Here is a 57,671-nt window from a genome sequence, read left to right as displayed (position 1 = left end):
AACCAACGGCTTTAATTACAGCAAAGAATGAATATTTCTTGGGTGCTCTGTCATTTTTAACATTTGTTGGATTTATTTTTATGAGACCTGTTAAGCTGCGGAAAACCTTACCTGCCAGTCAGCCTACAGGTATGTTCACTTTGGGGTCATTGTCGTTCGACGCAGAGGCTCGTAAGCTCATGATAAATGGAGAGACAATAGACCTGACCAAAACTGAAACACGTGTATTGCGCATTTTCGCGTTATCTCCTAACGAGGCTATAGAGCGACATCGGCTACAAAAAGAGATATGGGAAGATGAAGGTGTTATAGTAGGTCGCAGTCTCGATATGTTCATATCAAAACTTAGAAAAAAACTGGAATTTGATCCAAATATCAAAATTGTTGTTATACGCGGCAAAGGATATAAGCTTGAAATTAATGCCTAGGATGCCTCAAAAACTGATCTTATTAGACTTCAATTTGGCATTTGTAAAACTCTGTCATGAACGCTGGTATCGTTAGAGACCTTAAAATATATGATTTATTAAGATTCAGCCTCTACACCTTCCTCATACATCTCATTAATTGCATTGATATATTTCTTTTCAACAATCCGGCGTTTAACCTTTAGTGTAGGGGTAATTTCTCCTTCATCAATACTGAAAGGATTTCGCTTAATTTTGAAGTTTTTGATTCTTTCGAACTTAGCCAGTTCATTGGAAATTTTCCTGATGTCTTGTTCTAGCCAATCGACAATTTCTTTGTCGCGAATAAACGGATCTGCTTCTTCAAAGAACGATGGTTTAAGTTTGAATGTTTCTTCTAAAGTTTCTCTGTTTGGAATAATAATGGCCGTAATGAATTCACGTTTATCGCCAATTAAAAATAACTGATCAATTTTAGGGCTTTTTAAATAAATATTTTCTACAGGTGTAGGGTAAACATTTTTACCATAGGCATTAACGATCATGTTTTTCAGACGATCAGTAATTTGAAGATTACCTTTGTAAAAACGGCCGATATCTCCGGTATGAAACCACATATCCTTATCAATGGCTTCAGCCGTTTCTGCTGGCTTATTAAAGTAGCCCTTCATCACGCAATGTCCCCGAACAATTATTTCTCCTTCTTCACATTCAAAATCTTCATTAAATGTGTCATGAGTTTGAATGTTAATCATTTCCTTGGTTTCCACATCCTGAATCCCCACTTCAATGCCAGGAATAACACGGCCAACCGTTCCATAAACCTGTCTGTGGTATTCTGTAACGGACATTACCGGAGAAGTTTCCGTTAAACCAAAGCCCTCCAGTATTTTAATGCCTAAATCGCCAAAGAACTCGCCAACATTTTTGGGTAAAGCAGCGCCACCGGAGATCATGAATTTTAACCGGCCACCGGTTTTCTCCTTGATTTTGCTGAAAACCAGTTTTTCTGCAATCCCTTTCTTTGTAGATAAAATTAATCCTGGATTTTTACCTGTCTCTTTAGCAATCCGGAATTTATTTCCGGTTTCCAAAGCCCAGGTAAATATTTTAGCTTTTGTTCCACCACCTGCTGTACCCGATTTTATGGCTTTATCGTGAATTCGTTCCAATAATCTGGGTACACAACTCATTACCGTTGGACGGACTTCGCCCATGTTTTTAGCCAGAAGTTCTAAACTCTGTGCAAAGGCAATTTTACAGCCCTGGGCACAGCAAACATGATAGGTTGCAGTGCGTTCAAATACGTGTGACAATGGTAAAAATGAAAGGAATGTTTCTGTTTGATCGATTACCGGAATCTGTTGTAAACAAACCTCCACATTTTTCACAAAGTTATAATGGGTAAGCATTACGCCTTTTGGTGTTCCTGTTGTGCCTGAGGTATAAATTAGTGATGAAACATCGCCAGGTAAAACCAAACTTCTGCACTGATCTATTTCTGCTTTCTCAGCAGCAGTGATCTGATGTTTAAGCGCCAGAATATCAGAAAACGCGATAATTTCCACATTTACATCTGCAGGAACAGTAACTTTTTCAAAATCCTTAAAAGCAGGAATGATATATTTTAGTTCCCTACAGTTTGAAGCAACTTTAAGCACTTTGCGGTAAAGAAAATTGTTTCCGACAAGAATTGCTTTTATACCTGAATCATTAATAATATAGGCTACCTCCTGCTCTGATAGTGTAGGGTAAATGGAAACGTTGATCACGCCAATTTGCTGAATGCCTTGGTCGTAATAAACATATTCAGGTGAATTTTCGATCATTAAACCTAACCGATCTCCTTTTTTTATTCCTTTTTCGAGAAAGAATGCTGAAACTGCATCGGCTCTTTTTAGGGTATCTTCATAGGAAATTTCAGTCCACTCGGCACCTTGCTTATGAATAAGAAAAGTTTCTTCTGGTTTATGAATGTTTTTTACAACATTTCTCAACAGGGTAGGGACGGTTGAAAATTCGTTAATTAATGGCATCGCTCTTATTTGGTGTTCGTTATAATTAACAATTATAATGCTTTTTGGTTTAAAAATGCAAATTGATATTTCTCTGGTAGAATTTAAGGGATTGGAATGATCAGTTTTTAATGATAGAGTTAAATTCTGGCAGATGAGGATTGCTGATTGAACTCAGGCCAATGTTTCTTTGGAATATTCATTAAGTGAGGCTCAAATGTCATGGTAAATTTTCTTTTTCCCGCAGATCATGCAGATTTCGCAAATAAGGATTGCGCATTGAACTCAGGTCAATGTTCTTTGGGATATTCATTAAGTGAGGCTCAAATGTCATGGTAAATTTTCTTTTTCCCGCAGATCATGCAGATTTCGCAGATGAGGATTGTTCATTGAACTCAGGTTAATGTTTTTTGGGATATTCATTAAGTGAGGCTCAAACGTCATGGTAAATTTTCTTGTTCCCGCAGATCATGCAGATTTCGCAGATAAGGATTGCACATTGAACTCAGGTCAATGTTTTTTTGAATATTCATTAAGTGAGGATCAAACGTCATGGTAAATTTTCTTGTTCCCGCAGATCATGCAGATAAGGATCTTTCTAACAAATCTTTTGCAAAAAAAGGCTGCTTGACGGGCTTAAGATGATCTGCTAAATTTAAATCTGCGCAATCAGCGAAAATCAGCGGGAGAATTTTAACATTTATTTAAAATGTAAATCTCCAGGAAAAAGAATTATCAAAACTAAAATGTCTTTTCTTTCCGTTGATGATGATCGAAATAAATCATAATCAGACTTACGAAGTTCCCCCGGGCTATAACCTAACGAAACTTCGTAAGTCTACGAAACGAAAAAAGACTCCATAATTGAAGCCTTTCTTATATTATTATATGAGTTGATGCGATTAAACTGAAAAACTTTCGCCACAACCGCATGTGCGGCTAGCGTTAGGGTTTACGAAGTTAAATCCTTTTCCGTTTAATCCGTCAGTGAAATCTAATTCAGTACCAGCAAGGTAAAGGAACGATTTCATGTCTAATGCAATTTTGATTCCTTTATCTTCAAAAAACTGGTCGCCAACTTTTTCTTCGTTGTCGAAATCCAGGTTATAAGATAAGCCTGAACATCCACCGCCTTTTACAGAAACGCGTAAAAAGTAATCAGCACCCATTTCAGAATCCTGCATAAGGTGTTCAATTTTATCTTTTGCTTTATCAGTTATTGTAATCATAGTATCAAGATTTTAGTATCAAGTATCAAGATTTTATCAAGTCGAAATTTAATCTCGATACTTGATTTTTTATACTTGCTGCTATTATTTAGTGGTGTGATTTTTCTAACACAATTGCTTCTAGGCCATTTTTAACGCGATAATCGTTAATGGCAGATTTAATTGCATCTTCTGCTAACACTGAGCAGTGAATTTTTACCGGAGGTAAAGCCAGTTCTTCAACAATATCCATATTGTCAATAGATAAAGCTTCATCAATTGTTTTTCCTTTTAACCATTCTGTAGCCAATGAAGAAGATGCAATAGCCGAACCACAACCAAATGTTTTAAATTTAGCATCAGTGATCACGTTATCTTCTCCAACTTCAATTTGCAAACGCATCACGTCACCACACTCAGGTGCGCCAACTAAACCAGTGCCTACAAATTTGCTGTCTTTATTTAATGTACCTACGTTACGTGGGTTGTTGTAATGGTCAATTACTTTTTCTGAATATGCCATGATTTTATCTTTTTAATCTCCTTGCGGAGCAATTTTTTAATTAATTTTCAATTATCAGTTTTCAATTGCCAGTTCGCGTACTCCAAACTGTTAACTGCTGACTTATTTTTTAATCTCCTTGCGGAGCAATTTTTTAATTAATTTTCAATTATCAGTTTTCAATTGCCGGTTTGCGTACTCCAAACTATTAACTGCTAACTCCAAGCTGATTTAATGTTCTGCCCACTCAATTTTACTCAAATCAATTCCTTCTTTAAACATTTCCCAAAGCGGAGAAAGCTCTCTTAAGTGATTAACCGCTTTTTGAGTAATTTCAATCGCATGGTCAATATCTTCTTCAGTGGTAAATCTTCCTAAACCGTAACGGATTGAAGAGTGTGCTAAATCATCTGATAAACCTAAGCTTTTCAATACGTATGATGGTTCTAAAGATGCTGAAGTACAAGCTGAACCTGAAGATACAGCTAAATCACTCATCGCCATCATTAAACCTTCGCCCTCCACATATTTAAAGGAGATGTTTGCTACGTGCGGTAAACGATGTTCTGTATTACCATTAACATAACTTTCTTCCATTTTGTTTAAAGTCGATTCCAAACGATCGCGTAAGCCAGATAAACGTTTCGCTTCGCTGTCCATTTCTAAACGGCATAGTTCACAAGCTTTACCCAAACCAACAATGCCCGGAACGTTCAATGTGCCTGAACGCATTCCACGCTCATGGCCACCGCCATCCATTTGTGAAGTTACTTTAACCCTTGGATTTTTTCTGCGAACATAAAGTGCACCAACGCCTTTCGGACCATACATTTTGTGTGCTGAAAAAGCCATTAAGTCGATTCCATCTGCATTCACATCAACCGGGATTTTACCAACGGCCTGGGTAGCATCAGTCATGAATAAAGCACCATGTTTATGTGCTATGGCCGAAATTTCTCTAATTGGCTGGATCACGCCGATTTCGTTATTGCCATACATAATCGAAACTAAAATGGTTTCAGGAGTCATGGCAGCTTCTAATTCAGCTAAGTCGATTAAACCATCTTCTTTAACGCCTAAATAAGTTACTCTGGCACCATTTTTTTCAAGGTGTTTACAGGTATCCAATACCGCTTTATGTTCAGTAACCGCAGTAATGATGTGGTTACCTTTTTCTCTGTACATCTCAAACACACCTTTAATCGCTAAGTTATCAGCTTCAGTTGCGCCAGATGTAAAAATAATTTCTTTATCAGTACAGCCGATCAATTTGGCTACCTGCTCACGAGCATAATCTACTCCCTCTTCAGCCACCCATCCAAAAGCGTGATTACGGCTTGCGGCATTTCCAAATTTCTCAGTAAAGTAAGGTAGCATCGCTTCCAACACTCTTGGATCTAAGGGTGTTGTTGCGTTATTATCTAAATATATCGGCTGTTTCATTTCTATTCTGTTAATTATGATTACAAAGATACAAAAAAAGTTTTCTAACAATTATAAATAATAGCTATGAGGTTATAGAGAAAACCCGCATTTTTACATTCAACCAACCTTTTTAAACGATGAACAAGATCGAACATATCGGAATTGCTGTAAACAACCTGAATAAGTCTGTTCCACTTTACGAACTTTTGCTCAATACATCCTGTTATAAAACTGAAATTGTGGCATCAGAGCATGTAAATACCGCATTTTTCAGAACCGGGGAAAATAAAGTTGAACTTTTGGAAGCCACTTCGGATGACAGTGCCATTGCCAGGTTTCTGGAGAAAAAAGGAGAAGGAATTCACCATATTGCTTTTGCTGTTGATGATATTCTGGAAGAAATGGAGCGGCTGAAAGCCAATGGTTTTGTGCTGCTCAATGAAGTGCCTAAAAAAGGAGCAGATAATAAAATGGTTTGCTTTGTTCATCCTAAAAATACCAATGGCGTTTTAATAGAGCTTTGCCAGGAAATTAAGTGGGTTTAAGAAAGGTGGAAAGTTTAAAGGTTGAGGGTAAAAGGCTCTAAGATGTTTAGTTTGAAACATGCAATAAAATGCAATCATCATGGGATGGAACTGGGATGGGAGTGCAATGGGGAGGGGCTATTTCAGAATTGAAATGCTATAATAAATATCAACGTAAGTTTTGAGGGAACTAAGGACATAAAAGGTTTTAATGTTTATTGCCCAGCTTAAGAAATGAAGCTTTGAATGGTAAACAAGGAATCCTTTTTAAGATAAATTAATTTGTTATGCCATTTGATTTTTTATTTTTGTGTAATCTATTAATTAATGTAATCTATCCATCATCAAACAATTATTATCTTTTTTAGGACTCTTTTTTATTGTCTGCGCTACCTATGGTACTGTATTTACGGTAAGAAGCAATGCTGATTCAGGTGCAGGAACATTAAGAGAGGCGTTACTTTTATCGGCCTTAAATGGCACTAGTAGCCCAGATTTTATTTATTTCGATCTGCCTGATCAAACCGAAATGGGCCGCACCATTAAGCTTTTAAGTGTGTTGCCAGCGGTTTCATCAAATCTAACAATAGATGCTTCTACACAACCTGGGAATGTATTTGGATTAAGTACGGCCCGTGTTCAATTAGTCACATCTTTTACTCTCCCAAATGGATTTTTTGGATTGGACTTATTCAATGTTAACGATGTGGCCATTTACGGATTATATATTAGGAATCTATTACCTAATTCTGCAAATGGTCTCGTTGTATATCGACAAGGGATAGCGATAAGAAACTGTAAAAACATTAAAATTGGCGCAGCTGGTAAAGGTAATGTCATTAGTGGCTTTGAAGACGATTTAGGGTTAAATATTAATTTGGCAGGTGGCCAAATTCAATACCACTCAGAAGATCTCTCAATCAAAGCAAATTTTATTGGCGTTGAAGCCGATGGGGTTACGTTTTCAACTATAGCCTCAATACCATTAAGCTTAAGTTATAATAACGGGCAGATAGATATTGGAGGTACATTACAGGAAGGTAATTTTTTGCCGAAGGGTTTGTCAATATACCAGATTAATTCCGAAAATTATACAGATCCTGGTTCGGAAATGTACACATTGCCTGCGGTAATTAACATCAAAAATAACATAATAGGTACAGATATTTCTGGTAGTAAAGGGACTGCTGGAGCAATAGGCCTAAGCATAAGTAGTATGGTTCCTGGTGGGAAAAACACTATTGATATAGAAGACAATGTTATTTTTAGTGAGGGTTATGGAATAAGAATAATTAACAGTGGTAGGCGGATCAACCTCAAAAGAAATTACATAGGAACAGATAGATCGCTTACTAAAAAATTAAGTTTATCTGTTGGTATATTTCTTTACTATGGGGATGATGTTAAAATTGGAGGGGATAGTTTCGCAGATGCTAATTTTATTGCCAATTGCAAGCCAGTTAGCATTTGGCCGTTTAGTAAGGCTGTAGTTACCAAAAATAGTTTTTTTTGTACTAATGATGCTTACCCTATGATATTCGATACATATGGAACACGGTATATTACTACGATTCAAATTCTATCAGTTACAACGAGTTCGGTCGCAGGAAAATCTACACCGAATTCAGTTATCGAACTTTTTTATAGTGACGCTTGCGGAACCTGTTCCCCCGAGACTTATTTTGGCAGTACAATAGCAGATGCAAATGGCAATTGGCAATATAATGGGCCAATTGCAGGAAGTGTTATCGCATCTGCTACATTTAATGGTTTTACTTCAGAATTTACAAGAACAGCTATTGATGTTACAAATATTAAAGTCGTTCACACTTGCAATGATAAAGGTTCAATTATTGGTGCAATTCCTTCTGGTGCAGCTAATGTTAAATGGTTTGATGAACAAAATAATGTTGTAGGAACAGATGCAAATTTATTAAATGTACCTGTTGGAAAATATAGATTACAAGCATTTAATGGAGATTGCGATGCCATTACATCTTATTACGAAGTTAAAAAAAGCTTAGTTTTAAATACAACTAACTTAACGGTGTCCAATACTTCATGTGGTGATTTAAATGGCAAAATACGAGGCCTGTCGGTTACAAATAATACTAATTCTCCAATCATTTACAGCTGGAAAGATGCAGGTGGAACAGAAGTTTCACAAACAATAGATCTAAACAATGTAAAGGCCGGTAGTTATACATTAACATTTAAAACCTCAGATAATAGTTGCTCTGATACATATGGCCCGGTTAATTTAATTAATACCATTGGGCCAAATATTAATGAATCTGCAATGACTGTTAATCCTTCTGCATGCCAAACTAATACAGGTAGCATTAAAGATATAACCGTGTTTGGTACAGGGAATATAAATTTTAAATGGAAAAATGAAGCAGGTACAGTAGTAGGTACATCATTATTGCTTATTAACCAACCTGCAGGTAAATATATATTAGAACTTACAGACAACTCTGGTTGTGGTGCAATAACTTCATCTGTGATCACAATTCCAGAGACCAATGGGATTTCATTACTTGATTTAGGGGTAGCAAAACCTGCCACTTGTGGTAATAATAATGGAGCAATAACTGGTATTACCGTTACAGGGGCTACATATTTTGAATGGTTCGATTCTCAAAATAAACTGGTAGCTACTACAAGCGTGCCAACACTAACTAATGTACCTGCGGGTGATTATTATGTTGTGGCATCTAACCAAACTTGTTTTAAAAAATCTAAAATATACACTATTCATGATTTACAAAACACAACATTATATACTACAACACAAATCGAATCTAAAAACGCGAGCTGCGGTTTAGCTAATGGCTTTATCAAACTAACTTTTGGCACCCCACTTCCAGTTAGCTATAGATGGGTAAATAAGAAAAATGGACAAACTCTTGGTACAAATAGCAGTATTTTGAATGGCATGTTTGAAGGTATTTATCAGTTGTATGTAGCAGATGAAAACAATTGTGAAAAGTTATACAGTGCATATGAGGTTAAGAGAGATCAAGAAATAACAATTGACGATGAAAGCGCAACTATTTCTAATGCCTATTGCGGTTTAGCAAATGGAAGTATAACAGGGATCAAGGTTTCAGGAACAATGCCATTTACTTACGAATGGAAAGATGCTGTAGGTAAAACGGTTGGAAATAATTTGAGTATTGGTAATTTGAAAAGCGGAAAATATGAATTAAGTATAACGGATGCTTCATCTTGTTTAAAAAAGTATAGTTACACCATTTTGGATCAAAGTAAAGCCATATCTGCACCAAGTATAGAGGAATTAAAATTATGTGGCCCTGGTACATTTGTACTTTCTGTTAACAACCCAATATCAGCAAATTCTTATAGGTTATATGATAAAATAAGCAGCATGGTGCCTTTGGATGATCAACCATCGGGCAAGTTTACAATAACAGTAAAGGAAGATATAACTTATTATGTTAGTCAATACAATGGAACTTGTGAAAGCCCTAAAAAAGAAGTTAAAATAAAATTAGGTTTAAATGGAATAGAAATACCAACTGCTTTTTCGCCCAATGATGATGGTATTAATGATTTTTGGGTAATTAAAGGAGCTGAAAGTTATCCAATCTTTAATGTCAAATTGTTTAACCGAAATGGGGCTAAGGTTTTCGAGTCACCTCATTATAAAAATACATTTAACGGCATGGTTAATGGAAAACCATTGGCAGTAGGTGTTTATTATTATTTGATTAATATAAATGATGGTTGCAGTTCTATTTCAGGAAGTCTGACTATTTTGCGATAAGAGTAATATTGTTGTTGGTTGTAATTAATATTTGGCTTATTGTTTTAAATCAAGACTTATAATGTAATCGTCGTTCATCACATTATAAAATTAATTGTCTTTACAATCAAATAAATTTTATCAGCAATGAATGGATTACTGCAGTCTCGTAAACAGATACTTCGCATTTATTCCTCTCTATTTTGTTCCCCAAAGGTGAACAAAACATTAGCGGCAAGTAGTGGAATGGTTAAACTGGATCGTAGAATGATCAGAACGGCAACGCTTTTTTATTTTCTTCTGATGTTAATAAGAAGTAGGTGTGATAAACACAAAACCAAATGAATCATCTCTTGTTAAAATTTAATTTATCTTTCAGGAAATATTTGTTTTAGCATCTTGATTTTTAATAAATAAATTAATACATTTGCATCCTCTAAAATACAAGTAGAAAAGACTAATAGAAAATGTCATAAGCGTTGTTGCCAGCAAATTGCAAAAATGTTCTTGATGCTTTCACACAAATAACTAAAAATAATATTCAAATGAAAAAAGATTTGCACCCATCAAGCTACAGACCAGTTGTTTTCAAAGATATGTCTAACGATTATGCTTTCTTAACAAAATCTTGTGTAGATACTAAAGAAACTATTCAATGGGAAGATGGTAATGAGTACCCTCTTTATAAATTAGAGATTTCTCATACTTCACACCCTTTTTATACTGGTAAAATGAAATTGGTTGATACTGCAGGACGTATCGATAAATTCAAAAACCGTTACGCTAAGAAATAATTTTAGCCGTAAAAAGCATTTTTTGAAGTCCCTTTGCCAAAAGCATCGGGACTTTTTTTATTTTTGCTGCTTATGACAATCAATCTATTTGATGATGCTTGCTGGGCGTCTCTCCGTCCGCTTACCTTTACAAGGCCCGTAGCAGATTTGCGCATTGGCATTTTAACCATTGCTGAAAAATGGGCGAAATACTTAAATGCAGATTTTGGTTTTCATACACAAGATTACCTTTCCGAAAAATACGCCGCTAAAAGTAATGCAAGTATTTTTATTAATGGTTCAGTTTGTCCCGATGAATCTTTGCTTTCTGCTTTGGTTGGACTAAAAGAAGGCGAGGTTTTGTGCAAAGCTGATTTGATCATTGCATATCAATCTAATGTGCATGATCTGGAAGCCGTAAAAGCACTGAAGCCTGTAGCCTATAAAAATGATTTTATCAGAATCGTTTACCCGGAAGATATTTTTACACACAACGGAACAGAAATAAAGAAAGATTTTGAGCTCTTAACCAGGGGGAAAACATCTGCAGGTTTAAGCGATACCAATACTTTTCTGGGAGATAACATCTTCGTTGAAGAAGGTGCAACCGCAGAATGTTCAATTTTTAACAGTAAACAAGGGCCAATCTACCTGGGCAAAGATACTCAGGTTTGGGAGGGAAGTTTAATCAGAGGAAGTTTTGCGCTTTGCGAAGGTTCATCCGTAAAGATGGGTGCCAAAATTTATCCCAACACAACCATCGGACCATACAGTAGGGTGGGAGGAGAAATCAACAATGCTGTAATTTGGGGGTATTCTTCAAAAGGACATGAAGGGTATTTAGGTAATGCTGTGATGGGGCAATGGTGTAACATCGGTGCAGACAGCAATAACTCCAACCTTAAAAATAATTACGCCGACGTAAAACTTTGGGATTATCAAAAGGAAAGTTTCCGGAATACGGGTTTGCAATTTTGTGGTTTAATCATGGCCGATCATGCAAAATGTGGCATTAATACCATGTTTAATACCGGTACTGTGGCCGGGGTCAGCGCAAATATTTTCGGACCAGGGTTTCCACGTAACTTTGTTCCTGATTTTGCCTGGGGCGGTGTGCAGGGTTTTGAGGTGTACAGCCTGAAAAAGATGTTTGAAACGGCTGAAAAAGTATACACAAGAAGAGATATGGCCTTTGATGAACAGGAAAAAGCGATTTTGAACAAGGTTTTTGAATTAACGAAAGAATACAGACATTTTTAAATTGAGTTGTAAAGTTTAACTGTTGAAATGGCTTACTATCAACATTCTAACCGGCTAACTTTACAAATTCAACCATACAACATTAAAACAAAAAAAATGAGAAAGAAAATAGTTGCCGGTAACTGGAAAATGAATTTAGACTATAACGAAGGTGTTTCGTTGTTCAGTGAAATTGTAAATATGGTTAGAGATGAGCGCAAAGGCGATCAACTGGCTATTATATGTGCACCGTTTATTCATTTAAACAGTTTAGCAAAATTGGGTGGAAATGATGTTAAAATCGGCGCCCAAAACATCCACGATAAAGAAAGTGGAGCTTATACAGGCGAGATTTCTGCTAAAATGGTTAAATCTGTTGGCGCTGAATATGTGATTTTAGGTCACTCAGAACGCAGACAATATCAGGCTGAAAGTGATGAATTATTAGCTGCAAAAACCAAAATGGCATTGGCCAATGATTTAAAACCTATTTTCTGTGTGGGCGAAACTTTAGATGAGCGCAATAACGGAAGTTATTATGAAGTATTAAAGAAACAATTGATCAACGGGATTTTCAGCTTAACTGAAGAAGATTTTAGAAAAATAGTGATTGCTTACGAACCTGTCTGGGCAATCGGTACAGGATTAACCGCTTCTCCGGAGCAGGCACAAGATATTCATGCCTTCATTCGTAGTGAAATTGAAGCTAACTATGGCTTCAATGTTGCTGATGATACAACCATTTTATACGGTGGCAGTTGTAATCCGGGTAATGCCGCAAGCTTATTTGCTCAAAAAGATATTGATGGTGGCTTAATTGGTGGCGCATCATTAAAATCCCGTGATTTTACAGATATTATTAAAGCATTAAATAGCTAATGCAATACATAAAAGCAATATTTAAATTCGAAAATATCGAAGACTATCAACAGGATTTGCTGATCAGCGATCTAGCAGATTTAGGTTTCGATACTTTCGAAGACAGCGAAAATGGTTTTACAGCTTTTGTGATCAAGGATCATTTCAAAGCGCAGGAATTGAAAGATCTGCTTTCAAATTATGCTGATGAATTTGTAACAGACTACACTTTGGAAGATGTTGCTGATGAAAACTGGAATGCCGAGTGGGAGAAAAATTTTAGTCCGTTGATTATTGATGATGTTTGCTATGTACGGGCAACTTTTCACGAGCCACAAACATCTTATCCCTATGAAATCGTAATCGATCCGAAAATGGCCTTCGGGACCGGTCATCATCAAACAACCACCATGATGATGCAATACATTCTGTCAGCCGATTTAAAGGACAAAGATATTCTGGATATGGGTTGCGGAACGGGAATTCTTGCTATTCTTGCTGCAAAACTAGGAGCAAAAAGCTTAATGGCCATTGATTACGATGATATTTGCTATGAAAGCACCGTAGAAAATGCGGAATTAAACCAGGTAACGAACCTTAGAGCACTTTGTGGAAGCAAAGAGATCATTCCAGATGAAGAATATGATGTGATTTTTGCGAACATCAACCGAAATATTCTGCTTGATCAGATTGGCAGATATGCTCAAGTTTTAAAATCAGCAGGGAAAATTTTCTTCAGTGGATTTTATCTTGATCCGGATTTGGGAATGATTACCGCAGAATGTGCTAAATATGGCATAAAATACCTCGATCATAAGCAAAACGGCGACTGGGTTGCGGCTCAGTTTGAGAAGAAAGTAGAAGGTTAAAAGGCTGAGGGTTTAAGGTTTAAAGCCCAAAATGAAATTATAAAATGTAAGATGCCAAAAGATAGAATATGATAAGATTCTAAGTCTTAAATCTCATATCTGGCATCTTAAATCTAAAATAAATATGCGCATACATTTTATTGCGATTGGTGGAAGTGCAATGCATAACCTCGCCATTGCCCTCCATAAAAAAGGTTATCAGATTTCGGGTTCTGATGACGTGATTTTCGAGCCTGCCAAATCCCGTTTGGATCAATACGGATTATTGCCAGCGGAAATGGGTTGGGATGAAAGTCGCATTTCAAAAGATCTCGATGCTGTGATTCTGGGCATGCATGCGAGAATAGATAATCCGGAATTATTAAAAGCACAAGAACTTGGGATTAAAATATATTCTTATCCTGAATATATCTATGAGCAGAGTAAAAACAAGTTACGCGTGGTGATTGGCGGTAGTCATGGCAAAACAACCATTACCAGCATGATTTTGCATGTGCTTAATTATTACCATCGTGATTTCGATTATCTGGTTGGAGCACAACTGGCTGGTTTTGAAACCATGGTAAAAGTGACAGATGAAGCTCCGGTAATGATTATTGAAGGAGATGAATACCTTTCCTCTCCAATTGACAGGAGACCAAAATTCCATCTTTACAAAGCAAATGTGGCTGTAATCAGTGGCATTGCATGGGATCATATCAATGTGTTTCCAACTTATGCCGACTATGTATCGCAGTTTGATAAATTCATTGATACCATTAGCGAAAATGGAACCTTGATTTATTGTGAAGCAGATACTGATTTAAATGCGCTTGTAACCCAATCAAAAGCAAAGGTTAACAAAATCGGCTATGCAATTCCGCCGCACGAGATTGAGCATGGCGTTACCTATTTATTGCCAGAAAAAACAGCACTAAAAATATTTGGCGATCATAACTTAATGAATTTAAATGCTGCGAAATTGGTTTGTGAGCAATTGAACATTCATCAGGCCGACTTCAATACCGCAATTGCTTCGTTTACAGGTGCTGCCAAACGCCTGGAAGTCATCTCTGCTGATGAATCAACCAATGTTTATAAAGATTTTGCACATTCTCCATCTAAACTGAAAGCAACCATTGATGCTGTTAAAGCACAATTCGCTAACCGTAAATTAGTGGCCTGTATTGAGCTGCATACTTTCAGTAGCTTAAACAAAGATTTTTTGAAGGAATATACAGGAGCAATGGATCAAGCCGATGAAGCAATTGTTTTTATTGACATTAAATCTTTTGAACAAAAAAGAATGGAGCCTTTTTCTGAAGATGATGTTCAGCATGCCTTTGCTAATCCAAAACTGAAATTCTTTAACGATGCCGCAAAATTAAAAACCTATTTGCTAAGCTTAAATTATCAGAATACCAATCTGTTAATGATGAGTTCCGGTAATTATGCAGGCTTTGATTTACCTGAACTGGCTGCGGAGTTGCCAAGATAGTTTTACCGCCGATTTGCGGATTAATTTTTTTAAATATGAAAAGTATTGGAGCGCATATTAAACAGTGTAGGGTGGCACTTGGTTTAAGCCAGGCAGATGCGGCCGGGAAGCTTGATATTTCCACTCCGGCTTTTTGTAAGATTGAAACTGGTCAAACGGATTTGAATGTCTCCAGGTTGCTTCAAATTTCCAAAGTTTTTAAGGTTCCGGTTGTGCAGTTGCTTTCTGGCAGCAGTAATGATGTAAACGCATCGGAAGAACTCATTTTCCTAAAAAAAGAATTGCTTGAAAAAGAGGAGGAGATCAATAAACTTCGTAAAAAGGTTATTGATCTTTATGATAAGTTAGGAATGTAAGTTAACAATTTTCTATTTCAGGTTTAATATTGACCAGGTTTAAATAAAACAGTTTCATTGTAAACATTTCGTTTGAAGAAACAAATTTTAGATTATATTTGATTTAAAGATCTAACCAAATATAACTATATATAACTATGTCTAGTTCGAATGAGATGGACGATGATGTTGATTTATTGCTCCGGTTGAAAAGGGGCGATAGGCTTGCTTTCGAGTTTATTTTTAAAAAGTACTGGACATTTGTATATGATAGTGCCTTCAGGCGATTGAAGGATCATGCAGTTGCTGAAGATGTGACCCAGGATGTTTTTGTACAACTTTGGACTGCGGGACAGGCGACAATTATTATCAACTTAAAAAGTTATCTTTTTATTTCTGTCCGAAATAAAGTGATCCGGTTATTTCAACGTCAGTCAAAATTTGTACCCATTGAAGATATGCTTGCGCAATTAAAATTAGGTGCTTCAGAACGTTCGGACGCAAATTTGTTATACAAGGAACTCTCTCTGGCATACGAGGCCCTGATTCTTCAACTTTCAGCACAGCAACAAATTATATATGATTTGAAATTTACCCAAAATTTATCTGCAGATGAAATTGCTCAAAGGCTTGGCCTATCACCTAAAACGGTTCGTAACCAAATAGGAAAGATCAATTATAAGTTACGTACAAGTTTATTTTCACTGCTGTTCATCATTTTATTCCTTAGTTTGTAAATTTATTCAATTGATAATCAGTAATTTGTAAGTTTTTTAGCCATAAAGTTCATTTTTCCTTGGGCAAATTTCAGGTCTGTGTCTCTTTATCATATAACCAAATATAATGAAGTTGAATAAGGCAGACTTTGATCAGATATTGCAAAGGTATTTTAAAGGCCAGGCAAGTCAGCAAGAAATTGATTTGCTGCATGCCTATTATAAGTCTTTTGAGGCATCAACAGGATTTACAGAACATTTATCTGATGAAGAGAAACTAGCACTTGAAAATCGTCTTCAAAACCAGATCAATCAGAAAATTGATGAGGTAAAACCTAAAAAAGGTAAATATTTCAAGTTTTTTAAATATGCTGCAGCAGTACTTATATGTGGAGTTTTTACCATTACCTACCTAATTTATAATACCTCCAAAAGTCATAAACAAGATCTTAGTCAAATTGCAAAAAAAGAAAACATAAAAGATGCTAATGCCATTATTTTGCGCTTAGCCAATGGAAAAGAAGTGAGTTTAGATCATGCGCTTCCTAAGCCCATAATGGAAAGCGGTACCGCAATCAACAGTGAAAAAGCAGGCGAACTGGTTTATCAGGATGAGGAACCGAATACACTGGCTCAGCAGTTATACCACGAAATTATTATTCCGCCTGGGAAACAATTCAAAGTGACGTTGCCAGATGGTACAAATGTTTGGCTGAATGCCTCTTCATCATTAAAATATCCTGTGGCATTTGCGGCTAATGAAAGAAGAGTTGAACTGATTGGAGAAGGATATTTTCAGGTAAGCAAAAATAAATCAAGACCATTTATTGTACAGAGTAAGGAAAGTGAAATTCGTGTTACCGGAACAGAATTTAATATAGCAGCTTATACTGATCAATCTGAAGTAAGAACCACCCTTGTTGAAGGTCGTGTTGATATCACATTCGCGAAAGAAAACATCAAATTGATGCCTGGAGAAGAGTCTGTAAGTAATTTAACCAATCAGAGGATCTTAAAATCATCAGTTGATGTTGATCCGGTAATCGCGTGGAAATCGGGATGTTTCATTTTTGATGAGCCTTTGAGAGATGTGATGAAAAAACTTTCAAGGTGGTATGGAATTCCGATAGAGGTAAGCGGAGACATTAAAAACTCAATGGTTGCCGGAAAATTTTCTCAAAAAAGAACCTTAACTCAAATATTGACCTACATTGGAGAACTCAAGAATTTCTCTCACACCAAGGTTGGAAATAAAATTATTCTCAAGAAAAACTAAGCCGAAACAATCGTTTAAAAAGAGTTTTAATAAAATCAGTAAATCGATTTAATAAATTAACAGGCACCAGCCTGATCCTACTAACCAAAATAAAAAACTATGATGAAACATTATTACAATATGCACCTGCATTGAGAATTTAATTCTCTAACCAATGGCAAAGCAGCTTTGCTATATGAAAAAATTCAACCAAATATGATTTAATTAAAAAAGCCTAAATTTTTTATCATTATGTATAAAAATTACATGAGGTACTATTACCATAAATTTCGAAATAAGCTTATACCAGTAATTTTTACAAAGTTTATGATTGTTGTAATGACTTTTGCTGTAGTAGAAGTGAGTGCAAAAGCCACCTACGCTCAAAGCGTTACACTTAAGGTTACGAAGGTTAACATGACACAGGTTTTCCAGGCTTTAATGAGGCAAACGGGATATGAATTCTTATATGAACCTGAGGAACTTGGCGCTTATCAAAACCAAACATTAAACATTGAAAACAAACCGCTTAAAGAAGTGCTCGATATGGTTTTGAAAGGGAAATCTTTGAAATACACCATTAAAGACAATATTATCGTTATCGAAAAAACCAGTACCAATTTACAACAACAAATACCAGTAAAAGGAAAGGTTGTGGATGAAAGTAATCAACCCATTCCTGGCGTGAGTATCAGATTAAAAGGGGGGGCATTTATTGGACAAACTGATAATGAAGGTAATTTCAATGTACAGGTACTGAATGAGCAGTCTGTTTTGCAATTTTCGGCCATAGGTTTTGATACCCAGGAACGGGTTGTTGGTAACGGAAACCTCAATATTATATTGAAAGGAAGCGTGAATACGATGGAAGACGTTATTATTGTTGGCTATGGAACTACGACCAGAAAAAGAATTTCGGGTGCAGTTGATCAGGTAAAGGCCACACAGTTAGCTAACCGGCCAACGGCGAATTTAACGCAGGCACTGCAAGGAGTGGCGCCAAGCTTAAGCATTCAGCAGCGGAGCATGGATCCGAATGGAAACACCATGAACCTCAATATCAGGGGAGTGAGTACGATGAACAGCAATTCGCCCTTAATTGTTATTGATGGTTTGGTAAGTGATGGCAGCAGCTTAAATAAACTCAATCCTGCCGATATAGAGAGTATATCCATCCTTAAGGATGCTGGTTCATCAGCCATTTACGGTTCAAGATCGGCCAATGGAGTGCTGCTGATTACGACCAAAAAAGGAGCTAAAAATCAACCTCCTGCCATAAGAGTTGACGGTCAGTTTGGTATTCAAGATCCAAAAATCCTTTTCTCTCCGGTAACAGGTTACCAGAATGCGACATTGAAGAACTTATCGCTTACAAATGTTGGTCTGGCACCACAATTTAGCCCATCGCAGATACTCGATTTGGCCAATCATACAGATGAAGAAAACTGGTATTTCAATCAAATTTTAGAAAATGCCATTCAGCAGAACTATAATGTAAGTGTTTCTGGCGGTGGTAACAATACCACTTATTTGTTTTCAGGAGGTTTTTACGATCAGGCAAGCAATTTTGTAGGAGATTATGGAATTAAACGTTACAACCTGCGCTCGAACATCACCGCAGAATATAAACGTTTTAAATTTACTTCGATATTGACCTATACACGTAATAACTCGAATGCAAGTACAGCCAGTAATGCCATTATTAACTCATCACGTATACCAACTTATTACTATTATAAAATGATAGCGCCCAATGGGAAGTATTTGGTAAACGATGTGTTGACAGATCAAAATCCATTGGCTGAACTAAATGAAGGTGGTTATATCAATTCGGATAATAATTATTTCAATGTAAACTTAGGTTTAGAAGTCAAATTAGTAGATGGATTGAAGCTTAGGGGTGTTTTTGGTGCCGATGTTTTCGCAGATCATCGTTTTACAAGAAGAAAGCAGGTGCCATTGTATTCCACCGAAAATGCACCCGTTCCACTGGTTTATGTAAACTCCACACGAAATACTGAAGATTATAACCAGCAAGTTTCATTGCTTAACTACCAGCTTTTGCTCGATTATGATAAAACTTTCGGTAAGCATCGCATAAATGGTTTGTTTGGTGCAACGAACGAATCTTATACCAGACGTGCAAACGAGATAAAATTCAAATTTACCGATCCAATACTGGGAACACCAACAACGGGTACCGAAATAGACGAAACAGGCAGTTACGGTTCGCTTGGCGGCACTACGGAAACCAGCATAAATTCATTGCTGGGAAGGGCAGGTTATTCATTTGCTGATCGATACACGGCAGAATTCAATTTCAGGTATGATGGATCATCAAAATTTTCCAGTGCAAATAGATGGGGATTTTTCCCATCCGGATCTTTAGGCTGGTCAATCTCTGAAGAAACCTTTTTTAAAAAATATAAGGAAAAAGTCGGCGATTTTAAAGTAAGGGCATCTTATGGATTGTTAGGAAATCAAGACATCGATTCTTATCAATTTCTTACTTCCTATACGCCATATACGAATTCTTATGGTTTTAATAATGCCGGGGTTTCAGGAGCTGGTTTTACATTTGGGAATACCAATTTACAATGGGAAGTTACCCACACCCTCAATATAGGAGTTGATGCTAATTTTTTCAATAAGGCGCTTACCGTATCATTCGATTACTTTAATAAAACGACAAAGGAGATTTTGATTACTCCGGAAATCCCTTCGGTATTTGGTACAACGCTGAGTAAAACCAACGCCGGGCAAATGAACAATCAGGGTTGGGAACTTACGTTGGGTTATGCGTTCAAAACCGGTAGTTTCTATCATAATTTTAATGCGAATGTTGGAGATTCGAGAAACAAAGTTTTGAGGTTTGTTGGTGATGAACAAATATCCACAACAGATAATATCAGCAAAATCACGCGTGTTGGATTGCCGTTTAATTCGTATTACGGCTATAAAATAGATGGATTATTCCAAAGTATGGAAGAAATTGAAACTTCAGCACTTCCTGTTGGAATGAGTGCATCTGATTTGAAACCAGGTGATATGAAATATGCTGACCGGAATGGCGATGGTGTAATTGATTCGAAAGACAGATATGTGTTAGGCAATGCATTTCCAAGATATACATTCGGTTTTAACTATAACCTTAACTATAAAAATTTCGATTTTGGAATGTTGTGGCAAGGAGTAGGCAAACGTGATATGATGGTTCGGGGGGAGCTTATTGAACCGTTTCATGAAAATTATTCTTACGTAATATATAAGCATCAGCTAAACTACTGGACACCAACCAATACCGACGCCACACAGCCTCGTTTATCACCTCCCGGCGCAGCCTCAACAAAAAACAACTATCAAATGGGCTCTGATCTTTATCTCTTTGATGGTCATTATATCCGCCTGAAAAACATACAGCTTGGGTATACCATACCTGCTAAACTATCGCAAAAAATAGGCATTCAAAAATTCAGGGTATTCGCAAATGCGCAAAATCTGCTAACCTTCAGTGCAAATTCATGGATCGATCCAGAATCATCGGAATTTGATTCAAACATGTCTGGGTCGGCTAACAGCGCAAGGAATTATCCAACTTTAAAATATTATGGATTTGGGTTTAATGTAGAATTGTAATGGTAAAGAATATGAAAAAAATAATAAAAAGCACACCATACTTCATGATGGCAATGGTATATCTGTTGGTGATGAGTGGATGTAATAAGTTGGATACCGTTCCTACAAATAAATTCACTGATGCCAATTTCTGGCAATCTGTAGAGAACTCTGAACAGGTTGTAAACATGGCTTATAACCAAATGTTTTCGGCTGATAAGATGTGGAATGATGAGGCGTTGAGCGATAACATATTTGAGGGAAGGAGCAATACCGCACAGCGATCAATAAGAAATGGAACAGCCGACCCGAGTCTTGACCTTTTTAATAATGAATGGCAATGGGGTTATCAGGGCATTAAAAGCTGCCATGTGTACTTAGCAAACATCGATCTGGTTTCTGACATGGATCAAACCCTGAAAAACAGGAGAAAGGCTGAAATTCGATTTATCAGGGCATCGATCTATTTCAGATTGACGAATTTTTATGGGGCAATTCCTTTCTTTAAACAGGATATCACCTTAGAGGAATCAAATCAGTTGCCACGCACACCTAAGGCGACAGTTCTGGCTTTCATTCACCAGGAACTGGATGAGATTATTCCGCTCTTACCTAAAAAGGAAAATCTCAGTGCTGCAGACAATGGAAGAATTACCAAAGGTGCTGCCATTGCGTTTCAGGCCAGGGCATACCTTTACGAAAACAATTGGGCAAAAACGGTGGAGTACTGTGAGAAATTGATTAATGGTGGTCAAGAAAATGGGATTTATAGTTTATTTCCCAGTTATGCTGGTTTGTTTACCGCCACTAACGAATATAATAGCGAAGTGATTTTGGATTATGGTTATATTCCATCACTCAAAACCTGGTCAAAGTTTTATGATGCGGCACCATTATCAGTTGGCGCAAGATTGAATGCCTATGCACCGCTACAGGGTTTGGTTAACAACTATGTAACGCTGAACGGCCTGGCGATTGATCAAGACCCAGCTTACAGTGCAAGTAATCCGTATGCAAACCGCGATCCGAGAATGGCTGCTACCATTGTTTTTCATGGCGGTAAGTGGACAAATTTCAATGGTTCAGAGTCAACCATTTATATTCAGCCTGGCTCGGGCAATAATGCAACCGAACGAATGGATAATTATGTAAGCGCAAGCTCCAACTCCACTTCAACTGGCTATTACATCAAGAAATACTATGACCAAACCGCAACGGCCACATTCGATGCTGGTTTGAATATCATTATGTATCGCTATGCCGATATTTTGTTAATGTATGCCGAATCGAAATCAGAACTTGGTCAAATGAACGAAACCATCTGGAATCAAACAATAAGGGCAATTAGAAACAGGGCTGGTTTCACATCGGCAACAGCGCTAAATTATTCATCGGCGTTATCGCCTGCTGAAATGCGAAGCCTCATTCGTAATGAGCGCAGGAGCGAACTGGCCTTAGAAGGATTAAGATACTTTGATATTGTTCGCTGGAAAGCTGGTTCACAATATTTAAACGGTTATGTGTTCGGCGCAAAATTCATCAATAACAACACTGAAGATATTCGTCTTGATAACCGGAAGTTTGATGAAACGAGAGATTATTTATGGTCGGTTCCTCGTTCTCAAATGGATTTAAATAAAAATCTACAACCTAATAATGCGGGTTACGCAAACTAAATTTTTAAACACATTCAAAAAAATAATATGAAAACGAAACTTAATATATTGATTTTCTTTTCGGTGGTTACCTTGTTCGCAGCTTGTAAAACTGATGATATGATCTATAAAGATGCGAACGTAAGTCCGGTTAACGCACTTTATGAGCCAACAAACAACAAATCAGTTAAATTATCATCATCCTCCACGGCCTCTTTATATTTTAACTGGGAAGCGGTTAGGGTAGAAGACAGCGGAGCTGCTTTATACGAGGTTATTTTTGATCAGGCAGGTGGCGATTTCAGCAAGCCGATTTATCGTACAACTTCTGATAATAACGGATATTCAAATGGTGCAACCATCACACATAAAGTATTGAACAGGGTTGCCTCTCTGGCTGGTATTGAGCCAGGTAAAAGTGGTGATATCATTTGGACAGTTGCTGCCTCAAGAGGTATTAAAAGTGTAATGGCCAATGAAAAAAGAACCATAAATATTACAAGCTTAAATGGGTTTGTTGATATTCCTGATGAGGTTTATATTACCGGAGATGCTTCTGAAGGCGGAAATACTTTAGGCAATGCCCTACCTTTTAAGAGCACTGCAAGTGGTGAGTTTGAAATTTACACCAGACTAGAGGCCGGAAAAGGGTATTATTTTGTTGACAGAAAGGCTGGTACGCCACGAATTTTCTATTCCAGCGATAATATCACATTAAAGGAGGCTACGCAAAGTGCTTCCATCACTCCCTCAAAAACCGGTGTGTATCGAATAAATCTTGATTTTACAACGGCAACGCTAACTTTCATGGAGATTAAAAGCGTAGGATTATGGTTTTCGCCAAGCAATGCCGTTCTCTGGAATCTCAATTATCAGGGACAAGGCGTATGGACAGGCACAGGTGTAATAAATTTCAGGGTAGAAAGTTGGGGAAAAGATCAACGTTACAAGTTTCAGATCGTGACCTCAAATAACGGAACTGATACCATACGGCAGTTTGGAACCCTGAATGGTACGGATTCAGCACCAAATGATTCCTCAGCACCATCATATTACTTTGTCAGGCTTTTACCTAATGTTACGCAATGGGATGATAAATGGAAATTTGCTGATAAAGTAGATGGAAAATCTACAACAATTTCTCTGGTATTAAAAGGCGATAGTGATTATACTCATACGGTAACTGTGAATTAATTATATGCTGCGGACAAAAGATTTGATTTCGCAGCTTTAAATGAAAAAGTTATGAATAAATTTCTAATAATGATGGTCGGGGTGTTGGTTTTGTGCAGCTGCAGCAAAATAAACGATGAGTACCGTTACGAGCAACCACAGGCAGTGGATTGGCAGGCGGCAGCAAATAGTAGTACAAACGCACTAATTGATCAATTCTGGAATAGTGAAGGATATTTTAATTATGGCAGTAATGGCTCAGATAAAGGATTTCAGTACTGGCCCAATGCACATGCGATGGATGTTGTGATTGATGCTTTCATCAGAACAGGAAACCAAACCTATAGTGGGTACTTTGATAAGTGGTTTACGGGAATAAGAGCTAAGAATGGAAATACATATTCCAATGTATTTTATGATGATATGGAGTGGAATGCACTTACCATGTTACGTCTTTATCAGGTCACCAAGGATGAAAAGTATTTAAATGCAGTAAAAACACTGTGGACCGACATTATCGGCGGCTGGAACGAAACCTATGCAGATGGAGGTGTTGCATGGATGAAAACACAACCTTATAGTAAAAATGCATGTTCTAATGGTCCGGCAAGTTTATTGGCAATCAGGTTGTTCAATGTCACCAAGGATGATCAATACAAACAATGGGCTGTTAAAATTTATGAGTGGCAGAAAAATACCTTGTTTGAACGCGCAAGTGGGGCAGTGTATGACAATATAAATGGCAACACAAATGTGATTAGCCAGGTAGCTTTAACTTATAATCAGGGAACTTTCATGGCATCAGCAGTTGAACTCTATCAGGTTACTGGCGATAAAGCTTATCTCAACGATGCGCAAAAAGTGGCTAATTATACATTGACCAAGTGCATTGATTCGAGTAATAATATATTGCGAAATGAAGGAGATGGAGACAATGCGTTATTTAAAGGAATCTTTATGCGGTATTTTATCATTCTTTTGCAACAACAGGATTTGAATGAAGCATACCGGACTAAATTCGAAACTTTTTTAAATAACAACGCTCAAATTGCGTGGACAAAAGGTTGTTTTCAGAAGACACTGCTTTTTGGTCCTTCGTGGAATGAACCGCCAATAGGCGAAGCGCAGCTTACCGCTCAGGCCAGTGCCTGTATGTTAATTGAAGCAAGAGCTGCATTTAAAAAATAGCTTTTTAACGGCGCCTTTTAAAGCGATTTGGTAAAAGATCATCTTTTTATCAAATCGCTTTTTTTGTTCCTGGAAAGATTGCTTCACTCCAATTCACAGGCTCTTTCTTCAGTTTGTTATAGAGGGAATATCAATAAAATTATTTTAAATTTTTAGTCTGTTGTTCGCAGAATACCGTCATCAACAGGGTAATCTTATTTGGTGTGTTTATTTGGCTTCCTCGCCGGAATGGCTCCTACCTTTTTCTTGACAAAAAGGTAGCCAAAACTCAAGGCCTGGAACTGATGTCGGATAAATTCGTTAAAGCTTTAAGCGCGGCAGCACAAGGCCCGAAGAAAAATCGGGCGTTCGCGCTGCCTTGGACAAAGGTGCCATTAAAGTTTCTGCAAAGGCTTTAACGTTTTCTCCTTCCATCATTTCCTATGCCGGTGAACAGGGTGCAGAAATCAGGCATCATCCATGAGTCGTCATTGCTGAGGGAGCGCAATGCGGTAATCTTATTTGGTACTTCCTTGCCGGAATGGCTCCTACCTTTTTCTTGACAAAAAGGTAGCCAAAACTCAAGGCCTGGAACTGATGTCGGATAAATTCGTTAAAGCTTTAAGGGCGGCAGCACAAGGCCCGAAGAAAAATCGGGCGTTCGCGCTGCCTTGGACAAAGGTGGCATTAAATTTCTGCAAAGGCTTTAACGTTTTCTCCTTCCATCATTTCCTATGCCGGTGAACAGGGTGCAGAAATCAGGCATCATCCATGGGCCGTCATTGCTGAGAGAGCGCAATGCGGTAATCTTATTTGGTACTTCCTTGCCGGAATGGCTCCTACCTTTTTCTTGACAAAAAGGTAGCCAAAACTCAAGGCCTGGAACTGATGTCGGATAAATTCGTTAAAGCTTTAAGCGCGGCAGCACAAGGCCCGAAGAAAAATCGGGCGTTCGCGCTGCCTTGGACAAAGGTGCCATTAAAGTTTCTGCAAAGGCTTTAACGTTTTCTCCTTCCATCATTTCCTATGCCGGTGAACAGGGTGCAGAAATCAGGCATCATCCATGAGTCGTCATTGCTGAGGGAGCGCAATGCGGTAATCTTATTTGGTAATGTAATCCCAACTGCAGCATTGGAAAGCTTGCTTCATTCCAATTTACAAGTTCTTTGTTAGTCTGCAATGACGAGAACTTCGCAGTTTGGGGCGGATGCTGACTGACGAAGTCGCCAGTATGATTATATAATCTCATTGGAGATCAATAACTTAATGAGTTCTAAAAATCTTAAAACATAAAATTCTTTAAATTTAACCTGATTCAGATTATTTATCATAATAAAATAATAATTTAGAATAAAATTCATAAATAGTAAAATAATAATGAATTTTATTCTAAATCTTTTTAATTTTATAGAATGGTAACCGAAAATAATTTTAGTCTGGATCATATCGATCTGGCTATTTTAAGACTCATGCAAGATCATGCCCGGATTTCTAATGTGGATTTAGCAAAGGCATTGGATATTGTTCCATCAGCAGTGTTGGAGCGGGTAAAAAAACTAGAGAAGAAAAACGTAATTACTCAATATAACGCCAGAATAAATCCAGTCGCACTCGATTTAAAGCTATTGGCTTTTATTTCGATGAAATCATCTCAGAGTCTGGGTTGCAGTGATACCGCAGAAGAACTGGCAAAAATTCCTGATGTACAGGAGGTTCATGTAATTGCAGGCGATGATTGCTTTCTTGTTAAAGTAAGAACAGCAGATTCTGCTTCATTAATGGCATTACTGCGTGATTCTTTTAGCAAAGTTCCAAATATTTTATCTGTTAAAACAACAATTGTACTGGAGACAGTGAAAGAACAGCAACAATTGGTAATCCCTGAAAAATAAACATATGACCAGTTTAAATAAAACAGCATTGCCGGTAATGGTTTACCTGGCTTTTGCAATTGTATATATTGTTTGGGGTTCTACTTACTTTTTCATTCAGAAAGCGTTGGTTGGTTTTCCGCCATTTATTTTAGGGGCTTTTCGTTTTTCTGTTGCCGGGATTTTAATGCTGGGCTGGTGTAAGATTAAAGGAGAAGAGATTTTTAATCTGAAAACCATAAAAATCGCTACGGTAAGTGGTGTTTTGATGTTGGGTCTTGGAAATGGAATTGTAATTTGGGTAGAGCAATTTATTCCTAGTGGTTTGGTGGCCATCATGGTAGCTTCGGCTGCCATCTGGTTTGTCATTTTAGATAAATCTAAATGGAAAGAGAATCTGAGCAACAAGTATATTGTATCAGGTTTAATCATTGGTTTTTTAGGCGTGGTACTTTTATTCAGTGATCAGATTGCCCAGGCAGTTGATAAGCCACAAAGTAATTTGCAGATTATTGGTATGGCATTACTTATTTTAGGACCTATTGCCTGGGCTGGCGGATCGCTTTATTCTAAATACCACCCAACAACAGGTAGTTCTGTTTCTGTAAATACAGGATGGCAAATGTTAATGGCCAGTATCGCCTTTTTGCCCGGAGGTTTTTTGAAATCAGAATTTAAATTATTAGATTGGGGAAGTATTCCACTTGATGCATGGTTATCTATCGGTTATCTTATTCTATTTGGTTCAATTGCAGCTTTTAGTGCTTATGTATGGCTGCTTAAGGTACGACCGGCCACACAAGTGAGCACTTATGCTTATGTAAATCCCGTGGTGGCGGTTTTGTTGAGTTTAACTTTTACCAATGAATTGATTGGCTTAACCCAGATTATTGGTTTGGTGATTATTTTGGGAAGTGTGCTTTTAATCAACCTGCCGAAGTATAAATAATATGTTTAAAGGCCTGCTCTTTTTCGTTTTAAGTGATTGAGAATTGTAATGAGTTTCAGTAGCGAAGGCTTTAAGATTGCCTTCGATGAACACTTGCGTGATTCCCATTCAATGCCATTGAGTTAAACTTTTTGTCATTCTGGGTGCAACGAAGAATCCCCTAATATTTCGGCAATTTTTTTGTTTTTTACCACCTGAGGCACCTAAGAAAACCTGAGTTAAATGTGGCAAAAAACTAGGTGTTTTTTACCTCTCCCTATCAATGGCAGTAGTGAAACTCATTTCAGTACCGTCCCTCTCCTTGAAGAGAGGGAGTTATTCGGTTGTGGTTTTAACCTTTTGTATAATATCATTGTTAAAGTTTGAATTATTGGTTTTCAGGCAAAGCTTTGTCTCTTAGAAAACCTAAGTTAAATGTGGCAAAAACTTAGGTGTTTTTTACCTCTCCTTATCAATGGCAGTAATAAAACTCATTTCAGTACTGTCCCTCTCCTTGAAGAGAGGGAGTTATTCGGTTGTGGTTTTAACCCTTTGTAAAATGCCATCGTTAAGGTTTGAAGTATTGGTTTTCAGGCAAAACTTTGTTCCCGCTCTTTAAGGAGAGGGATTTCATTATCCCAACAGAGAGCGTTACCGTTCATAGGGAGAGGTTTTGAAATTTGCTGTCGTTCTTTATGTGTTTAGTGTTTCGGCAATTTTTTTGTTTTTTACCACCTGAGACACCTAAGAAAACAATGTGGTAAAAACTTAGGTGTTTTTTACCTCTCCCTATCAATGGCAGTAGTGAAACTCATTTCCGTACTGTCCCTCTCCTTGAAGAGAGGGAGTTATTCGGTTGTGGTTTTAACCCTTTGTAAAATGCCATCGTTAAGGTTTGAAGTATTGGTTTTCAGGCAAAACTTTGTTCCCGCTCTTTAAGGAGAGGGATTTCATTATCCCAACAGAGAGCGTTACCGTTCATAGGGAGGGGTTTTGAAATTTGCTGCCGTTCTTTATGTGTTTAGTGTTTCGGCAATTTTTTTGTTTTTTACCACCTGAGGCACCTAAGAAAACCTGAGTTAAATGTGGCAAAAACTTAGGTGTATTAGGTGGTAAATCTTTAATTTGAAAAGCAACTTAGGATTAAAAACCAACACTAAAAATCTTTCAGTGCAAGCTGGAAGGTGTGTTTTTTACCTCTCCCTATGCATGGCAGTAATAAAACTCAGTTCAGTACCGTCCCTCTCCTTGAAGAGAGGGAGTTATTCGGTTGTGGTTTTAACCCTTTGTAAAATGCCATCGTTAAGGTTTGAAGTATTGGTTTTCAGGCAAAACTTTGTCTCTTAGAAAACCTGAGTTAAATGTGGCAAAAACTTAGGTGTTTTTTACCTCTCCCTATGCATGGCAGTAATAAAACTCAGTTCAGTACCGTCCCTCTCCTTGAAGAGAGGGAGTTATTCGGTTGTGGTTTTAACCCTTTGTAAAATGCCATCGTTAAGGTTTGAAGTATTGGTTTTCAGGCAAAACTTTGTCTCTTAGAAAACCTGAGTTAAATGTGGCAAAAACTTAGGTGTTTTTTACCTCTCCCTATGCATGGCAGTAGTGAAACTCATTTCATTACTGTCCCTCTCCTTGAAGAGAGGGAGTTATTCGGTTGTGGTTTTAACCCTTTGTACAATATCATCGTTAAAGTTTGAATTATTGGTTTTCAGGCAAAGCTTTGTTCCCTCTCTTCAAGGAGAGGGATTTCATTGTCCTGACGGAAACCATTACCGTTCATAGGGAGAGGTGTTGAAATTTGCTGTCGTTCTTTATGTGTTTAGTGTTTCGGCAATTTTTTTGTTTTTTACCACCTGAGACACCTAAGAAAACCTGAGTTAAATGTGGCAAAAATTAGGTGTATTCAGGTGTCTTAGGTGGTAAATCTTTAATTTGAAAAGCAACCTAAGATTAAAAAACAACATTAAAAATATTTCAGTGCAAGTTGGAAGGTGTGTTTTTTACCTCTCCCTATGCATGGCAGTAATAAAACTCAGTTCAGTACCGTCCCTCTCCTTGAAGAGAGGGAGTTATTCGGTTGTGGTTTTAACCCTTTGTAAAATGCCATCGTTAAGGTTTGAAGTATTGGTTTTCAGGCAAAACTTTGTCTCTTAGAAAACCTGAGTTAAATGTGGCAAAAACTTAGGTGTATTCAGGTGTATTAGGTGGTAAATCTTTAATTTGAAAAGCAACCTAAGATTAAAAAACAACATTAAAAACCTTTCAGTGCAAGCTGGAAGGTGTGTTTTTTACCTCTCCCTATGCATGGCAGTAGTGAAACTCATTTCAGTACCGTCCCTCTCCTTGAAGAGAGGGAGTTATTCGGTTGTGGTTTTAACCTTTTGTGAAAGTTCATCGGGAGGGGTTTTGAAATTTGCTGTTAATACTGAGTGCAATAGAAGAAATAAATTAAATTCAAGCATTAAAAAATTTTCCGCATCGTTAAATGCTTCTTCCCGAAAGTTGCACCGGTTGCTTTATGAATGGCAAGCATTTGCTCATTAAAATCTCCAACCCAGCTTAATTCGAGTTCTTTATATTGATTTTTTGGAAGAACATATTCTCCCAAACGAATGAAAAGAACTGATTCAAGGCCGTGTTTTTGGAATTTAGGTTTTGTGCCCATTACAATGGCGCGCATGCGTGTAACACCTACCCAGCGGCGATAAGCAAATTTTAATTTTTCTATCAGGCCAAGCCTGCCGTTAAAACCTTTGATCATTTGGTTGGCATCAGGAATTAAAACCACAAAAGACGCAGGCTCTCCATTAAAATAAGCGAATTGAATCAAATGCTCATCCATAATGGGTTCCATGCTTTTAAAACTTTCCTGTAAGGTTTCTTTTTTAATTGGAACGAAGTTTTCAAAATCCTGCCAGCCATCATTGTAAATTTCCATTAAATCGCTAATGTACTTTTCCGCATTTTTTTTATTGAAATATTCAAAAGTATAGCCTGGCTTATTTCTTACCCAATTTGCAATTTTGGTAAAACGTTCCGGAAATGGAATGGTTAAATTGATGTGATTGGTTAACTGTTCATATTCAGTTACAAAACCGTAAGCATCGAAAAATTTCTGGTAGTAAGGGAAATTATAATTCATTCCAAATGATGGAGGCGTAAATCCATCAACCAATAATCCCCAAAAAGAATCGTTTTCCCCAAAGTTTATTGGCCCATCCATGGCGCTCATACCATTTTCAGATAACCATGCTTTGGCAGTATCCAATAATAAAAAAGCAGCTTTTTCATCATCAATACATTCAAAAAAGCCCATGCCACCGGTAGGTTGTTCATAGTTAAAGGCTTTCTTTTCATTAATGAAAGCTGCAACCCGGCCAATTAAATGCCCTGCATCATCTTTTAAAACCCAACGCGAGCATTTGCCATGATTAAAGAAATTGTTTTTTTTAGGATTGAAAACATTTTCAACTTCACTATCTAAAGGACAGATCCAGTTTTTATCGTTTTTATAAAGAATTTTAGGAACCGTTAAGAAATCTTGTTTAAGTGATGTATTGCTTACTGGTATGATTTGCATGGGCAGATTTTAAAATTAAAAAGCATCCTACCAAGCGGAGGGATGCTTTTTCAAATATATGGTTTTTTTTAATGATTAGTAATCGTCGTCATCGTCATCGAAATTATCGAAATTATCAAGATCATCTAATGGCAGATCGAAATCATCTTCATCATCATCATCCAGAGGTTTCTTTTTCGTCGTTTGAATATCGTCATCTTCAAGATCATCATCTTCATCTACCTGTTTTTTGGTAGTTGGCTTAGTAGGGAGTTTCTTTGGCGCTTTCATAACACAAAAATAAAAATTGCTTTTATAGTTTAAAAATACAAAAAAACTTTTTTTAATAACAGCCTGAAATCAAATAAAATAAATTATTTATTCAATGTTTTCTCCCACCGTGTTTTCCTCTTTGGCGATATCTTTCAGCTGTGGAAGCTGATTTAAATTGTTTAAGCCAAAATAATCCATAAATATGGAACTGGTACTGTAAAGAATCGGCCGGCCAGGTGTTTCAGCTTTTCCATCAATGCTAATCAATTCTTTTTCCAATAACCGCTGTACAGAGTAATCGGAGTTAACCCCTCTGATTTGTTCGATCTCCAGTTTGGTTATGGGTTGACGGTAAGCAATAATGGCCAAAGTTTCCATAGCTGCCTGACTTAATTTTTTCTTTGACCGGTGTAACTGAAGTTGATTAATCGTTTCATGGTAGTCTTTTTTGGTTAGAAACTGATAACCTTTATTCAGGTATACAAGTTCTATTGCAAAATCATCACTGCTGTATTTTTCTTTAATGAGATCCAAACTTTCGAAAACCTGGGTTTCTATATATTCTTCTTCAAAAGCTGCATTTAAAGCCAGCAGAATTTCCTGTACACTAATGCTTTGAACCGACGAGAATATAAGGGCTTCAATGTGCCTGGTAATATGAGATTGGGGCATATACAAAAATATAATTTTCGGACATAAAAAAAGCGGTCTCGCTTTTAAAAAACAAGACCGCTTTCAACACACAAATGAAACCTGAATTAAGATATAGCTTTAGGTTAGGTTATTAAATATCTATATCAATTCTATAAGAACGTTTTGATAAACACTATCGTTTATTTCTAACACAAGTTTAAGGCTAAAGGGAATGCGGTGTAAGTTATATTTAGTGAGTGGTATTAATAATTGAGTAAACGGTAAAATTCTTATTTTAAAGGGATAGAAATGGATACAATTGTACCGTTTATAGTCTTTTGTTTAACATCAAGGTGTATTGGTTTTGCTCCAATCTGACCTAAAAGATTTAATCTTTCTTTGGTAAGCTGCATGCCTTTACTGTTATGGGTTCCTTTTTTCTCCTTTAAAGAATTTTCGATTCCAATTCCATCATCTATAATTTCTATATTTAAATAGTCTTCCTGCTGAATTTTAATGTTAATCTGAATCTCTCCGCCTGTTTCCTTTGGCATAATGCCATGCCAAATGGCATTTTCCACATAGGGTTGCAATAACATCGATGGGATTAGTGTTTCTTCCTTATCAATATTTTCATCAATGTGGATGACATATTTCAGCTTATCACCAAATCGATTTTTCTCTAATTTTAAATAGAGATTTAAATATTCGAGTTCTTCTTCTAAAGTGATGTAACTTTTGGTGCAAATCTCCAGATTTTTTCTGATCAAACGGGCAAAACCTGTTAAAACCCGATTTGCCGAAGCTGTATTTTGTGTGTTAATGTAATGCTGAATGGAATTCATCACGTTGAAAACAAAGTGCGGATTCATCATTGCCTGCAGGGCCTGTTGCTCGAGCATTAAAACCTTGTTTTTAAGCAATAATTGTTCTTGCTCCTTATCTTTTTGTTTTCGGGTAATGTACACGGCAACTTTATAGAAAATATAAGCCACGAGTAAAATTAAGATAGACAGAAACCACAGGCTTTGCCAGAAATGTTTTTTGATGGTAAATGAAATTTTTGCTGATGGTCCCCAATTTCCGTTCTGGCTTTTCGCACTTACTTCAAAAATATAATCTCCGGATTGCAGAGAAGAGAAATCCAGGCGACGGGTCCTGGTCTCCACCCAGGCAGAATTTTCATTGAGGCGGTAACGGTAAGTAATATCGCTTGTGGTAAAATCTACAGCGCTGAACGTAAATAAAATGGTGTTGTTGCCGGTTTCAAAAGTGAAATTACTTTGATTTACAGGCAAACGTTCATTATCCTTTATGATAGAGGTTACATAAACTTTGGGCAGATTTCTGCTGATGTTTTTATTGTTGTATTTAAACAGGATTAAACCTTTGTTTGTAGCAAAATAAGCGGTGCTGTCATCGATAAACAGGTTATTAATATCGTCACTGAGCAGATCTTTCCCATAATCGAAATTGGCTACGCTTGGCTTTACAGGATAATCGGCAATTTTATTTACTCCTTTATTGGTGAGTACCCAAATCTCATTATTCTTGACAAAAATTTTGGTGCAGATATTAGTCGTCAATCCATCTTTTTGAGTAATTTGCCTGGCAATTTGATTGTTTTTGTAGAAAATGAGGCCATAGCCATCAGTTGCCAGAATCAATGTTCCATCCTGCAGCTGTTGAATATCATTTATACGCCTGGTTAGCAGGGGATGCTTTTCAAAATGTTTAATTAATCTGCCTTTTGAAAACTGAGATAAACCATTGATATTGGAAAACCATAAATTTCCTGAACTGTCATAAAAAACATGATAGGAGCGATCTTTAAAAAAATCTTCTTTTTCTTTGTACTTGAGGGAGTTAAATTCGAAATTATTTAAGCGATCTGACAGGAAAACCACTCCTGATGAAAGTGCCAGGGCAAGATGATTACTGTGTTCATCAACACTGAAGTGCTTAATAACGAACATGGAATTATTAGCTTCCTTTAAGTAATTCACTTCACTCGTAGTGTAATAAATATGTTTAAAAACACCCATTCCAAAATCTGAAGAAAAGTAAATGGCTTGATTTTTTGGATCGTAACTGATCTGCTTTATGGTTTTGTATTTCTTAAAATCATCTAATCCAATTTCGTTTACCTGATAATTATCAATTGTTAAAACATCAATTACAGCATCATCAGTGCCCAGCCATAATCTGTTTTTACCATCCTTGGTAATGCTTTTGATCACATTGCTGCTCAAGCCTGATTCTGCATCGATAATTGAAAGCCTGTTGTTTATATTCGGTAACATGTAAATGCCAATGTTGGTGGCGAACCACATGTTATGGTTGCTATCTTTCATTACCTGATTTACCGAAATATCCTGAAGATACTGAACGGTTTTCCCGTTTTTATCCAGTGCAAACGAGCCGTTTGCATTAGCTATCCATACTTCTTTTGCTGTTTTATCATAATAAAAATAGCCGGACATGTTTTTAATCAGGTTCTGTGGAATGGCAATCATATCATTGATCTTTCCCTGTTTAAACTCTTTTAAGCCATTTTTATCTAAATACAACAATGATTTGTTTGGCGTGTTCACAGCTGTCATGTAGGAAAGCGGCTGCACATTTGATTTTAGAATGGAAAACGTTTTCCCATCAAATTTCTGAACGCTTAAATCGCTGTAAGCATAAATATTTCCCTGCTCATCTTCATGGATAAAAGCATTTATAAACTTATCATTTGGATTGGGAGAAATATATTTTCTAATCGTTTTTCCATCCCAACATGCGATTAGATTTGAGTTTGTTCCTAACCAGATTCTTCCTTGTTTATCCATCAGGAAAGAAACTATGACGGTATTAAAACTTAATTTTTTAAGGAGTTGACTGTTGTCTCTGTTGTAGAATTTACCATCCTGTAAATAACTCAGCTGGCCATTTAATGCAAAAAACCAAATTCTTCCATACTCATCTTCCTTCATTTGGAGAATTTGTGTGTCTGGCAATCCATCTTCTATGGCAAAATTCTGAAAGTTTGTTCCATCAAAACGGCTTAAACCATTATCGGTTGCTATCCAGATAAAACCCTTTTTATCCTGCAAAATATAGTAACAGTTATTGCTTGCCAGGCCATTTTTTGAGGTATAATGGGGTAAATAGGTTGTTTGCGCTGAAACTTTTTGAATGGTTAATGAAAGGGAAATCAAAAATAAAATGGCAAGGAGAATGCCTGTCCTGAATATTAGGATTGAAGCTTTAACAGCTTTTTTGTGGTCTGCCTTTGCACAATTAATGATCACTGCCTGCTTTTGTAAATAATTTTATTTTCTCAAAAAAATCGCTTGCTCTTCTTCGGGAAATATTGATGCTTTCTCCGTTTTTTAAAAATACCTGCAATCCGTTTTTGGAGTTGTACTCTTTTAAATGATTTAGATTGATGATGTTTGATTTATGTATTCTCACAAACTGATCTGTAGGTAATAATTCTTCAAACTCTCTTAAAACCTTTGAAACGGTTATCTTTTCCTGACTACTTAAATGCACTATTGAATAATTGCTATCAGCCTCAATATAAATAATATCATCAACATCTATCATTTTAAAACCTTGTCCGTAGGGAAGGGTAAGTTTTCTGATTTCTGATTTAGAGGTTAAACTGGATGCAAGATTGCTTATTCTATCATCGTTTCCAAGCTGGTTTTTAAACAGGTTAATGTGTTGTGAAACTTTCTCAACAGCAGTTTTTAACTCATCAATATCAATAGGTTTAAGGAGATAATCCAATGCATTGGCTTTAATGGCTTTTAGTGCGTATTGATCGTATGCTGTAGTAAAAATCACGGCTGCATTGTGCTTTTGTGCATCGGGCACCAAGTCGAATCCGTTTCCGCCTGGCATGGCTATATCCAGGAAAATCAAATCAATAGGATGATGCGCCAAAATATCTTTAGCCTCTGATACGGATCTTGCAATGCCCGTAATTTCTACTTCCGGGCAATTTTGTTGCAGCAAGAAAAATAATGATGAACGTGCAAACTCTTCATCATCAACGATAATGGCTTTAAGTACTGTCATAGTAATAGGTTTGTGAATGTATCAAAATCGATTTATAAAAAAAAATGTAAAAGAAAAAACCAGATCAGGAATTGTCACGTATGTATCATCAAACGAATACAAAAACCCTAAACATAGTCACTATGAAAAACAATGAACTAGAAACAAAAAATGAACTTCAAGATGAAAGTTTATTTAATGGCTCGCTGGGCAGAAGATCATTTCTTCAATACGCAGGAGCAAGTGCAGCGGCTTTGGCATTGGTAGCTGCCGGTTGTAGAAAAGATCGCAATTTTGGCGATATAAGCGGTGGGGCTACACTTGATTTTAAAGATGATTTTGGTGTGCTAAATTATGCTTATGCATTAGAGCAATTAGAGGCAGCATTTTATATTCAAGTTGCATCTAATCCACCATCAGCATTTTCAGCAACTCAAAAAGCTTATTTCCAGGATGTGCAGTTTCACGAGATTGCTCACAGAGAATTATTTAAAAAAGCTTTAGGAACAGCTGCAATTGGAAGTTTAGAGGTAAATTTTTCGGCAATTAACTTTTCTGATGCTGCGAGTGTTTTAGCTACAGCAAAAACTTTCGAAGATTTAGGCGTATCTGCTTACAATGGGGCAGGCGTAAGATTAAAAGATGCCAAATACCTTGTTTTAGCTGGCCAGATTGTTTCTGTTGAAGCCCGCCACGCTGCATATGTAAGAGATCAGATTTCTAACGGCAGTTTCGCTGATTTAGGAAGCCTTAGTGCATTTGGTGCTGTAGATGCAAACGGTTTAGATGCATCTTTAACACCAGATAAAGTGTTGCCTTTAGCTGCACCATTTATCAAAACAAAAATTAACGTTATCAACCTTTAATCTTTAAACTCAGAAATTATGAATATCTTAAATATATTAGACGAAATTGAAAAAGTTGATGGAGAGATCTATGAAAGATTAAATCCACGCAGAGCGGCAATGAGAAGTTTTTTCAATGTTGGAAAAAAAATCTCATTAGCAGCATTACCATTGGCACTGGGCTCGATGTTCCAAAAAGCTTATGGACAAACAAATCCTTCGAGTGTGGTTGAAGTACTAAACTTTGCCCTTGCTTTGGAGCATTTGGAATATAATTACTACAACAGAGCGTTATCGACCACCGGTTTAATACCTTCAGGCGCGGCAACCACCGCCATTACAACCATCCGTACGCATGAGCTTGCTCACGTTAACTTGTTAAAAAGTGCAATTAGTGCCGCTGGTGGCACCCCGATCAATTTAGTAGAGGCTAACTTCGATTTCACAGCAGATGGGACTTTTGGAGACGTTTTCACAAATTATCAAACATTTTTGAAAGTGGCTACAGCTTTCGAAGATACTGGTGTAAGGGCTTATAAAGGTCAGGCTCCTGTATTAAAAGAAATGCCGGTACTAACAACGGCATTGCAGATTCACTCCGTAGAGGCTCGTCATGCAGCACACTTGCGTCAAATGACAGCAGCTGCACTTGGAGTAGCATTAAAACCATGGGTTAGCTTAGGTGCAAACGGTGTTTCTAATGATACCGGTATTCCACAGGTTGATGCGGTTTATGTTCGTGAAAACAATACCATTCAGGCAACTTATGAAATTACAGGTATTAATGGCACGGCTGTAACCAAAACTGCAGCAGCAGAATCCTTTGATGAATTTTTAACTGGTGCGGAGGTTAAAAATATTGCTAACTTATTCATTAGAACAGGTTTCAAATTAACATAGCTGAAAAGTTTACATTATTGATTAGGTAATGTTTAGTTTAAGGTAGGGAGGTAGAACTTAGGTTTTACTTCCCTTTTTTGATTAGGATTTGTAAGATTTAAAGATTTTTAGATCAAGGTGCACCTGGCGAAAGCTTTAAGATTATCTTCGATGAGCAATCGTGGAGGTGGTAAAAAAAACCTCTCCCTATCAAAGCTTGTGGTTTAGGCCGGTTTGTGCTGTCCCTCTCCTTGAAGAGCGGGAAACAAAGGTTTTGGGGAATATTCTAAATTCATTGAATTTGGTTGATTGTTCTTAAATGTTTTAGGTTGTAAAAAAACCTCTCCCTGTTAAAGTTTGTGGTTTAGGCGGTTTGTGCTGTCCCTCTCCTTGAAGAGAGGGAAACAAAGGTTTTGGGGGATATTCTAAATTCTCCGAATTTGGTTGATTGTTCTTAAATGTTTTAGGTTGTAAAAAAACCTCTCCCTGTTAAAGTTTGTGGTTTAGGCCGGTTTGTGCTGTCCCTCTCCTTGAAGAGAGGGAAACAAAGGTTTTGGGGAATATTCTGAATTTGGTTGATTGTTCTTAAGTGTTTTAGGTGGTAAAAAAAACCTCTCCCTGTCAAAGTTTGTGGTTTAAGCCAGTTTGTGCTGTCCCTCTCCTTGAAGAGCGGGAAACAAAGGTTTTGGGGAATATTCTAATTCTCTGAATTTGGCTGATTGTTCTTAAATGTTTTAGATTGTAAAAAACCTCTCCCTGTTAAAGTTTGTGGTTTAGGCCGGTTTGTGCTGTCCCTCTCCTTGAAGAGAGGGAAACAAAGGTTTTGGGGAATATTCTAAATTCATTGAATTTGGTTGCTTGTTCTTATGTGTCTTAGGTGGTAAAAAAACCTCTCCCTGCCAAAGTTTTTGGTTGGCCGGTTTGTGCTGTCCCTCTCCTTGAAGAGCGGGAAACAAAGGTTTTGGGGAGTATTATAAAATCTCTGTCTGCGGTGGTAACAGTATCTTCCTGCTTCTAACAAGCTTGTTTTGAAGTGTAAGCATAATTCTTTTTCAAAAGCAATTTTATCTTTTAAAACCGGAACTTTACTTCAGTAGCACTTTCTGCATATTTCCACAATTTCTTCGCTAATTTCTCGTCATTCATTGTAGGGGTGCTGTGTTTAGAAAGCGTAGGATATCCTGAATATTCATGTTCTCCATCAGGTCCAAAGAATTCGCCACCTTTAACTGAAGCATCTGTTGCTGCAAATAAGGAGGGTAAAGCACCCTGCCATGGCTGCATTACATCTTCATATTCGGCAAACATACCTTCTAATTGCTCTCCTGGAATATGACGTTGCAAATCGGTACGGGTAACTCCAGGGTGGGCCGCTGCGGAAATCATATTTAAATTGGATGTTTTTACTTTTCTGTTTAATTCGTAAGTGAATAAAATGTCTGCCAGTTTGCTTACTGCATATGCTTCCCACTCATTATACGGTTTTTCTAATTTGAGATTTTCGAAATCGATATTATCTGTTAAAGTTGCTGCACCGCTTGAAAGTGTTACCACTCTTGAATTCGAAGATTTTTTCAGTAACGGAAATAAATGCCCTGTCAGTGCAAAATGCCCTAAAAAGTTTACTCCGAATTGTAATTCAAATCCATCGTCAGTTTTGGATGCCGGTGGAATCATTACCCCCGCATTGTTGATGAGAATATCGAGTTGCTGATGTTTATTTTTAAATTCATCTGCAAATGATTTGATTTGAGCAAGATTGGCAAGATTGAGTATTCCAAAATCTAATTTACCTTTTCCTTTGGTTTCTGATTGAATTTTATTAACTGCTTCACTTGCTTTATGTGCATTTCTTACGGCAATGGTTACATGGGCTCCTGCTTCATATAGCGCTTTAGCGGTTTCATAACCGATACCTGTATTTGCTCCCGTTACAATAGTTGTTTTTCCTGTTAAATCAGGCATGTTTTCTTTTGTCCACATATTTTTTTGATTTTTGTAGTTAAACATTTTTGTTAATCAGGTTTTCCGTTCTGGTTCTGCAATAGTTCCAAATGATTTGCTCATTTTGTTTACTATAATATTTTTCAGAAGGTAATTTGATTTTTTTGTTTTCAAAATATTTTCCGTTTACTGATTTTACTTCATCAGAAACGGCCAGATGAATGATCGTTTCTGCTCCCTGTTCTGGAGTTTTAAAAAATGGCCTTACCAATTTTCCGAAGAAATTGAGCAAACCGCCTAAATTACTGTTCACACCAAAATTAGTTACCACAGCTCCGGGATGTAATGTGTTAACCGTAACGTTATACAATCCCTGGCTACTCAATTGTTCTGATAAGTATTGACTAATCCATATCAGAAAAAGTTTTGCGTTTCCATAAGCTACGAGTGGATTGTAGTTATGTTTAAGTTCAATATCGCTTAAACGGGGTTTTGCATTCAATTTATGTGAATTGGAAGAAACATTGATGATTCTTCCATCCTCACTTCTTTTCAATAAATCCAACAATAAATTTGTTAGTAAAAATGGTGCAAGAAGATTAACTGAAATTGTGGCTTCAATTCCTTCTGCCGTTTCTTTTCGGTCTTTGCTCATTATTCCGCCTGCGTTATTAATCAGAATATCCAATCTGTCATGTTTATTGATAAAAGTTTCAGCTACTTTTTTAATATCTCTCATCAAAAACAAATCTCCAATGAAATAATCTATATTTTCATTACCTGTTATCTTCTTTATTTCTTTGCAAACTGCTGCCGTTTTTTCTTCATTTCTTCCGTGTATAATTACCCGATAGTGCTTACTTGCCAAACCAAGTGCAGCTGCTTTTCCAATACCTCCGGTTGCTCCTGTTATGAACGCTGTTTTTTGTTGTTTCATTTGTTTTGTTTTAACTTACAAACTTAAGTACATTTGATAACCATTAGTAAGTACTAACCAATTAGATAGTGCTTTCAAACTGGTTAGTAATGGTTTTTATGAGTAATTATGGCAAAAAGTACAGAATATATTCAATGTGATACAGCAACGCTACGTGCTATTCATGATGCTATGGAAACCCTGAAACTGCCAATTCTTCTGTCATTAAAAGGCGGAGCAAAACGTTTCAGGCAGATTGGGAGAGAGGTAGAGGGTATCAGCGATAAGATGTTGTCTAAAGAGTTAAAGGATTTGGAAACCAACTTATTGGTAAAACGAACAGTGTACGATACATTCCCACCTACGGTTGAATACGTAATGACTGAACATGCAGACTCCTTGCAGGAGGTAATGTTTGCACTAAAAAAATGGGGCGTGTCACATCGCAAAAAGATTGTAGGCAAGTAATAAATAAAGTGCTACCACGTTTGGTTTTGCCTTATGCATATTTGTTTACCGGAGGATGGTTGTTTAAAACAATTCTGTTTCATGCTTTAATGATAATTTGATGTTTTGCGATTCCAATTTACTGGCTCAGAGACATCAAACTGCTCCAGAGCTTATGTTTTTGCATAGAAGCGTATCTGGCAATGGGTTTTGTGTTTTTAGTCGTCCAAGCCTTTGTTTTCGAGAATTTTTGGAATGTATTTTTCAACCCGATCCATTCTCGTTTTAGATTGTTTAGCGGAAGAAAAATAGAGCAGGTATCCTCGTTGTCTGCCAGGTGTTAATTTGTAAAAAGCACTTTTTAAGTCGGGCATTTCCTCTAATGCAGATTGAAATTCTTCCGGCATTTCATATTCAGTTGTGGTTTTCATTTCAACTTTCAAACCCGCTTTGTCATTTTTAACGGCTTCTTTTATGTATGCCTTTATGGTTGATTTATTTTTAAGAATTTCCTCAATGTCGAAAAAACGGATTTGCCTAGCAGACTGCACATTTTTTGTTTGTTGCACTAAAATTTTTTTCGGGTCTTTAAGCAAAGCTCCCTGCATAAACAACAGCGCACAATAATTTTTGAAACCGTGTATTAAAACAATGTTGCTTTTTTGATTGGTGTAGCAAGGACAACCCCATTTTAATTCTTCTGTTAAGCCGCAATCAAGCACTATCTCCCGTAGTTCCTGGTAGGCTTCCTGCCATTTACCTGATTTATTAAAAAACCAATCTACCATTGAGTTCATCATACTTATTTGTTTTATAATTAATTATTTTGTTTTTCTCTCCGCAGGTCTAAAATACCACGACACAACTGTTAGTGTTAAAAGTAATGTTGGTCCAAATAATTCAACAGCTTTATCGCCAACTGCCAAATGCGATAAAATGGCTCCTGACATGGCAAAGAAAAATCCTGCATAGGCCCATTCTTTTAGCAAAGGAAGTTTAGGAATCAGTACTGCTATTACACCTAATATTTTCCAAACACCAATTATGGTTAGAAAATAACCTGGATAGCCTAAACCTAAAGAAGTCTTATCAACTTCTTCTTTTATTTTTAGCAGCTGAACAATCCCTGTCGAAGTCATTCCTAATGCCAGCCAAACAGTTGCGATCCAATAGATGATTTTATTTAACCTTGTTGAGCTCGAGAGTCCGGGTTGCTTTGCCATATTTATTTTAATTTGTTCACAATTTCTTGTAGTCTGTTGTGTGCCATATTGATTCCTTGTGTAAATGGCATTTGCAACAATTGGTTTCTGAACTCAATGGATTTAAACAAGATGTGCATAGTAAGTTTGCTTGTTTCGTCAGTTAGTTTTTCAAAGGTTAAGTATTCGAGCTGAACAGGAAAAGGCGTATTCTCCATTTCAAAAGTTCGCGTAATTTTTTGGTTCGGAACAAATTCGTGTATTGTTCCGTTTGCCCGAAAAACTACATTTCCGTTGTGCGATGTTTCAAACGCGTAAGAGCCGTGTTTTTTGTTTTCCATTTTCAACACTTTCGTACCCATCCATTCTTCAAAAAGCTCGGGTTCCTGGTATGCTTTAAAAAGTAACTCCAAGGGTAAATCAAATTCCCTTGTGATTACGATTTCCTGCTTGTCGTTTTCGGCATTGACTTTGGTTTTTTGTTCCATTGTTACTTGTTTTTATATTTTTTCATTACAGCTTCTAATTTGTTAAACCTGTCATCCCACATTTGTCTGAATGGCTCAATAAAGTCGGCCACTTCTTTCATCTTTTTAGCATTGATGTGATAATAAATTTCCCTGCCGCTTTGCTCTTGTGTAAGCAATTCGCACTCAGTAAGAATTTGTAAATGCTTTGAAACAGTTGGACGTGCAGTATCAAAGTTCGAAGCAATTACACCTGCAGTCATGGCCTGCGAGGTAACCAGTAAAAGTATTGCTCGTCTTGTTGGATCGGCAATGGCCTGAAAAACATCTCGTCTTAAATTCATCAATCGTATTTATTTTTTTATTGTCTGATGGAACTTTGGTTTGTTATGAAGTTATTTGACTACAAATATAAATGTAGTTATTTGACTACGCAAATTTTTTATAAAAAACTTTATGTCTCTTGTCTTTTTCTTTGTAGTAACTTGTTGATAATTTAATGTTTACTATTTTCTGATTTTGAAAAAAACCAAAATATATGGGTAAGGTATCCGTTTAGAGGTATTTAAAATACGCCAGTGGTTTATTGAATTGTCATTATTGCTTTTTTCCCTTTTTTTGGAATATGCAGGGATTGAATTTTGTTATTTAGTTACAGCAATTCCTTTTAGTAGTACATTTCTCTTGTTAGTCAAATCTTGAAAATCAAAATCAACACTGTTTTCATAAAAAACGAATGAGAACTTATATAAATTTATTTTGCAAAGCCTATTGTAATCCATAATTAATTTGTTCTTGTCCCAGAAACTTTTAATGGCAATAGGTAAACCAAATACGTGTTCTTTTGATATTTTATATTTATTGCCCATTCCAATAGGATGTTGTTCTTTAGAACCATCAGTGAAATCAAGTACGAGATAATATTCTTTATTTCTTTTTTCAAACCGGATGGTATTCCACTCCAAATCATTTTTTTCCAAATGAAAAGTCTTATTTAACATACTTGCAGAAAAGCCATTTCCATCGATACTTTTTCTATCAATACTCTTTATACCGGGCGATTCTATCGTTTTTATCAAATTTTTTAATTCGGCATTGTGCGTTTCATCTTTATGATATGATTTAATTGATTCGAGCACAAGATTATCAATATCTCCCGAATTTAATCCTCCTCCGGTCACTGCTATTACTAAATTTTTCTCTCTAAGAATGAACAATCGCTGGCCTCCTCTTCCAAGTGCCTGAATTTCATCCGGATTTTCACTATCAAGCCACCAGCCGTAACCATAAGATTCAGTACCATGTATATAATACAATGGTTTTATTTTCTTAAGCCATTCATTTGAAATGATCTGTTTTCCGTTCCATTTTCCATCATTCAATAGCAAACAGCCTATTTTGGCCAAATCATAAGGACTGGCAATAAAATCGCCCCAACCAAAATTAACTCCTATGTCATTCTCTTCCCAATATGTATTACTAAATTGCAATAAATCGAATAGGTATTTCCTGGCAAATTCGTGGCATTTCATTTTAGTTGCTCTTTGTAGAATTTCTGCGAGCAGATAAAAATTGCCACTGCAATAAGAGAATTTCTCTCCTGGTTCTGATGAAAATGAAAGAGCAAACATAAATTCTACCCAATCAGGATTTTCCTGCATTTGTTGTAATTCTTTTTCTCTATCATTCCAACTGCATTGCCACCCTGATGCCATGTTAAGCAAGTGCTTTATCCTTATATTTTTTAGTGTATCATTTTTTACTGTGTACTCTGGGAAATATGTAATTACTTGTTCATCTTCATTTTTAATAAATCCTTTATCGATTGCTATGCCAATCAATAGCGAAGTAATACTCTTTGTAACAGATGCTATATCATGAACATAGTTTTTCTGGAATGGATAAAAACAGGCATCCAGTACAATATGATCATTCCTGATAACTAACAGGCTATGGATATTCGTGTTATCTTGTTTAAGCTTTTGGATCCCATTGATGAGTGTCAAAGAGCTCATGCCCTGCTCCTCTGGAGAAGATACTTTCCAGGGAATATTTTTCTGTCCATAACCCTTAGTTATGATAGAGAAGATGCAAAAAAATATGTAATAATATTTCATTTTTGTACTGCTTTAATGGCACACAACGTGTTTGGGCGCTGCTACAATCGGAAATTTGAAAACTTTCAGCCTAAATTTACCACTAAAGTTTTACAGTAGCACAACAGTTGAATAAATTCCGTCAGCCACTATAACGCCATCCGCTTGTGACCAGCAGTTGCTATTCTTCAGCATTTTCAAGATAGCGTTTTAATGTTTGTAAAACTGTTGGCCAGGCCTGCTTAACCGCTTCATAATACCAATCCCAGTCAGCCCCGTGTTGATACCCTTCTTGACAAAGGTATATTTCTGAGATGTTACCTTTTTCTTTTGTCTTTATGGTTAATGTCATTGGTCCAAGAAATGACTTGTCGGGATTGAGATAAACAAAATTGTCGATAACAAGTGTACTTTTGGGATTGTAGTTACTTATTATACCAGTTGAAATAAATCCTATTGCTTTGTCGCTGATGTTCCAGGCAAGCGTATAAAGTCCACCGACTTTTTTTTCAATAAGTGTTCGCTCCACACCCCACCAGTCTTTAAGCATTTTAGTGTCTGTAAAAGCAGATATTATAATGTCTGTGCTTGCTTTTATGTTTTCTATTACTTCAACTTTTTTCATAGCGTCCATTTTAACATGTCAATTTACTAATATTATTCTTCAGAAACCGGTTTGTTGCTTTGCCTCTTTACTTATATCCTGTCCGAATACAATTTCATATCCGTTGTTATCCCATATTGAAAAATCCCTTACCAACCATTCCTGGTTTCCGATCTCATATTTAACGGTTACTTTATCTTTTATTTGTTCCCAAAGTTCATCAACATTTTCTGTGTCAATATAAATGCTGCCTGTAAAGTGTGGTTTTGGAAAAAAATCTTCATTATTTTCAGGGGCTTTGCAATCTTCAGGTTCATCAACAGGAATAACGGTCATGATTTCTATGTCATCTCTTTTCAATGCTGCAAACCTGTCAACCTGGTAGCGGCAAGTAAAGCCTAGTATGTCCACATAAAATGTGATGGTTTCCTGCAAGTTTTTAGTCCATAAAATCGGAGTTAGCTTTCTTAATTTCATAATCAAAAGTTTTTAAATCAAATGTATATGACGGGTTCGTATGTTAATGCTTAAATCTATATTTTATCCAGCTTGTAATTAAATCCTCATATCCCCTGGATAAATACTTCCTTTTGAAAATCCTTCTTGCGTAAACTCTCCATTTATTTTATCTTTTGAAATCTTGCACTTAAAATAGTTAATCGGCTCTGACATTAATTGAAACTGTACCGAGTCATTTATAACAACCATGCTATCTAATGGGATACCGCTTGCTTTTTGGGATGGTGAATTGAAAAAAACAACCGTTTTGGTGGCTTGCATTTTAAATTCAACTGCTATGTTCATTATCGAGCCTTCTCTGTTCATAGTGCCGTCCAATATCCAGAACTTTTGTTTTGGCAAAACACCTGCGGAGTACAAAAGAAAAAAAGTAATATTATGATGAATTTCGTCTTTTGCATAAAAGTCTGTTAACCTAGCTTGGTCATCTAGCATTGCTGGTAACGTGGCTACGGCTTGACGATATTTGAAATTGTCAGTACGTAACTGTTGCTAAATTTAAATAAAAGTTCATTGATTTTGGTAAAAACACTTTACCGGGTGTTTTTTCTTATTCTGCTTAAAGATGATGGTGTAATTCCCAAATAAGAAGCAATGTGTGACAGAGATACGCGATTTACCAAAGCAGGATATTTTTCCATAAACTCAAGATATCGGGTAGCAGCATCCTGCGAAACTAACTGGCTTCTTCTTTCCAATTTTTCGTGATGGTGTTTTGCCGTTATTTTTTGAATGATGTTATCCCAACCAACAATCGTGTCGGAAATTTCTTTCCAATCTTTTCTTGAAAATACAACGAGTTTACAATCAGTAATCGCCTGTAAATATTCTGAAGGCGTGTAGTTCGTTTCAGTGTTATGCCCATCTAAAATCAAATGGTTTTCATCAATAAAGTAACGGGTGTTTTCTTCGCCTTTATTGGTATAATAATACACCCGGAGAACGCCATCTGTAATAAAACCAATCTGTTTTACCATTTTTCCTGCTTCCCAATAATAATCGTCTTTGCGAAGTGCCAATTCATCTGCCCTTTTTGAAATGAAGTCTATTTGCTGTTGATTCAGATTACCAAACTGCAAAATGTAATCTATAAATTCTTTCATTTCGCAATTTAGTTAAATGTGATATTTAAGGATTTGTCATTTGGCAAAAAAATAATTTATGATTTTACCTTAAATAATTTGGCAATTCGTTTCTTCCATATAAAAGTGATTTCTGGATTTATTAATCTGGGTTCCAGTTAATACTTAAACAAAAATCGGATGTTTTTCAGAAACCTTTGTTTAGTCATTCCTCATCATGCTAAACCCATTATTCATTATGCTGAATTTATTTTTCAAGGGGATTAGTGTTTTCAATGGTCTTTCTCGTTTATAAATACCCCGAAATAAATTCAGGGTAACGAATGTTTAGATCAGGTGTCTAATGAATAATTGAAAGATATATTAATTTCCGAACTTAAGCTTTTAACCCTTTAGTTATATGCCTGGAAATGATCACGCCTTGTTGCAGCAGTATCAGTTTAGTGCATAGTCAGTTAGCCAAAAGGGTTTCATCCTTATCTCCTGCGTGTCTTGTTCAGTAAAATGTAGTTTTTTTTCGAACAAAAGACGAACGGGGTGGCAAGCTGCTAATGGCTTGCCACCCTGTTAAATAAGCATTTTTATCGTTTGAAATCTAATCATGAAAAAGCTTCAGATTTGGGAATAATATCAACTGTTATAACATCAGCAATCATCACAACACACTTCGGCAACCGGTACCAGTGCAGAAGTTCGGTAAATTCTGTAATTGCCCAGCCCCGTTGTTAAAGGATTTAAGGGTTCGGCAGTGGCTGCGGCTCTGATCTCTTTACGGTAACGCCTGTCGAGTTGCCATTGGTTTTCCATTGGAAACATTTCAACACATAATACACTTAAATTCATGTGGGTGGGAAGGCCCATTTCGGTTAGTCGGGTTTCAATATTGGCAACCTGTAATACTGCTATTCCTGAACGTGTACCTTCTTCCTGCATTGGAAGCTGATCTTTACGTAAAACCTGCTCTTTTGGCAAATAAGGCATATAACCCGAATGGATCAGCAGATTCCGGTAAGATTTACCATCGGCCTGCCTAACCTGGGTATATAACATGTACCAGAGGGTAGTTTGTGGTGGCATGGCTGAAATATTTCTTCCGTTAAGTACAGCAGTGGCGAACGGGGCGGTAATAATGATTTCGTTTTTATACGTTATTTTCTGAATGCTATCTGTAATCAATGGCGATTTTCGGGTTGAAATTACTTCTAATTTACCGTTCGCCACAGTTTTTGCTGCGGTCTGTGAAATCAAAGGTGTTTTTCTTCTAAACACATTACAAACGAGCGCAGGAGCAGGATGCTGAACACCATTGGCCCTCAATGGTCTGCCATATCTGGCCTGGGCAGTGCTCCACAATTCTTTTTTATGTCCAACCCTGATTTCATAACTAAAAAAGCCAAATAGCTCATCACTATTTGCATGCAAGCCCGGGGGAAGTGGTAGCATATAAAAATTAGATAAACCATTATCGTCGCCTCTTAACATTTCCTGCATGGCGCCCATGCCGGCATAATCATTTTTCATGCCTGGAATTATGGAACGGATTTTCTCTGCATTGATATTTAAAGGTGGGTCTACCGGATCAAAGCTGAGCAGCTCATTGCCGACTTTGCAGAGCAGGGGATCGGGTGCATTGGAAAGTACCCTCGCAAAATAGGTGTCGTTGGGATCTTCCGGAGCTGCATCCATCTCCAGCCACAAAAATCTCTGTCTTATCTCTGTAGAGGAATATTTTTCCTCATCGGCAACGTAAGGAGAGAGGGCAATACCGGCAGAAATTAATTTTGGAACCTGCCTTGGTGCAATGGTAACAGGAAGATCGATGTTTTTGGTTATATCTTTATACCCTGTTACGGTATTTGCTTTAAATTTTGCTGTAATCTTATAGTATAAAGTAACTTCATAAGGGAAATCTGTCATGGCCAGTTTTGGATCAAAGGCATCGAAAAAAATCAACCTTGAGTGCGACCTGTCAGGGTTTGATAAGGCGTTAATTGAGGCTGTTCCGCTTACGTTTATTGAGCCAACAACAGGAAATGCCGTGCTGGTTAAAGGTTTTCCTTTTTCTTTCCATTGCCGGCCAATGATGATGCTATCTGGTTTTAAACCATTCCATGTCCAATCTCTTAATAAACTCAAATTAACGCCGATGATCCAATGATTAAAAAGTTCGCCCAATGATGAAAAGGTCAGTGATGAAGAATCGGGCGCAAGCGAATGACGCATCAGACTTGAGCAACCGAACTGTACTCTGGTGCCTTTTTCTCCTTCAAGGCTAAGGTTATGGGCAGTTAGATTAAAGGCATCGGCCAGCCGGCTAATTTCTGCGGGAGTGGTGCTGTTAATTAGATTAATCTCCAGAAACTTACTTGTGGTGATTACTTTATGCTGGTCTATTGGGTTTTCCGGTTGTAAATATACTGCCTTAAAGCCACCATCTATTTCTGAAAATAAATCAGTTTCGTCTTTTGCGGCTTTAAAAGAACTCAAAATAAGTTTTTTGCCTTCAGCAATGGCGATGTCTGCATAATCATTATCTGCAGATTTAATTATAGGGGTAAAGGTTATCCGCAGATTTCTTGACGTTGGCAGAACCAATTCGCTGGCATTTCCCGTGTTGTTAAAGCCGCCTGTTAAATCTATTACAGGCAAATCCTTGTAAATAATTTTTAAGGGAAATTCCTGGTCGTAATCATTACTGGCAGATGGAAAGGCATATTCTTTTTCATACAATAAGATAAAAGCATCTTTCCCATTTTCAGAACGACCATTATCCATATCTAAGCTCTTCGCCTCAACACGTACCTTGAAAAAATCCACATCAGGATCTGCGAGTCCAATATCCACGCCTTTCTTTTTATTTCCCGCTGGTAAGTTTGCTAAAATAGATTTTAACCGTTCTACCGGATTGGTGTATTTTCCGGTATATACCACAGCAGGATAGCCTAGTAATGGTCTTTTTATTTTGAGGATGGGTTTTGCCGTTGTAATTAAATTTTCAATAATGCTGGTATCTGGTAATGGTACTGATTTTGTTCCCTTAGGAAGTGCATCATAAATTTCATTTATATTGCTGATCTTGATTGCTCCGGCGGCAACATATCTTTTAAAATGCAGGGAAGCCACGGGTTTTTCACCTCCGTTTAATGCGGGGTCATCAGCGGTTGGGCCGCCACCCGAAATGTCCATCAAACGAACCCTGAATTCATAATCTTCTCCATAGCGCAAGGGTAAAGCATATTTTGGATTCTGGCGATAAGGATGATTAACCTTTTTAGGTATTGCGTTTATTGTATTGGTTGGTACATCGGGGCGGGGTGCAAGCATTTTGCTGCTTTTGAGCATATTGATGTCTTCCGCATCTTTATCGGCAAGGGTTAAGGGAATACCTGCCCAACTGGCAAAATACATGGGCAGCCAAAATCCATCGCCTTTTGAATCGCCATGTGCCGCAGGATGAACCTCTGTTCCCGGCTCAATGATATCACCTGCAGCTGATATTGGAATTGAACCTCCGGCCAATGCTGTAGGGATTTCTACGGTTAAACTATTTTGCGAAAGCCAGTTTGAAGTGCCCGTTTTTCTGGCATCCAGCCGATAACCAAAAACGCCTAAGGGTGCATCAACATTCATTCCTGACTGTTCTTCTTTCTGAAGCATCTGGCGGTTGTACCAGATGGCAATTTGCTCATCATCCCAGCCTAAACGAATGCCAATATCTTTTAATGGCGGGTTCGAGGTATCTCTCTCCTGCAATAAATCCTGATTTACGGGTTGGTTGGCATGTACGATTTTAGCAAAGCCATCATCATAAACAATGGCATCTCTTAAAATCTCATCATAACCGATGTTGTTTTGAGCTGTATCGTAAACGGGAAACTGCACGGCAGCAAATAATCCACGCTTTTCCATTCCTTTTAATGCCGGAATACGTGCCGCGTAACGCATTTTCGCTAAAGCAGCAAAATCACTGCCTGTATTCAGTTCCGTGTAAATCCATCCGCCTTTTTGAAATAGTTTAACATCTGATACCGGAATGGATGCTTTATAAAGTAGTCCGGCTTTTTCGGCGAGTTTTGGATTTCGAAGACAAAATGCCACCACCTTGCCCCACGATAAAGTGTTACGGTTTGTACTTACATCGGTAGTTGGCTGGTTTTTGTTTTTAACTGCACAACTGTACTCATCACCTGTTAAGGCATAACGGGTTTTAGCTTTAACAAAGTTGAATGAAGCACGATAACTCTCTGGCAGGTATTTTCTGATTGAACGATCCTTGTATTTTTCAATGTCAGCCTGCGCTCTTTGAGCTGGTTTTTTCGTTTCGTTATCATCAATTTTCATCCCATCGCTTGCTTCCATTTGTGCTTTTAGGGCCTGCCAGACATTTCTGGTTGAAATAACCGGGTTTTCCAGCGTAATTGCCGGCGAGGAAGAAACATTTGGTGTTATTGGAAGTCCTTCCAAACTATCTATTACCATTACTTTAAATTCCAGTTTTGCATCGGCAAATGCCGGCTGACCGGTTTTTATCGGCAGTAAAGGATTCAGGTTTCTGGGAATGATTAAGATATTGAAATAAATTCTTCCGGCTTTAAAATATTGCGGGAAAGTGAGTATGCATAATGTTGTTGGCTCCATGGTAATGTTTTGAAATTCATTAATTAAGCAATTTGACGGGTTTCTTCCCAGGTTTCGGTAAAGTTGATATCGATAACCCAGAAAATGCTGATATCTAGCGCAAATGTGCACATGGCTATGCAGCTTGTTGGTCCGCCACCGAGTTGTTTCTGAATTTTGCCTGCTGCTTCAATGGCGATGGTAATGGTTACAATTCCTCCAAAAATTTCGGCCCGGCCTCTGAAATAAATAAAGGCACCTACAATAAGCTCTTCTGTATTCAGCGACATATCTACACCGACCATGTACAGCACGGCAACGCTGCCAATAACCGGAAGGCCCACGCATAGCTCCACACCGAAACCAAATTTAAAATATAGGGTTGGCGAACTTTTTAAATCTGCAGCCAAGCCTACCTCGGCTCTTCCTGTGGCATAGATTGTAGCTGCAGCCAGGGAAACGCACATTACCCTTAAATCGGCACCCAATTCTAAAAATGCACCTGCCGAAGGCATCAGCTGATCGATGGTATTCGGGATTTTTATGGGCTGGTTAAAATAACAGCCGATTTTGAAATAGGCATCGAGCTTTAAGGGGGTAGTAGGCGAATTGTAATTAATCGGATCGAAAGGGAATTTTACAAATGGAATTTCCTTGCTGGCTTTAAATTTATAATCCCAGCTATCAGCGCTGTTACTCATGGCTATTTTTAAGCCTTTTTGCACGGCTTCAACTGCATTTGTTGGATCGAGGTTATCTAAGAATTCGAGGATCTGATAAATTTTTTCGAGTGGTTTTGCCAGTTTTAACTGAGGTGCATTGCCCGAACCGATGCCTGGTTCTGCTGCGATTTTGGCAGAGAAATCACCACTGATGGTCATCAGCGACTTAAAAGAAGCCAGATCGACAACAATACTTAAATCTTTAAGGTCATTTTTCCAGTTTCCACCAGCAGCAGAATCAGTTAGGTAGCTGACTAAAGTATTTCGCTTCGTACCATTTTTGGCGTCGCTTTGATATTTTATATACATCCTGAACGGATCGCCGTCCTTTCCAATTACATCAAAAGTAAAGTTATCGGGTAATTTAAAATCATTTATCGCTTTGGAAAGTCCATTTTCCAGAACATTGGTAAGTGAATTGGTTACGTTCTCAATTTTAATGGCATTACCCAAATTCGGGAATGGTCCCTTACTGTTGAGCAGGCGGAAACTATCTGCAAGCAAGGGAGCCTCAGAAATCAGCTTGTTTATTTTCTGGCTGTCGTAACTCGGGTCGGTAAGCAATAATTTTTGTGTACCCGTGTTTTGGATGTAACCAAAGCGTTTTGCAAAATTTGCAGCGCTATTTTTAAGTGCATCCGGCGGGGTAACTTTTGAAACCTGACTTGCGTTACTCAATGTAAATTTAGGCCCTGATTGATTTCTTACGCCCTCCCTGATGATGGGTACACTTTGTTTGTTGGTTATGGGCTGAACATCGCCGCTGGTTTTATCCAGTTCAACAATGCTCCAGCTGCCATCGGCAGGTAACTGTACTGAACCTCTTGCAGCCGTTACAAAAATCACATCACTTTTGTTGTCATTCTGATAGGATGCAGAAACATCCAGGCGGCCTACCTGAACTTTTTGCAGACTACCACCAAGTTTAATTTCGGTATCTACATTTCCGCCAAGAGAATTTTGATTTCGCTTCATCAATTCATTAAAAACCGCTTTTGGAATGGGTACGCCCTGTGGTGTTAATTGCAAATAGCCTTTGAATTGTTTTCCGGGTACTTTTTTGATCTGTCCTTTGCCATTTATATCCAGGTCGGCATTGGCATCGAATGTAACGCCAACAAACTTTGCAATCTGCGCATTGCCAGTGCCGCTTTCGTGAACATAATCTGATGCACTGTTGGAATAATAATCTCCGCCGGAAGGGGTATAGGGGATGCTGATGTAATCGCTTTCGACCTCTTTAATATTGCATACCTCGAACAACCCGTTGATGAGGCCAGGGTGGAAGATATACGGATTTTTAAAGTCCTTTTTTTGCCCGTTTGAGCCTTTTGCCTGAAAAGAAAAATCGAATGTTCCGGGGCTTTTGGCAACCCAGCCGCTATCTTCTCTAAAAATAATGGCGTTATTGCGGCGATAGAAAGTGATGGTTCGGACTACGCAAATTCCATAAGGATAAATCATACTTACGGCCTGCACCACTTCATGAGAAAGCCTGCCCCGCATTACATCAAACTTAACCTGGGCAATATCTCCAAATTTTGCCAGCGGCGCTAACCAGTTGCTATAGGTGCTGGCTCCATAACCGGAAAAATCAATATGCGTAACAGGCACACCTTTAGCACTAATGCCCGATGCAAACACATTGTTAAAAATGGTATGTACACTTTCGCCTAAAATACTTTGAGGCAGCGAATTGCCATTGGCATCGATCAGGTTTTTAAGCTGAATGGTTAAGCCGGCAAGTTCTGGCGGGAAATCAGAAGAGGAGGCTTTATTTGCCGAAATTCTGAATTGCAAACCTCCTTTTAACTTAAGGTTTTGCATCTCAAACTCAGGCTGAATAAAGTCAAGGTGGCGATTGTTCATTGTAGCACGAGCCGGGTTATACGGTGTAAGATTTGCCAGGGAAATTTTGCCGTTAGGTAATGCAAAAAGAATGTTACTGGTAAAGTTTTTTTGTTTTAGATCAGGATTTAATGGTGTTAAGCCATCACTGGCAGATTTTAAATTGTTTTTGAACCTTTTGATGTATTTCATCGGATCGATATCGATAACCTGGGTATCGAATTGCGAGAAAATGGTTGATGGCCCCTGATCGGAAAAGCTTAAGATTCCCTCTTCCGGATCGGCACTTATATCGGGTTTGCTGATATTTACCAAAGGTTCCCAACTAATGTGAGGCAGCGTAAAACCATTTAGCAAAGCCATTGGTGTTCGTAAATTCATTTTCTCAATGGTAACCAATTGCTCCGATTGCTGGTTTACCTTTGCAATGCTTTCGGTTATCATTCTAACCTGATTGAAAGACATCGATACCCCAAGTAAATCGTAATTGGTGCTTAAATCCAAAAGAGAAAAAACATTTGGAGTGCGGAAAATTTCGGAATTATTTAAACGGTTTCCGGCAATTTTGAAATTTTCGGTAACATTCCCGGAAGTAAACACTTCCATTCCGCTAAGTTGGTTGTTGTTTCCTGTAAGGGATGCACCTGCCATTTGCGGAATTGCCTGGGCCTGATTATACAAAAGCTGAAAATCAATATCAACCAATGCCATACCTGATTCGCTTTTTTCCCAATTGCAAAGGGAAGTTAACAAACCCAGCATACTTTGATTATATGTGGCCGCATCTCTGAAGGTATTGATGGCACGGCGGTTGGTAAACAATGAAGCTGAAGTATATGGATGCGGCAAAGTTGGAACCAAATCAAGCAAGCCATAAAGTATGGTAAGCTTTCCTTTTGATAAAGTGTTATTGATATCGAAACTCCCGGCTAATAATATGGCTGCAGGGGGAGTAGAAAGCAGATAGGCATTTTCCAGCGCAAACTGATAAGGAGCGGCCGCTGCTTTCTTCTGCTCGCTGAAAGCGGTTTTGGAAAGTAATTGTTCAGATGGCGCAGCTTCGTTTTCGCTGAGCATATCCTGATCGTAAACCATTACCTGCGAAAGGACCGGTGTTACATATTTTACATAAATGCTATCCTTACTTCGCGGTGCAACCGGCTGGCCATCGGCTTTAATGGGTTTATCTGCATCTATTATGGCATCAGCTAAAGCAGAAATGCCTTCTGCGCCCTCTGCTGCGCAACTGTAATCGAGCTTGCGTTTACGCATAAAGGAAAGGGCCATCCCTGCTTTTATACCCGATTGCTCATCTAAATCCCAAAGCTTATAATTTTCTTTTAAGCCTTTAAAGTCTGCACTGTTTTCGTGAATTAGAAATAAGCCTGGTTCGGCTAAAATGTAAGGTCCTTTTAAATCTACCATTGCATTTGCATCCAAACCTATCCAGCGGCAAGACAATCCGGGTCTGCAGATTACACCTAAAGCCCCATTATTACGAATGGTAAAGGGTTTGGTAATATCCAGCGCAGCTAAAGAAAGGCACCATACCGAATCACGAACAAGGGCGTTCCCCGAAATGTCGAAAAATTCGGAAGTCTTTTTTTTGATTGAAAACTCCGGTAAATCACTTTTAAGTGGAATTAATATTTTGTCGAGATCGGCATTGTAAACAGCAACCTTGGCATTATAGGAAAACTGTCGCTTATCTCCGTATAAGGCCCATGATGAGGTTCCCATTTGACTTATGGAAATTTTTTTGGCGGCATATTGCAGGTTTAGTGAAGGAGGCAGTTTGATTTCTGCACTTCTTGAATCGGAGCCGCATTTACCTTCGCCTTTGAGGGTAAAAGTATTATCGAGCACCAGTTCCAGGCTAAAAGTTACCTCAGCGGTTATGCGTAAGGTATCTGAAGTGATGCCAAGTGCCTTGCTTAGTGTAAGTTTTCCGGAACTGATTTTAAAACCAGCATATTTTGCATTTCCTGCTGCGGTTGCAAATAAATCTGCCCTTAGCCAAATGCTTCCCTTGCTGAGTGTGTAAACATTGGTTGCTCTTGATAATGCCGATAGTTTTAAAGGAATGAGCATTAAAGGTGCAGCATCTCCGGTAACGTAAACGGGAACCAATTTTTCGTAACTCAAAAAATCATACCAGTAGAATCTGCCGTCATTGGCTGTAAACGGACCAAGGGTTTCGGTGGCTTTAGCGATGTTAAGTGCTGAAAATCCTCCGCTTGCATTTAAATTTACAAAAGGACTTTCTCGTCTTACCACCAATGCTTCACTGGTCGCCTTACCGGGTTTGGTTTCCAGAAATTCAGTTAGCGGATTGCTTTTGCTGATGTTCTGGTTGATCAACTCCGGAACATCTGTTTTTAGCAATCGGACACTTTCCTGATTTACATCGGCTGTTTTAAGTTTATTGAGTAATGTATCAAGCTTTTTTGGATTTTCATTAGCTTTTAGTGAAACATCATGAACCAAATTTAGATGGTTGGTTAAAGCGGTAGATTTAGCCATTTGAATTTTATTAATTTGGATTAAAAAACAATGGATTCGGCTTAAAACTAGGGTTGTCGGCAATTCAAAACAGGGAGTATATGTTGTTGGGACGACATGTTTACACTGCTCATAAACAGTGACTAATGATTAAATATAGAAATAAAGTTTTCTAAAATAAAAATAAATTGTTAACAGTCAGTGTGTTAAGGGTGGAAAAAGAAAGAGAAAAAATATTGATGTTCTTTTTGTGAGGGTTAACCTAAAAATCCTTCAAAAAAAGCCTTAGGCGTTGCTTTTGGCGGAAAAATAAGTTTAAGAATTAAAGTTCAAAGATTTATAAATTGGTTGGGCATTGTATTATAAATTAGTGTTTTAGAATATTTCCTGACGTTAAAAAATATTTTCCTTTTGCCCTGGTTCGCGTCCGCAAGAGCCATTTATTTTGGATACGAACTAGGGCGCTTGGTTATTCTAAATAATTACATTGATCTGTACATTGATGTTTCCACGGGTTGCTTTTGAATAAGGACAGGTTTGATGAGCTGCCTCAACAACCGTTTTAGCTTCTTCATACGTTAGCCCTGGCAAGATCACGTTTAATCTGGCTTGCAGACTGAAACCCTCATCTACTAAAGCCAGATCAACCTCTGCATTGATTGCTGTATCTGCAGGAAGTGAAATT

At 37.5% G+C, this 57,671-nt stretch carries 43 protein-coding genes (2 of these 43 cut by a window edge); 20 read left to right on the top strand and 23 right to left on the bottom strand.

Features of this window, described 5'->3' with window-relative positions; all coding sequences use genetic code 11:
* Positions 1–428: the 3' end of a winged helix-turn-helix domain-containing protein gene (locus DU508_RS04735; protein ID WP_115401657.1), read on the top strand. 463 nt of this gene lie to the left of the window's left edge; 428 of the gene's 891 nt are visible here — the last part of the coding sequence; its start codon lies off the left edge, out of view; its stop codon occupies positions 426–428.
* 98 nt (positions 429–526) lie between these two features.
* Here DU508_RS04735 and DU508_RS04730 read toward each other — a convergent pair whose 3' ends face one another.
* From DU508_RS04730 to DU508_RS04715, 4 genes are all read right to left on the bottom strand, one after another.
* Entirely contained in the window at positions 527–2,443 is a 1,917-nt protein-coding gene (locus tag DU508_RS04730; RefSeq protein WP_115401656.1) for an AMP-dependent synthetase/ligase, read from the bottom strand.
* An 881-nt stretch (positions 2,444–3,324) separates the two neighbouring features.
* Positions 3,325–3,651, bottom strand: a complete 327-nt coding sequence (locus DU508_RS04725; RefSeq protein WP_115401655.1) for a HesB/IscA family protein — start codon at positions 3,649–3,651, stop codon at positions 3,325–3,327.
* 88 nt (positions 3,652–3,739) lie between these two features.
* Positions 3,740–4,153 carry a Fe-S cluster assembly scaffold IscU gene (iscU, locus tag DU508_RS04720; protein ID WP_025142622.1) on the bottom strand — a complete coding sequence of 138 codons (414 nt, stop codon included), beginning with the start codon at positions 4,151–4,153 and terminating at the stop codon, positions 3,740–3,742.
* A 210-nt stretch (positions 4,154–4,363) separates the two neighbouring features.
* Positions 4,364–5,575 carry an IscS subfamily cysteine desulfurase gene (locus DU508_RS04715; RefSeq protein ID WP_115401654.1) on the bottom strand — a complete coding sequence of 404 codons (1,212 nt, stop codon included), beginning with the start codon at positions 5,573–5,575 and terminating at the stop codon, positions 4,364–4,366.
* Between the two features lie 119 nt (positions 5,576–5,694).
* Between DU508_RS04715 and mce the strand changes: the two genes are divergently transcribed.
* The 16 genes from mce to DU508_RS04635 all read left to right on the top strand — a co-directional run bounded on the left by mce (position 5,695) and on the right by DU508_RS04635 (position 27,802).
* The gene (mce, locus tag DU508_RS04710) at positions 5,695–6,102 is read left to right on the top strand and encodes a methylmalonyl-CoA epimerase (protein ID WP_115401653.1); all 408 of its coding nucleotides are present in this window, start codon (positions 5,695–5,697) and stop codon (positions 6,100–6,102) included.
* Between the two features lie 508 nt (positions 6,103–6,610).
* Positions 6,611–9,871 carry a gliding motility-associated C-terminal domain-containing protein gene (locus DU508_RS04705; RefSeq protein ID WP_115401652.1) on the top strand — a complete coding sequence of 1,087 codons (3,261 nt, stop codon included), beginning with the start codon at positions 6,611–6,613 and terminating at the stop codon, positions 9,869–9,871.
* Between the two features lie 524 nt (positions 9,872–10,395).
* On the top strand, positions 10,396–10,644 hold the full coding sequence (locus tag DU508_RS04700) for a type B 50S ribosomal protein L31 (RefSeq protein WP_107216258.1): 249 nt from the start codon (positions 10,396–10,398) through the stop codon (positions 10,642–10,644).
* 72 nt (positions 10,645–10,716) lie between these two features.
* Complete coding sequence (locus tag DU508_RS04695; protein ID WP_115401651.1) at positions 10,717–11,883, top strand: GlmU family protein; 1,167 nt, start codon at positions 10,717–10,719, stop codon at positions 11,881–11,883.
* 96 nt (positions 11,884–11,979) lie between these two features.
* Complete coding sequence (gene tpiA / locus DU508_RS04690; RefSeq protein WP_115401824.1) at positions 11,980–12,741, top strand: triose-phosphate isomerase; 762 nt, start codon at positions 11,980–11,982, stop codon at positions 12,739–12,741.
* Entirely contained in the window at positions 12,741–13,589 is an 849-nt protein-coding gene (prmA, locus tag DU508_RS04685; RefSeq protein WP_115401650.1) for a 50S ribosomal protein L11 methyltransferase, read from the top strand. Before tpiA ends, prmA begins: the two co-directional genes overlap by 1 nt.
* Before the next feature lie 124 nt (positions 13,590–13,713).
* Entirely contained in the window at positions 13,714–15,066 is a 1,353-nt protein-coding gene (locus DU508_RS04680; protein ID WP_115401649.1) for a UDP-N-acetylmuramate--L-alanine ligase, read from the top strand.
* A 35-nt stretch (positions 15,067–15,101) separates the two neighbouring features.
* On the top strand, positions 15,102–15,422 hold the full coding sequence (locus DU508_RS04675) for a helix-turn-helix domain-containing protein (RefSeq protein ID WP_115401648.1): 321 nt from the start codon (positions 15,102–15,104) through the stop codon (positions 15,420–15,422).
* A gap of 137 nt (positions 15,423–15,559) precedes the next feature.
* A complete protein-coding gene (locus DU508_RS04670) occupies positions 15,560–16,138 on the top strand; it encodes an RNA polymerase sigma factor (protein WP_115401647.1) in 579 nt (192 codons plus the stop codon).
* A 106-nt stretch (positions 16,139–16,244) separates the two neighbouring features.
* Complete coding sequence (locus DU508_RS04665; RefSeq protein ID WP_115401646.1) at positions 16,245–17,393, top strand: FecR family protein; 1,149 nt, start codon at positions 16,245–16,247, stop codon at positions 17,391–17,393.
* Positions 17,394–17,639: 246 nt separating this feature from the next.
* Entirely contained in the window at positions 17,640–21,008 is a 3,369-nt protein-coding gene (locus DU508_RS04660; RefSeq protein WP_233509393.1) for a TonB-dependent receptor, read from the top strand.
* An 11-nt stretch (positions 21,009–21,019) separates the two neighbouring features.
* The gene (locus tag DU508_RS04655; protein WP_115401822.1) at positions 21,020–22,663 is read left to right on the top strand and encodes a RagB/SusD family nutrient uptake outer membrane protein; all 1,644 of its coding nucleotides are present in this window, start codon (positions 21,020–21,022) and stop codon (positions 22,661–22,663) included.
* Between the two features lie 27 nt (positions 22,664–22,690).
* Entirely contained in the window at positions 22,691–23,836 is a 1,146-nt protein-coding gene (locus DU508_RS04650) for a SusE domain-containing protein (RefSeq protein WP_115401645.1), read from the top strand.
* A 51-nt stretch (positions 23,837–23,887) separates the two neighbouring features.
* Positions 23,888–25,003: a glycoside hydrolase family 76 protein gene (locus DU508_RS04645; protein ID WP_115401644.1), complete on the top strand. Its 1,116-nt coding sequence runs from the start codon at positions 23,888–23,890 to the stop codon at positions 25,001–25,003.
* Between the two features lie 1,391 nt (positions 25,004–26,394).
* The gene (locus DU508_RS04640; protein WP_115401643.1) at positions 26,395–26,874 is read left to right on the top strand and encodes an Lrp/AsnC family transcriptional regulator; all 480 of its coding nucleotides are present in this window, start codon (positions 26,395–26,397) and stop codon (positions 26,872–26,874) included.
* Between the two features lie 4 nt (positions 26,875–26,878).
* Positions 26,879–27,802, top strand: coding sequence for an EamA family transporter (locus DU508_RS04635; protein WP_199562640.1), 924 nt, complete (start codon positions 26,879–26,881; stop codon positions 27,800–27,802).
* Positions 27,803–30,242: 2,440 nt separating this feature from the next.
* Here DU508_RS04635 and DU508_RS04630 read toward each other — a convergent pair.
* From DU508_RS04630 to DU508_RS04610, 5 genes are all read right to left on the bottom strand, one after another.
* Entirely contained in the window at positions 30,243–31,361 is a 1,119-nt protein-coding gene (locus tag DU508_RS04630; RefSeq protein WP_115401642.1) for a GNAT family N-acetyltransferase, read from the bottom strand.
* A gap of 75 nt (positions 31,362–31,436) precedes the next feature.
* The gene (locus tag DU508_RS04625; RefSeq protein ID WP_115401641.1) at positions 31,437–31,631 is read right to left on the bottom strand and encodes a hypothetical protein; all 195 of its coding nucleotides are present in this window, start codon (positions 31,629–31,631) and stop codon (positions 31,437–31,439) included.
* Positions 31,632–31,718: 87 nt separating this feature from the next.
* Positions 31,719–32,285 (bottom strand): SMC-Scp complex subunit ScpB, encoded by a 567-nt coding sequence (scpB, locus tag DU508_RS04620; protein WP_115401640.1) that lies wholly within the window; start codon positions 32,283–32,285, stop codon positions 31,719–31,721.
* A gap of 251 nt (positions 32,286–32,536) precedes the next feature.
* Positions 32,537–35,542, bottom strand: a complete 3,006-nt coding sequence (locus tag DU508_RS04615) for a ligand-binding sensor domain-containing protein (protein WP_115401639.1) — start codon at positions 35,540–35,542, stop codon at positions 32,537–32,539.
* Complete coding sequence (locus DU508_RS04610) at positions 35,532–36,317, bottom strand: LytR/AlgR family response regulator transcription factor (RefSeq protein WP_115401638.1); 786 nt, start codon at positions 36,315–36,317, stop codon at positions 35,532–35,534. The genes DU508_RS04615 and DU508_RS04610 overlap by 11 nt, the downstream gene beginning before the upstream one ends.
* 122 nt (positions 36,318–36,439) lie before the next feature.
* On the opposite strand from DU508_RS04610, the gene DU508_RS04605 reads away from it, so the two are divergent.
* Together DU508_RS04605 and DU508_RS04600 are read left to right on the top strand one after the other, a co-directional pair.
* Positions 36,440–37,162: a ferritin-like domain-containing protein gene (locus DU508_RS04605; protein WP_115401820.1), complete on the top strand. Its 723-nt coding sequence runs from the start codon at positions 36,440–36,442 to the stop codon at positions 37,160–37,162.
* An 18-nt stretch (positions 37,163–37,180) separates the two neighbouring features.
* Positions 37,181–38,041: a ferritin-like domain-containing protein gene (locus tag DU508_RS04600; RefSeq protein ID WP_115401637.1), complete on the top strand. Its 861-nt coding sequence runs from the start codon at positions 37,181–37,183 to the stop codon at positions 38,039–38,041.
* Between the two features lie 1,050 nt (positions 38,042–39,091).
* Here the strand turns inward: DU508_RS04600 and DU508_RS04590 are convergent.
* Positions 39,092–40,030, bottom strand: coding sequence for an oxidoreductase (locus DU508_RS04590; protein ID WP_233509392.1), 939 nt, complete (start codon positions 40,028–40,030; stop codon positions 39,092–39,094).
* Positions 40,023–40,901, bottom strand: coding sequence for an SDR family NAD(P)-dependent oxidoreductase (locus DU508_RS04585; RefSeq protein WP_115401635.1), 879 nt, complete (start codon positions 40,899–40,901; stop codon positions 40,023–40,025). Before DU508_RS04585 ends, DU508_RS04590 begins: the two co-directional genes overlap by 8 nt.
* 108 nt (positions 40,902–41,009) lie before the next feature.
* Between DU508_RS04585 and DU508_RS04580 the strand changes: the two genes are divergently transcribed.
* Entirely contained in the window at positions 41,010–41,348 is a 339-nt protein-coding gene (locus DU508_RS04580; RefSeq protein WP_115401634.1) for a winged helix-turn-helix transcriptional regulator, read from the top strand.
* Between the two features lie 197 nt (positions 41,349–41,545).
* Here DU508_RS04580 and DU508_RS04575 read toward each other — a convergent pair whose 3' ends face one another.
* The 12 genes from DU508_RS04575 to DU508_RS04520 form a co-directional block, all read right to left on the bottom strand.
* Positions 41,546–42,127 (bottom strand): YdeI/OmpD-associated family protein, encoded by a 582-nt coding sequence (locus DU508_RS04575; RefSeq protein ID WP_394341366.1) that lies wholly within the window; start codon positions 42,125–42,127, stop codon positions 41,546–41,548.
* A 21-nt stretch (positions 42,128–42,148) separates the two neighbouring features.
* Entirely contained in the window at positions 42,149–42,550 is a 402-nt protein-coding gene (locus tag DU508_RS04570; protein WP_115401632.1) for a DoxX family protein, read from the bottom strand.
* A 2-nt stretch (positions 42,551–42,552) separates the two neighbouring features.
* On the bottom strand, positions 42,553–43,017 hold the full coding sequence (locus DU508_RS04565) for an SRPBCC family protein (protein WP_115401631.1): 465 nt from the start codon (positions 43,015–43,017) through the stop codon (positions 42,553–42,555).
* 2 nt (positions 43,018–43,019) lie between these two features.
* Positions 43,020–43,340, bottom strand: a complete 321-nt coding sequence (locus tag DU508_RS04560) for an ArsR/SmtB family transcription factor (protein ID WP_115401630.1) — start codon at positions 43,338–43,340, stop codon at positions 43,020–43,022.
* A 300-nt stretch (positions 43,341–43,640) separates the two neighbouring features.
* A complete protein-coding gene (locus DU508_RS04555; protein ID WP_115401629.1) occupies positions 43,641–45,113 on the bottom strand; it encodes a serine hydrolase domain-containing protein in 1,473 nt (490 codons plus the stop codon).
* Positions 45,114–45,273: 160 nt separating this feature from the next.
* Entirely contained in the window at positions 45,274–45,717 is a 444-nt protein-coding gene (locus tag DU508_RS04550) for an SRPBCC family protein (RefSeq protein WP_158542124.1), read from the bottom strand.
* A 39-nt stretch (positions 45,718–45,756) separates the two neighbouring features.
* Positions 45,757–46,173, bottom strand: coding sequence for a VOC family protein (locus tag DU508_RS04545; protein WP_115401627.1), 417 nt, complete (start codon positions 46,171–46,173; stop codon positions 45,757–45,759).
* Positions 46,174–46,251: 78 nt separating this feature from the next.
* A complete protein-coding gene (locus tag DU508_RS04540) occupies positions 46,252–46,650 on the bottom strand; it encodes a hypothetical protein (protein WP_115401626.1) in 399 nt (132 codons plus the stop codon).
* 98 nt (positions 46,651–46,748) lie between these two features.
* Positions 46,749–47,318, bottom strand: coding sequence for a Crp/Fnr family transcriptional regulator (locus tag DU508_RS04535; protein ID WP_115401625.1), 570 nt, complete (start codon positions 47,316–47,318; stop codon positions 46,749–46,751).
* A gap of 624 nt (positions 47,319–47,942) precedes the next feature.
* The gene (locus DU508_RS04530) at positions 47,943–51,935 is read right to left on the bottom strand and encodes a hypothetical protein (protein ID WP_115401624.1); all 3,993 of its coding nucleotides are present in this window, start codon (positions 51,933–51,935) and stop codon (positions 47,943–47,945) included.
* A gap of 23 nt (positions 51,936–51,958) precedes the next feature.
* On the bottom strand, positions 51,959–57,007 hold the full coding sequence (locus DU508_RS04525) for a hypothetical protein (RefSeq protein ID WP_115401623.1): 5,049 nt from the start codon (positions 57,005–57,007) through the stop codon (positions 51,959–51,961).
* 453 nt (positions 57,008–57,460) lie between these two features.
* Positions 57,461–57,671, bottom strand: partial view of an organic hydroperoxide resistance protein gene (locus tag DU508_RS04520; RefSeq protein ID WP_199562639.1) — the 3' end only. Its footprint extends 248 nt past the window's final position; only the last 211 of its 459 coding nucleotides appear in the window; the start codon falls outside the window, past its right edge; it ends in the stop codon at positions 57,461–57,463.

This window comes from Pedobacter chinensis, from assembly GCF_003339865.1.
Taxonomy (GTDB): Bacteria; Bacteroidota; Bacteroidia; order Sphingobacteriales; family Sphingobacteriaceae; genus Pedobacter; species Pedobacter chinensis.
The sequence above is the reverse complement of the archived record's forward strand: the minus strand, read 5'-3'. Positions and strand labels throughout refer to the sequence as shown.

Bases quoted from the DNA above. Each gene is read 5' to 3' on its own strand.
- DU508_RS04705 (WP_115401652.1), top strand. From the start codon at position 6,611: ATGGGCCGCACCATTAAGCTTTTAAGTGTGTTGCCAGCGGTTTCATCA.
- DU508_RS04625 (WP_115401641.1), bottom strand. From the start codon at position 31,631: ATGAAAGCGCCAAAGAAACTCCCTACTAAGCCAACTACCAAAAAACAG.
- DU508_RS04580 (WP_115401634.1), top strand. From the start codon at position 41,010: ATGGCAAAAAGTACAGAATATATTCAATGTGATACAGCAACGCTACGT.
- DU508_RS04530 (WP_115401624.1), bottom strand. From the start codon at position 51,935: ATGGAGCCAACAACATTATGCATACTCACTTTCCCGCAATATTTTAAA.
- DU508_RS04610 (WP_115401638.1), bottom strand. From the start codon at position 36,317: ATGACAGTACTTAAAGCCATTATCGTTGATGATGAAGAGTTTGCACGT.
- DU508_RS04585 (WP_115401635.1), bottom strand. From the start codon at position 40,901: ATGAAACAACAAAAAACAGCGTTCATAACAGGAGCAACCGGAGGTATT.
- DU508_RS04680 (WP_115401649.1), top strand. From the start codon at position 13,714: ATGCGCATACATTTTATTGCGATTGGTGGAAGTGCAATGCATAACCTC.
- DU508_RS04630 (WP_115401642.1), bottom strand. From the start codon at position 31,361: ATGCAAATCATACCAGTAAGCAATACATCACTTAAACAAGATTTCTTA.
- DU508_RS04640 (WP_115401643.1), top strand. From the start codon at position 26,395: ATGGTAACCGAAAATAATTTTAGTCTGGATCATATCGATCTGGCTATT.
- DU508_RS04575 (WP_394341366.1), bottom strand. From the start codon at position 42,127: ATGATGAACTCAATGGTAGATTGGTTTTTTAATAAATCAGGTAAATGG.
- DU508_RS04550 (WP_158542124.1), bottom strand. From the start codon at position 45,717: ATGAAAAAAGTTGAAGTAATAGAAAACATAAAAGCAAGCACAGACATT.
- DU508_RS04525 (WP_115401623.1), bottom strand. From the start codon at position 57,007: ATGGCTAAATCTACCGCTTTAACCAACCATCTAAATTTGGTTCATGAT.
- iscU (WP_025142622.1), bottom strand. From the start codon at position 4,153: ATGGCATATTCAGAAAAAGTAATTGACCATTACAACAACCCACGTAAC.
- DU508_RS04635 (WP_199562640.1), top strand. From the start codon at position 26,879: ATGACCAGTTTAAATAAAACAGCATTGCCGGTAATGGTTTACCTGGCT.
- DU508_RS04650 (WP_115401645.1), top strand. From the start codon at position 22,691: ATGAAAACGAAACTTAATATATTGATTTTCTTTTCGGTGGTTACCTTG.
- DU508_RS04695 (WP_115401651.1), top strand. From the start codon at position 10,717: ATGACAATCAATCTATTTGATGATGCTTGCTGGGCGTCTCTCCGTCCG.
- DU508_RS04700 (WP_107216258.1), top strand. From the start codon at position 10,396: ATGAAAAAAGATTTGCACCCATCAAGCTACAGACCAGTTGTTTTCAAA.
- DU508_RS04645 (WP_115401644.1), top strand. From the start codon at position 23,888: ATGAATAAATTTCTAATAATGATGGTCGGGGTGTTGGTTTTGTGCAGC.
- tpiA (WP_115401824.1), top strand. From the start codon at position 11,980: ATGAGAAAGAAAATAGTTGCCGGTAACTGGAAAATGAATTTAGACTAT.
- DU508_RS04570 (WP_115401632.1), bottom strand. From the start codon at position 42,550: ATGGCAAAGCAACCCGGACTCTCGAGCTCAACAAGGTTAAATAAAATC.
- prmA (WP_115401650.1), top strand. From the start codon at position 12,741: ATGCAATACATAAAAGCAATATTTAAATTCGAAAATATCGAAGACTAT.
- DU508_RS04540 (WP_115401626.1), bottom strand. From the start codon at position 46,650: ATGCTAGATGACCAAGCTAGGTTAACAGACTTTTATGCAAAAGACGAA.
- DU508_RS04535 (WP_115401625.1), bottom strand. From the start codon at position 47,318: ATGAAAGAATTTATAGATTACATTTTGCAGTTTGGTAATCTGAATCAA.
- DU508_RS04660 (WP_233509393.1), top strand. From the start codon at position 17,640: ATGAGGTACTATTACCATAAATTTCGAAATAAGCTTATACCAGTAATT.
- DU508_RS04725 (WP_115401655.1), bottom strand. From the start codon at position 3,651: ATGATTACAATAACTGATAAAGCAAAAGATAAAATTGAACACCTTATG.
- DU508_RS04675 (WP_115401648.1), top strand. From the start codon at position 15,102: ATGAAAAGTATTGGAGCGCATATTAAACAGTGTAGGGTGGCACTTGGT.
- DU508_RS04655 (WP_115401822.1), top strand. From the start codon at position 21,020: ATGAAAAAAATAATAAAAAGCACACCATACTTCATGATGGCAATGGTA.
- DU508_RS04545 (WP_115401627.1), bottom strand. From the start codon at position 46,173: ATGAAATTAAGAAAGCTAACTCCGATTTTATGGACTAAAAACTTGCAG.
- mce (WP_115401653.1), top strand. From the start codon at position 5,695: ATGAACAAGATCGAACATATCGGAATTGCTGTAAACAACCTGAATAAG.
- DU508_RS04590 (WP_233509392.1), bottom strand. From the start codon at position 40,030: ATGTTTAACTACAAAAATCAAAAAAATATGTGGACAAAAGAAAACATG.
- DU508_RS04715 (WP_115401654.1), bottom strand. From the start codon at position 5,575: ATGAAACAGCCGATATATTTAGATAATAACGCAACAACACCCTTAGAT.
- scpB (WP_115401640.1), bottom strand. From the start codon at position 32,285: ATGCCCCAATCTCATATTACCAGGCACATTGAAGCCCTTATATTCTCG.
- DU508_RS04670 (WP_115401647.1), top strand. From the start codon at position 15,560: ATGTCTAGTTCGAATGAGATGGACGATGATGTTGATTTATTGCTCCGG.
- DU508_RS04565 (WP_115401631.1), bottom strand. From the start codon at position 43,017: ATGGAACAAAAAACCAAAGTCAATGCCGAAAACGACAAGCAGGAAATC.
- DU508_RS04555 (WP_115401629.1), bottom strand. From the start codon at position 45,113: ATGAAATATTATTACATATTTTTTTGCATCTTCTCTATCATAACTAAG.
- DU508_RS04665 (WP_115401646.1), top strand. From the start codon at position 16,245: ATGAAGTTGAATAAGGCAGACTTTGATCAGATATTGCAAAGGTATTTT.
- DU508_RS04730 (WP_115401656.1), bottom strand. From the start codon at position 2,443: ATGCCATTAATTAACGAATTTTCAACCGTCCCTACCCTGTTGAGAAAT.
- DU508_RS04600 (WP_115401637.1), top strand. From the start codon at position 37,181: ATGAATATCTTAAATATATTAGACGAAATTGAAAAAGTTGATGGAGAG.
- DU508_RS04605 (WP_115401820.1), top strand. From the start codon at position 36,440: ATGAAAAACAATGAACTAGAAACAAAAAATGAACTTCAAGATGAAAGT.
- DU508_RS04560 (WP_115401630.1), bottom strand. From the start codon at position 43,340: ATGAATTTAAGACGAGATGTTTTTCAGGCCATTGCCGATCCAACAAGA.